The following is a 55,574-nucleotide window of genomic DNA, read 5'->3' on the forward strand; positions in this document are numbered from 1 at the left end:
ATGTGGGGAAAAATCAGATAATTAAAAAGGCTAAGTGACTGACAATTAATCACTTAGCCTTTTAATCTGTACCCAGACCCGATCTTTTACGAGGTTAAGTCTGAGTTGTTGACGAATTCAGAGGAATTGAACGCATTGTACAATACATCTGGTTTCTCTTTCGTTTCTAAACGTCTTAAAGATCAAGGTGAAGAACCTATCGGTAACTTGTTTAACGACAAAATGGTGGTAGCTCGTTATTTGGCTCGCCCAATTACGATTGATGCTACACAATACCCGGGGTATTCAGGATCTTCTTCAGACTTGCAGATTCCTGCCGGTATGTACTTCTTTACGAAAAATGCTCCAGCTTTAGATAATAGTGACCAAGTGGTTAGGGACTATAATGCGTGGTTGAACGCTACGGTTTTGGTTGCAAGCTCTACAGAGACAATGGAGGGAACGAACGCCGGACGTGCGAATGGTGATGGTTTCTCTTTGGTAGAGAAGGAAATTGGTGACTTGAACCTGTATGTAGGAACAGGTGCGGCTTGGAAGACACAAGGTGACGAGATTTCTATCCATAACGCTTGTTTCCGTGTTCAAAAGAGTTACGTGGAATCTTATCCGTATGAGTTGAATCTGGATCGTTTCCGTTTCAGAATACAAGGTAGCAAGGCCGATCATAAGGATGCTCAAATCAAGTTGGAGATTTTGCAGCATAATGATAATTTCTACTTGACTACGATCTCTAACACTTCAGACAAGACGGATAAGTTCATCTTTAAGTTGGGCGTTGCCGGTACGAAGAAAGGTATCGAGTTGTTGAACAAGGAGGCTAAGGCAGCTGTTTATACGATCCGTGTATTGAGCGGTAAGCAAGGGGATGTGAAGAGCGTATATGGAAAATATTTGACTTCTGCGGTTGATAATGGTAGTTTTGAGCTTGTCGCAAAAGCGAAGGTGTTGTCACAGACAGAGACTCCGGCTTATCAATGGATGATTACAAGCGTGGATGATACTTATAAGATCACTTTCACGAATCGTGAGACAGGTGATCATTTCCTTACGACATTGTTCCCTAAAACAGATTTGGGTGAGAATGTATATGAGACAGCTGTTCCTTCAACTCGGGATATCACTCCTATCTATGTTGATGAGAATACCTACCGTGAGACTGCTTCGACTCAGACCGTAGAGTTTAAGCGTCTGTTAGTGGAGTTGACGAAAGTAGAAGAAGTTGATCCATACGCAGGTTTCTTGAACGTAGATGACCAGACTTTGGTAACAATGGCTTTCGCTCGCGACAACAACGTGACTTCCAATAAATGGTATACCGCTGTTACAAAAGACAATAATAGTAATGTCTACAAATTGAATGCTGATGGTAAGTTCGCCAACAGCGTATCCGATGCCGCTCAATGGCAATTGATCAAAGACGAGGCTCCGAAGACGATCATCGAGAGTAGCTTCGTTTACAATAGAGGTAACCACGTGACCGTACAGGCTAAGGGCGATAAAGGCTATGCTTATGCTTATCAATTGCGCTATATCAATGATGGTATAGAGACTAATGCCTATTTCCCGCAAGGTACAGGTACTAGTACCCATGTTAACGGTGCAGACGTTATGGCTGCGGCAGATGCGGCTAAGTTCGTTATTAAACAAGCTGCTGATGGCTCTGTTTATTTGATTCCTGTATCAAGTACGAATGCGAATGTTACAACTGTATTTGGCAAGACTACGAAATCAGTAGTAGCTGTTAAGTATAACAATGACGAGTATGTGTATACAACTCCATCCGTAGTTTATGCATTGCCGGGTAATAATCAAGACATGACATTAAAGACTTACTTGATCGAGGAAGCTCCGGAAATCAGCTATCCCGCTAAGAATGGCCATATCTCATTGGTAAGCGAGTTAGGCAACTATATCTCCTTGAACGAGAACCAAGAGGGTATCGTAGTGAATAATGAGCAATACTCATTCTATTTGCGCGTAACCGATACGAAAGCGATCGTTCCTTCTTTCTATATCTCTAAGGGTACGGAAGATCCTAATAGAAGCTTGTTCTTGTTCAATCCGAAGGATTCTGTGGACTATTATGTAGCGGACGGCATGTACGACAAGAAATATGAATGGGCTGAAAAAGCTACTAAGGCTATCTTCAAGTCTGCTTCTATCGAGGCAAACAACGATACGATCTCTACGGTAGTAAAGGGTAAGGAAGTGAAAGTTGCTAAAAATGCTGACGACGAAGGCGTATTAGGCGGCTTGGATAACTTCAAGGTTCAGATTATCCAATGCGCTGACGATGAGGGTATGTATGTGATCCGTTCCGTTAAGGAGAAAGGTCGTTACTTATATGGCCTCAACGACAAATTGGCTTGGGGTACTGATAAGAATAGCGCCATGAAGTTCACGATCACTGCTGGTGATCCTACTTCCAACGAGTCTGTAGCTGATGGCGCTGCCGGTGTTAAGGTAATAGGTGGCAATGGTATCGTAGAGATCCAAGGCGCAGCCGGTAAGAAGGTGGTTATCTCTAATATCTTAGGTAAGGTAGTAGCCGAGACTATTCTTGCTTCCGACAACGCTACGATCGCTGTTCCTGCTGGAATCATCGCAGTAGCCGTAGAAGGCGAGAACGCTGTTAAGACAATAGTTAAATAAAAATATAATGACGATATTAAGTTCCCGTGAGGGCCTCGGCCCAAGTATCCCGTGAGGGCGAACAAGCGGGAATGGATTAATATTAATACTAAAGTAATAAATTAAAGTTCATCCCTTAGTACTTCCGTGAGGAAGGAAAGCGGGAAAAGAATTAGCCCCGGTCGTTTATTCGATCGGGGCTTACTTTTGGGGAATCCACAGAAGAGAAAAAGACGGACTAATAAAAGACCGGCAACAAAGGTCACTAAAGTTTGCCGGGAGATTACACGAACAAGATTTCCGTATCCGGCAAGACAGCAGAGATATTTTCAATCGGATTGATGGAAATTTTAGCCGCATGTAACCATGCCAACTTTTGCTTTAATTTTTGCATCCAGACACTCATACGGGCTTTGTGTTCTTTTTCACCAGCAATGTCTAGTTCTATACAGGCAATAATGACTATCTTTTTCTGATTATCAAGTAGCAACTGATTAATCCGGGTAAAAAAATCCTCATCATTGGTCGAAAAACGAGCAGAATTAGTTACCGTGGCGATTGTGTCCCTAACTTTGACAGCAATCCTGCGCATTAATTCCTCGCCTTTTGCCTGAAGCACTTCCTGAGTCTCTGCATCGTGTGTATGCCCTCTGTAATTCTTTACTTCTACCAAAAACAACTGTCTGTTGTCATGAATACCTAAAAAGTCCACCGCTTTGGTAGGCTGCAAGGCATTGCTTACTTTTTTGTGCGCCAAATGTTCGTCGTACTTGACAACGTTCCATTTGGGAGATTGAAACTTGAAGTTTATGCCGCTTTCCTGAAAATTACTCATATTTGCTGATGAATTGTTGTTCCAAGTCGTAAAAGGCTGCATATTCCTCCAGAATCGGATTGCTCTGTATGCCTGCCAAGGTTTCGCTTTCCTCTACAATGATTCCCTTGCCTTCTTTTTTCAGCCCAAAGAATTTGACAGATACACCGGTGTGTTCTTTATACTCGGAATAAAGAGAAAGCGTATGTGTAAGCAAATAATCGTGTGTAGCGATGAAAATCTGCAAACCACATTCCTGAAGCACAAGGATGAACTTCGACACCACTTTGATAAGAGCCGGGTTCAAATTGGCTTCCGGCTCATCCCAGAACAGAATGGTGTTCGCATTAATTTCCCCATTCAGTATGAGGTATAAGATAGAGGCCAACTTGCGAAGACCTTCTGCCACCAAATGCGCTTCCATATTACCACTTTCCGTCTGTATATAGAAACGTCCGTTCATCTGCAGCACCTTGAACTGCAATTCCCGTTCCAACAACTCAACAGCCGGTCTCAACGGATTATCTTCAGACTCACGCAATACGGGGAGAGCCAATGCGTGTGCTAGATTGATGTAGGTCTGGTCGAATGAAATCTCACGCTTACTGCTCAAACCGATAAAACCCTCGAACAAAGAGAACATTTCACGAGGAGGGATGTAGATGAAATGACGGTCGTTCCACTTCTCGTCCGTTTCCAATTTCACAGTCGTCTTGGCTGCAGAGGAAAAGCTATATTGCAATACCTTGCTATCTATCGTAACCGCAATGTTCGCCCTACCGGAAGGTAGTCCTTTGCTGACCAAATTGCCGATGATGTCCGGCTTGAAATAATAGATCATATCTTCCGCCAAGATATACTCAAACTGCTCTTTGGAAGCAGAGTTCTTGCCGAGGAAGTCGTGACGTGCCTGCAAGGTGGCAGCCAAGCATTTAAGCACGTGTGTCTTGCCGGTACCATTCTTGCCGATGAGGACATTTACTCCTTCGGTGAAATCGAAACGATTGTTTGCAAAGCCCGTGAAATTAGTCAGTAATATGCTGTTAATCATTGAATATACCTCATTTTTAACTAAGTGTTCACAAAAGTAACTTAAAATTGGAAAGTAACAAAGTTGGATTCAAAAAAGTTACAGTTACCCAATGATGTATTCTATCCTCGGTAAACAAGATATAAGGACCACTACGTTTATCTCGTTGGCAAAGTAAGTTAACTTACTTGGGCATTTTAATTAGCTTACTTTGCCAACGAAGCTAGCTTACTTTGAAAGTAGGGTAATTCGGTATTAATGATTCGTCCCCTCGAATAAATCCTTTGAATTGTTGGATAAGCCATTCTTTAGCTTGAACTGGTTGAACGTATAGCTAAGGGTCAAGCCTATCAACGGGTAATCGGGCCGGATTCGTGTTTTGGAAATCAAGTTCGAGGAAGTGATCGTATTGACATAACGGGCCGTATTGAAGACATCCCGGAAAGAGAGGGTGGCCGTCAACTTCCGTTTGAAGAATTGTTGCCGTATCGCTAGGTTGACAAACCAGAACGACTGGGTTCTTCCTTGGGTGGTTACGGAAGGGCCTACGAAATTGCCGTCAAGCTGTATCCTTGTGTATTTCCCGGTCGTGAAAGCGTTGTTCCATGCGATCTCGTAATTGGTACTGGTCTCATTCTTCCCGTCCGTCTTATACTCGTTCTCTACCCGGTAGTGATAAAGGCTACCGTTTATTTGCGTATTCCACCAACTGGTGGCCTGCAAACTGCCCGATAGTTCTATTCCGGTGGAATAATCATGTCCCACGTTCGCCATGGAATCCAAGGTAACCCCGGCTTGGTAAGGAACCCGTAATCGTTCGATCTTGTCTTTGCGGGTTCGGTGGAATAGGGAGGCAGACAAGGCATTGTCGCCGGAAGTCAAGGAATAATTCAACTCGAAAGAATGAATGTACTCTGGGCGTATATCCGGGTTACCGATCTCGGCTGTATAGTAATCCTTGTAAGTGATGTATGGCTCCATGAAATAAAGCTCTGGTCGGGTCGTACGACGGCTGTAAGCGAATAGAAGCTTCTGATTTTGTGTGAGGTTATAACCGATATGGGCGGATGGGAACAACTCAAAACGCCTTTGTAGGCGGTTCGCCCAATCTTTGGAGCTACGTAATACTTGATGCGTATGTTCTCCCCGTAATCCTACTTGAAAATCAAAAGACCGGTAGCTATCCCCAACGATCGCATAAAGGGAGTTGATCCCTTGTTGGAAATAGAACGTGTTGTAAATATCGTCACGCCAGAAGAACTCTTTGGTATCCGGGTTCCAAAACTGCATACTATAATCGCCGTCTTCCGAGTATGAGAAATATTGATAACCCGCCTTGATTTGTCCGGTTTTGCTGTATGGAAATACATAATCGGCTTTCGCACGGACGGTCCAACGATGTTCGGCCTCCCACGCACGATGACCTTGCTGGCGTACGTTGTTTTTGTCGAACAGATCGCTTTGGAAATATTCCAGAGCGTCGCCTCCATATTTCAAGAAGAAGCTACCGCTAAGGTTATGCCCCTTATCATTGAACTTATGATCCACGGCCAGATTCCCTAGTCCGAAAGTCTCATGGATATCAAAGTCGTCAAGGCTCTTGAACTCTCCGTTCTCGAATTGCTCGCCATTAGCGGAACGTTCTTCCGTATATTCCAGATCTCCTTTTCGCTTGAGTCCGGCATATCCGCCTTCCGCGTTAATAGAAAAAGTCGTTTGTTTTTGCGTATAGCTCCAACCTCCGTTGAGAATATATGCGTAGCCGTTACTTTCACGGGGGCCATTGGAATAAGAAGTCGTTGTCGTATCGTTTACCAACGTCGTTTTCTCTTGGGTAAAATGACTTTTACGAAGTCGGTTTCCCACATAACCGCCTATACGCCATTGAGACGCCTTGTTTTGTCCGGTCAACAAGAAATCCAAGGTCCGGCTCCATACCGTATTCCCGCTTAGGTTGATTACTCCGCTCAGCCCTTCCCCGAAGTTCTTCTTGGTAATGACATTGATGATCCCGACATCACCCCCAGTATCATGTTGGGCGGACGGGGTGGTGATGATCTCTATATTCTGGATTTGTCCGGACGGGATCTGTTCCAAGGCTTGGGTCCCGGTAAATATACTGGGCTTTCCATCTACGTAGACCGTGAATCCGCTACTTCCCCGGAAGGTAACCTCTCCCTCGGCGTTCACCCGGATGGAAGGCGTGTTCTCTAGGATATCGACAGCGGTTCCTCCCGAGGAAAGCAGGTTGGAAGAAGCCTCGATGATCTTTTTATCCAGTTTATAGATGACTTGTTTCTTGTTGGCTACGACCTCCACTTCCTGTAAGCCTACCTCAAGCATTTGCATCGGGATAATACCCAGATCTTTGATTTGCTCTGTAAGGATAAACTCCTCTCCCATATAAACATCATATCCCAGAAAATGGATACGGATCGAATACGTTCCCGGTTTTACGGGCTGGATTAGAAAAGAACCGTTCGCTTCAGTCATAGCTTCTTCGACGATATGATCTCCATCATATAATACAACGTGAGCGTAGTCTAATGCCTTACGGGTGGTTTGATCGATTACGATTCCTTTAATACCCGGATTCGCATGGATAGATAGTAGTGCGCTAAGGAATACTAGCGATAGAAAAAGTTTTCTCATATTTTACATTCGTTTTAGAATTGATACCGCAAAGCTAGGGAAATAGGGAGGGAGCGGGCCGGACATATGTTTCATAATACCGTACAAATCGTTCAATCTTTCTGTTTTCTGTGATTTTCACCCACTTAATCTTTATATTTGGGGCATTAATCGGATGAATGGATGAGAATATACCTTTTACTGCTGTTTGTACTTATGGTAACGAGAACGCAAGCTACCAACGTTATTTTTGACCGGATAACAATGGATAGCGGGCTTTCTTCTTCCTCGGTGACCTCTATTTTGAAGGATCGTACCGGGTATGTCTGGGTCGGGACGACTGAAGGCTTGAACCGCTACGATGGATATACGTTTAAAGTATTCTTGCCCGTACCGGATTGTCCGGAAAGTATACAAAGCAGTTCTATCGATAAATTATTCGAGGATTCAGATGGAGGTATCTGGATCTTTTTTTCCTCGGGTGGGATTAGCCGTTATGACAGAGGTTCGGATACATTTTTGAATTTCACGAAAGAATGGCTTCGACAACAGTTACGTGTGTATGGTAGTCCTACTTGTTTCTCGGCCTCCGTTCCGGGACATATCTTTATAGGTACGGAGAACGGGATGTTGGAGTATGATGCTAAAGAGAAGAAATTGGTACGCCTTTCGCCGGCGGGTTCGGTAGTCTCGTCGTCTCCTGTGAATTGTTTGTATTCGGCGCCGGATCATTCGTTTTGGGTAGGGACTTTAGCTGGTTTTAGTTTGTATGACAAAGAAACAAACCACTTTCAAGATTATACGATACGGACAAATGACCGGGAGGATATCAATGCCGGCAATTTGAATGGCGTTAACGCGATCTATATCGACCGGTTTGATTATATGTGGTTAGGTACGGGACGTGAAGGGGCTTTTCGTTCGCTTGATATGGGAGAGCGAGAGATCTTCCAATCTGTCGGTCGTGAGGATACTCGGGTATATCAATTCTTGGAGACCGGTGATGGTGATTTCTGGATCGGACATAATAAGGGGGTAAGCTTGATTAGCCGGATGAACCGGCTTGCCTTGCGATGTGAGCATTTCTTTGACCGGCCGGAGGATCTGGAACCTACGGGAGAATGCCAAGTGCGATCCATCTTCGAGAGTAAGGACGGAACGGTCTGGTTTGATGATAGCCGTTTCAATCAAGGTCTTTTTTATTATTCTCCGAAGGAGAGGAAAATGGGACAGTTGAGGAACGTGCCGGAAGACGCACATTCTATCAGCAGTAACCAGATTACCTGTTTGTTTCTGGATGACTCGGATCATCTGTGGGCGGGGCATTCCACGTATGGGGTGAGCCATGCGGATTTAACACCTTCCTTGTTTCGATATACCTTGGGATACACGGAAAAAGAGAATCTGTCTTCTCTTCATATCCTAGCCGTTTATGAGGATTCGGACCTGAATCTTTGGGTTGCGACCTCTAGGGGATTAGATCGGATTAACCATAAGACTTCCCGGGTAGATATGCGTTTTACCTTCTCACCCCGAAAAAGTCCGTCCTCTTTATCCGGAAAGATTATAGGTTCTATCCGTGAGGATTCGGAGCGGAACCTATGGATCAGTTATCAAGACGCCAACCCGGACCGGTTGAATCTGGATGATTTCCGAATCCGCCCTTTTATACCGGATTACCAAGTCTCTTATGATTATCCGATCAACTCGTTGTCGGAGTTATGTAACTTATGCGTGAGCGAAGAATCTTGGTTTTGGGGAGGAGCGGATGAGGGGCGGCTTCGGGTGTGGGATACGAAGACGAGAGCACTTATCACGTATCGATATATACCGGGTGAGATGAATCCCCTTGCGTCGAATCATATTCATTGTCTGTTTGTGGACTCTTCCGGTTATTTGTGGATCGGTACGAATGCGGGGTTGGATCAATACGACAAGCGAACCGGGCGATTTGATCATTTCACGGTACAGGATGGCTTATCGGGAAATATCGTACGAGGAATCCGTGAAGGTGAGCCGGGCATCCTGTTTGTCAGCACGAATAAAGGGCTGAGTCGCTTGGATATACAAAACCGGCATATCGTTAATTATACGACGGCAAACGGTTTATTATCGAATGAGTTTATGGGTGGCGCTTGCTGTAAGCGCAAATCGGGTGAACTTGTATTTGGCAGTAATGAGGGGATCGTTTCTTTTGATCCCGTTCAGTTAACGGACGGTTTGAGAAAAATACCTGAGTCTTTGCGAATCACGAACCTCACGATCGGAGACTCACGTGAGAAGCAAGGTTTACAGGTGGGTTTTATCGCGTTCGATTATTCTCATCCCCGTAGTATCCGATACCGGTATCGTCTGGATGGATATGATACGGATTGGCGGGAGGTGGACGCCAGCGATCGTACGGCTATATATAACCGCCTACCACCGGGAAACTATGTGTTTCGGGTGGAAACTTCCGGCAATGGTTCCTATTGGAGCGCTCCCATTACCGAACCTGTCAGGATCTTTCCTCCTTGGTGGCGGACGTGGTGGTTTATTTTGCTGGTATTCGTGGTTGTATGCGTACTGTTGTATATCGCCTATAAGAGCCGGGTGCGCTGGTATCAGCTTCGCCAAGCCGAGTTGGAGCGTAAGATACAAGAACGTACACGGCTGTTGAAACAGGCCAAGCAAGAACTGGAGGAAAAAGATGCGTTGAAAACTCGTTTCTTTATGAATGTCTCTCATGAGCTTCGTACCCCTCTGACGATAATCAAGGGATTGACGGAGGATCTGGAACGGCATTCCGGTTCAGAAGAATCTTGTGGAGATAAAGAAACTTTGCGTACGATCTCCCGGAATACCAATCGCTTGATTCGGCATGTCAATGAATTACTGGATTTATCGGTATTGACCCGGGGAGTTCCTTCCCCGCATATTGTTTGTGCGGATCTCAGTCGATTCTTAAAGGAGATTTCGGAAACCTTTATTCCTTTGGCCGATTCCTATAAAATTGCGTTTACGTATTCGATTGCCCCGGATATCTCAATCGCTTATTTTGACAAGAATATCCTAGAGCAGGTTCTATATAATTTACTGTCGAACGCATTTAAGTATACGCCGGATGGTGGTTCGGTAAGCTTTTCCGCTTTATTGGAGCAAAGCTCATCCGATGCGGTCATGACTTTACGAATTACGGATAGTGGAATCGGCATTCCCCCCGAATCGTTACCGTATATTTTTGATCAATATTATAAGGGGGAATCGATAGCGTTTCGCCGCTCGGAGAGTTCGGGGATCGGCCTTGCGTACACAAAAGAGCTATTGGAGTTACATAAGGCAACCATTCAATGTGAGAGTGAATTGGGGAAAGGTTCTGTTTTTACGGTTGCCTTGCCTATATCGGAAGAGGCTTATCCTGAGGAGTGGTTGGAGTATTCGGAACCTAAAATGGAAGAGGTATCTTTGCGGGAATCGGTTCCATTGGAAGAAACAAACTCGGTCCCGGAGAATCTACGACAAACGCTTTTGTTTGTAGAGGATAATGAGGATCTATGTCGTTATTTGATGAATGCTTTTCAAACGGATTACCGGGTCGTGATAGCGAAAAACGGAAAGGTCGGCTTGGAGAAAGCCTTGGAGATCCTACCGGACGTGATTGTCTCGGATGTAATGATGCCGGTCATGAATGGGATTGAATGTTGTGAGGCTTTGAAAATGGATGAACGGACGGCCCATATACCGGTTATCCTATTGACTGCTTTAGCGGAAGAACGTCAACAATTGGAAGGGTATGGAGCCGGAGCGGATGATTATCTGCCTAAACCGTTCAGTCTTGCTGTCCTAAAAGCGAAGATCAAGAATCTGCTCAAACGTAGTGAGCAACTAAAGTTATATTTCAGGGATCGGTTCGACTTGCGTACTCCGGAGCAAACCATCGCCGATCCGGATAAGGAATTTGTTTCGAAAGTGACAAGGGTCGTTCTGGCCCATTTGCAGGACCCGGAGTTTGATGTAGAGCTTTTCTGTTCCGAGATGGCGATGAGCCGTGCCAGCTTATTTAGGAAATTAAAGTCTACTACTGGTTGCTCCGCTTCCTCATTCACCCGTAATATACGTATAAAGCGTGCCGCCGAGTTATTGGGGCAGCACGCTTATTCGATCGGGGAGGTAGCTGCTCAGGTCGGCTTCTCCGATCCGAACTATTTTACCCGTTGCTTTAAAGAAATTTACGGGATCACTCCGAGTGAGTTTATTCAGACTTCACCGAGTTCACAGGATTCTCATTCGCCGCTTGCCAGTTCCGGAAAGTAACGGTACCGATCGTAACCGAGAGAATGATTAGGAAAGCTACGATGAAGACCCAAAGATGGAGTGGTGTTTTATAAGCGAAATTCTCTAGCCACTGTTGTGTTCCCATCCATGCTATTGGGATCGAGATGATGAAGCAAACGGAGACGATCCGGATATAAGTCTTGTTGAACATCAAAAGAATCTGTCCGGTAGTCGCTCCGTTGATCTTGCGGATACCGATCTCTTTCCGGCGGTATTGCGTCTCAAATAGCACGAGTCCGAATACACCTACGATAGAGATCAAGATCGCCATTATTCCGAATAGGGAGATTAGTTTACCCAGTGTTTGTTCTTTCTGATATAAATTGTTTAAGATGGTGTTGTAGAAAGAGATCTCGAAAGGGAAAGTCGGATCGATCTCTTTCAATGTTTCCCGGACGTGGGCGACAGCTTCCTGTAAATTCGTTTTCGAATTGAAGCGGATATAGGATACCAATTTAGGATTGGGTATATCGTTATTCAATGCGAATACGAAAGGCGAGCTTGCGATCCGGCAAGAGTTAAACCGGAAATCCTTGCTGACTCCTAGAACCGTACGATCATTGAAACGATCTCCGGGATGTAAGTGGAAATCCCGCTCTGCCGCCGGATTGATGATATAATCACTTTGTGCCTTGTTTAAATCCTCCCGTGTAAAATCCCTTCCTTCCTCTACTTGGATATCCATGACGGAAAGGAAATTCTCGGAGGCATAGAATACCTTGAAGAATACATCCTTATCTTCATGACGGGCATATTCGAGATCGATCATGTCATCTTCTTTCGATAACTCGTAGACGGAGAAGGCCACATCCTCTATTCCCGGATAATCTTTAAGTTTCTGGATATATTGGGGCTTATGCTTGGCGTAGATCTCCGGTGTCAGGTTCACGATGGCTACTTGGTCTTTATTGAATCCTAGTTGCTCGCTAGAGGTCATGAAATGGTTCTGAAGTCCCATGAATAAGGTGACAATAATCAAGGCGATCGATACCGTGTATTGGAAACCGATCAGGGCGACACGTACTTTTTTCCCTTTGGGACTAAGACCGAAAGAGCCCTTTAGTACCAAGGCTGGCGCATAGGAGGTACTTCGTATAGCTGGATAAAGTCCCGCCAAGCAACCCGTCAAGATAGCGATCAGTGCAGTGAGAAGGATCAGGCCTTTGTATTGACTAAGACGTATATCCGCATCTACCCAATTAGCGATCGGTGTGTAAGACAAATCGTTTACGATGAATAAGGCGAGAATGTAGGATATCAAGCAGATCACGATCGATTCAATCAGTGAGATGGCTTGTAACTTATAGATGGAGCATCCTAATACCCGGTGCGTATTGATCGTTTTCAATCGTAGGGGAATCAACGAGGTTGTGAGATTGGTAAAATTGATTCCGGCGATGAATAAGATGAGGAAAGCGATACCCAGTAACACATAATTTGTCTCCCGGTGACCTTTCGGATTAAAGTCGAAAGTTGTATCATGCGTGTAATAAACTTCCTTTAAGGGGGTTAGACGTAATGCGATCTCTTGCGCTGAACCCATTTGGCTTTTAGCGAAATCGAAAGTCTTGTTGAAATGATCCAATACCTCCTCTTTATTTAGGGGATCGTCTAGCGTGACGTATATTTCGTTGGCATACATTTGCCAAGAACTTTTTAATAGATCCAGTTGGTCCATCGGGACGTAAATACGGTTTTGTACCGTAGTATTTCCCGGGAAATCCTTATAGACACCCCCAATAGTAAGTATCGTGGTACTTACAGGTTGCCAGCCACTACTGCCGGACATCCGGATACGTTTACCGATAGCGGATTGTTTGTCGAACAGCCTTTTGGCGACACTCTCCGGAATGAGTACGGAGCCGGGAATGGATAGGCATCCGACGGAACCTTCTTTCATGTGGAAATCAAAGACATCTGAGATATTGGGTAGACAAAGCTGGAAGTTTTCCTTAAATACTTTCGCTTCTCCTTGATCGTCTACCTCGTCGATTTGGCAATACCGTTCTCCTCCGTAGAATGGATAACGGTAGGAGTAATCCGTGATATGAGCGGATGAGTTAACAAAAGCATCGCTAAACATTAGGCAATGGATGGCGTTATGCTCGAATTCTCCGTGATTTGCCTCTAGCCGGAAGGTTCTGCCCGATTTACTGTGCATGGCATCGTAATTCATCTCGTAATCCACCTGCATTACTATCAGGAGGAAGGCGGCGAAAGCGATTGTCAAGCCGAAGAGGTTTAACACGACGGCGGTCTTAAACCGCTTGAATAGATAAAGTAAGTTTCGAATCATTAGTTTCATTGTAACAGGTTTTAAATATATTCATTTTTTAGAAAAGAAGCAAATAATGTGCCATCGATGTAACGTTCTGCTAATCATAAGATAATAGAAAAATGCTTAGAAACGATTGTGTGTGCCTTCGCACGGTGCACGTTCGCTTTCGCACGTTATTTGATTTTAATTCGTAAGTTTGCGGATGTTTTACATATAGAAAGATAATTCGGAAATATCAGCATGGAAACTTCAAATAAACTCTGTTATTGGTTCCTTTTTTATAAAGACCAACTGTTGCTTCAGAAAGAGAATGATACGTATACCATCCCTTATGGCGAGAATCCCCCAGTTCCGGTTTCTCATACGCTGGAGGTTGATTACCGGGATGGACTTCCCGCGCGTACGGCAGAATTGGATACTCCGGTGGAGGGGAATGACCGTTACGTACATATGGGGTTGCGTGCCTCTTGGGATTATATCTCGAGAGCGTGTTACGAGAAGGCGGGTAAGGCTTTTCAATTGCTTTATTGGGATAGCCATAGCCGTTTCTGCCCGGTATGTGGTACTCCTACCGTACAGACTACGTCGATCATGAAGCAATGTCCTTCTTGCAAACATGAGATTTATCCGACAATCTCAGCAGCGATGATCGTCTTGATCCGTAAGGAGGATTCGATTCTTTTGGTACATGCCCGTAATTTCCGGGGAACTTTCCATGGATTAGTGGCCGGATTCTTAGAAGTTGGCGAGACCTTGGAAGAGTGTGTGCGTCGGGAGGTCCGTGAGGAAACGGGTTTAGAGGTCGATAATATCACTTATTTCGGAAACCAACCCTGGCCTTATCCGAGTGGCTTGATGGTAGGCTTTGTAGCGGATTATGTAAGTGGGGAAATTAAGTTGCAGGATGAGGAACTAAGTTCTGGTGCCTTCTATACCAAAGATAACTTACCGGAGATCCCCCGTAAGTTGAGCTTGGCCCGTAAGCTAATCGATTGGTGGTTGGATCATCAATGAGGAGTCCTTTTTTGCGGCCTCTGCCTGTTGTCTTTCGAATTTCTTCCTTTTAGAGATGACATCCGGGGTAGGGAGGTTACCGTAGTTTTGCCAAGTTCCGTTGCGTTTTGCGTTGCGTTTATGGACATATGTTTTCCGGCTGGTCATCCTTCCTAGATCGAAGGTAGCTAGTGAGGTACGACCACTGGACGGAGTCCTTTTCAATTCATCTAAGATAGATTGATAGACAGGCAGTATCTTTTTATACGGTGGATTATGTCGCCAGAATACCGATGGCGGTAAATCCTTCAATGCTACTTTTCGGTGTGTCGTATCGTCTTGTTGGATATATTCTGAGAAATCTTTGGTGATAGGGATATTGCTGGGAGCGGCCAGTTGAGGTTTCCCCATCGGTTTTCCTGGTTCCGGGTTGAGGAAAGAACCGCTTTGGATTGCTTTTTGGAATTCAGGGTTCAATTTGATGGAATCTTTGCCTGCTAATACATCCTTTAGCCAGATCGAATCTTGCTCAGTCCATTGCGCATAGCCTAAGTGTATATTTATACAGACGAAAAATCCAATCAATAGTGGTCTCATGAATGCCTGAATTGTTAATTGTGTTCAAAGATAGTCTTCCTTCTTTCTCCTCGTTTTTTCTTTCGCTTAAATAGTCTTACCGTTTACTTAATCTTAACCCTCTTTGCGGACTATTAATTTAACAGTTCATCTGCGCACGATAATCGTTCGATTACGCACGCTTCTTCCATTGATTTAATACCTACCTTTGAGGCATCACAAACTAGTTCAGCGCTTATGAAAAAGGGAAAACTATTAATTATAGATGATAATGAGGACATTCTTTTTGCCCTTAATTTATTACTGGAGCCCTATATGGAACAAATAAGAGTGGCTACGCAACCGGAGCGCATCGATCATTTCATGCGGACTTTTATCCCGGATATTATCTTGTTGGATATGAACTTCAAACGGGATGCTATTAGTGGTCAGGAGGGTTTCTATTGGCTGGAGAAGATAAAGAAGATAGACCCGGACGTGGTGGTTCTTTTTATGACTGCCTATTCGGATACGGATAAGGCCGTGCGGGCGATTAAGGCGGGAGCTACCGACTTTATCCCGAAACCTTGGGAAAAGGAGAAATTACTCGCTACACTCTCTTCGGCATTGGAACTTCGGGAGAGTAGGGCGGAAGTGCGAAATTTAAAGAAACAAGTTGAGATTCTTAGTTCACCCGAGGATGCTGGCTTCGAGATCATCGGTGAAAGCGAACCGATGCAGGCTATTTTCGCTACGGTCGATAAATTAAAGAATACGGATGCCAATATATTAATCTTGGGGGAGAATGGAACCGGTAAAGATTTAGTTGCCCGCGCCTTATATCATCAATCTCCGCGTTCGGGGAATCTTTTCGTCGGGATCGATGTGGGCTCTATTCCGGAACAACTTTTCGAGAGTGAATTATTCGGCTATGAGAAAGGGGCTTTTACGGATGCCCGTAAGGAAAAGCCGGGACGAATGGAGGTAGCTTCCGGTGGCACCTTGTTCTTGGATGAGATCGGGAACTTAAGCCTTTCCATGCAAGCGAAACTGTTGACCGCTTTGGAAAAACGACAGATAACCCGTTTGGGAGCAACGCAACCCATACCGATTGATATCCGGTTGATCTGCGCAACGAACGTGAATATCCATCATCTTGTGGCAGAAGGTACTTTCCGGCAAGATCTTTTATATCGTATTAATACGATCGAGTTACATATTCCTCCCTTGAGGGAACGAGGAAATGACGTGATCTTATTGGCTGAACATTTCTTGTCGAAGTATGCTCGTAAATATAAGAAAGACTTGAAGGGCATTAACAGGGATGGGAAGAATAAGCTACATAATTATGCTTGGCCTGGTAATGTACGTGAACTGCAACATGCGATTGAACGGGCGGTTATCTTGTCTGAAAGTAATTGGCTAAGGCCGGAAGACTTTATTCTGCGTTCTGTCCCGCTTAGGGATAAGGAACCATCCGATGAGTTAAATCTGACGGTATTGGAGAAAGAAGCGATCGAACGTGCCTTACGTCGTGCCGAGGGGAATATCACTCGTGCCGCCGAGCTTCTAGGGATTACCCGCTTTACCTTGTATCGTAAATTGGAGAAATTTGGCTTATGATACGTTACTTGTTGTTCGCTCGTATTTTGGGGATCGTGGTATTGTCTTTTACTGCCTCATTCTTAATGCTGAAAGGGTTTTTGTTTATTCCCGTGCTGTTCGGATTTTGTATTCTTGCGCTTTCGGTTTTCTTATATAAGGATCAGCAAAAGACTGTTAAGCGGATGGAATACCTGATAGAGAGTATTCATTACGGGGATCTGAGCCTGTTTTATCCTTCCGATTCAATGACGGAAGACGAAAAGGCTTTGGCCTCTTCTATGAACGCTGCCTTGGAGGCTTTACGGAGTCGATTGTATAATTCGGTGGTCGCTGAGGCGGAAACCGAGGCATGGCAGAAACTTATCCGGGTATTGACGCATGAGATCATGAACTCGATCGCTCCGGTAATCTCTTTATCAGAGACGGTAGCCGAGCGTGCGACGATAAATGGCATGAATGAGAAAGACTACGCTATTATGGTACAAGCCATGCAAACGATCCACCGAAGAAGTAAGGGGTTATTGGATTTTGTCGAGAATTATCGGAAATTAACCCGTCTGCCTTTACCTACTTTACGAAACTTCTCGGTTTCGGCTCTCTTTGACGATATCCGGCTTCTATTCCCGGAGAAATCCGATATCCTCTTCTTTCATGTAAAGCCGGAAGACTTGAATTTATATGCGGACCGGATCATGGTGGAACAAGTATTAATTAATCTATTGAAAAATGCGATAGAGGCTTGTGAAGAGTCCTTATCTCCTCAAATAGTCGTGGAGGCTGTCCAAAAAGCCGGCATGGTTATTATTTCGGTGATTGATAATGGTAGCGGAATTGTTCCCGAGGCGATCGACAAGGTCTTCGTGCCTTTCTTCACGACTAAATCTAAAGGTTCCGGTATCGGATTAAGTCTTTGCCGGCAGATCATGAACCGTCATAGAGGAAGTATTAGTCTCGACTCTCAAGTAGAGAAGGGTTCCTCTTTCGTTTTGCGTTTTCCGATTGTTACCAAACGGATTCTATAAATAAGTATTAATACATGCGATTAGCTTATCCGGCTTGATCGGTTTAGCGATGTAAGAGGAGAATCCGCTTTGTTTTACCCGTTCCTCATCTTCCGCGAAGGCGAAAGCCGTTACGGCGATGATAGGAATGGACTGGTTCTTTTCCCGAATTACCCGTGTAGCCTCATAGCCGTCTACGATCGGCATTTTTAGGTCCATTAGGATTAAGTCCGGTTGATATTTATTGAATAAATCGATCGCTTGTTCCCCGTTCCATGCGTGTATAAGGTTATAATCTTTCAACATGGCTTGGAATAAAGTATAGTTGCTTTCGTTATCTTCCGCTATTAATAGGGTTGCAGATTTGGATGACTGGCTCTTCTGTACATTCTCGGTCTTTGGTTTCTCATGCGGGACTTCCTGCATCTCTAGTATCGAATAGGGCAACGTAAACCAGAATGTAGAACCTTTTCCTTGCTCTGATTCCACCCCTATATCTCCACCCAGACGCTTGATAATCATCTGGCAGATCGATAATCCTAGCCCCGTTCCTTGCACAAAGCTATTTAACTTAACGAAACGGGTGAAAACTTGACCGATCTTATCCTTGGCGATACCGCATCCCGTATCTTTTACATAGAAATACAACTCATCATCTCTATGGCGGTAGCCAAACAGGATGCTACCTTGAGTCGTGAATTTGATGGCGTTGTTGATAAAGTTCGTAATGACTTGGGAGACCCGGTTACGGTCGGTGCGTAAGATACAATTCGGGATCTTCTCGACAAAGCATACCTGCACACCATCTTGCGCCTTCAAACGGGAAGACTGCTCGATATCGGAGAATAGTTGATTGACATCTACGTCTGAATCCACGAATTCTAGCGTACCCGCCTCTATCTTGGCTAGATCGAGAATATCATTGATCAATTGCAATAGCAGGTCGTTGTTGCTATTAATGATATTGATATATTCCTCTTTATCCTCCATATTCTCGGTTACGGCCAATAATCCGGAGAAACCGACGATCGCATTCAATGGCGTTCGAATCTCATGACTCATATTCGCCAAGAACGCGGATTTCAAACGATCGGACTCTTCCGCTTTCTCTTTCGCTTTCCTCAGTTCGTTCTCCGCCTGTTTTTGTTTTGTCACATCTTCTTTCTTGAAAATAACCCCGATAAGGTTGTCGTGCTCGTCTAATACAGGGTTCGCCAAAATATGAAGATACTTTCCATCGCCGAACTCATTCGTGATATCGACCTGCTTTTTGGTTTCCATGGCCTTTGCGACCGTGCAACGGGTACAATAAGGCTTTACTCCGTTCTTGACCAAGAAGCAATTAGCCGGACCGAATTCAGGGATACAGTCATGGAACTCTACCTCATTTCTCCATTTTACGGTATAATCCGGCTTGATGAAATAGATGGAAGCTTGGATATTATTCATGATTAGTATATTATCCTTCTGTAGATCCAATAACTTATCTTTCAGTTTATTGGTCCGGATAAAGAAGATTAATATCATAATCAGGAAAATAAATAATACGGTGATTACGCTTAGCAAGATCTCGAACCTGTATTTGGAGAATAGGCTCGGGTCCTCGTTGATAATAGTAGCGTCGTGGGGCAATGACAATCTGCTGATATCAAAAGCCTTGATCTTTGAAGCGTCGAACATATATCCATTGGGAATGATTTGTGGATGGATATCTTTAGGGGCGATTTTCTTTTCCAATATACTTAAAGCCTCTTTCGCCAAATCGGAACCTATAGGCCTGTATTTGGGACTGAAACCTCCGATGGCCCAGTGCCCTATGCCGACGGATGCCAATGTGAATGTCGGGATTCTGGGATTGGCGGTCATCATGGTATACGTGGCATTTCCAACATAATACCCGTCGTTCACGTCTACACGCCATGTACCAATCAATATCACGGTCTGATCCGGCAGGTTCTTGATTTGCTCAACGATGGTGTAGATATTATTCTTTCTTCCATCCAGTAATATCAAGTTCAGATCCTTGATATTTTCCATTTCCTTTTTTACCAAGGTCTGCATAGCTAAACCACCGTAGGTATTATCGGTGATTAATGCTATATTTTGAGTTTGGGGATATAACTTACGTATTAACCGGATATTTTCTTTTACGTCATAAGAATACAATAACCCGCCAAGGTGTAAACCTTTATCTACGTACTCTTGGATATCGATGTATTTCGGTTCCCATTCGGCGACATTTAAATCCGAGTCGGGTAATAAGATCGCATTCTTACTGATCATACCGCATAAAACCGGTATATTAGGCTTGTATTCTTGGGAGATATAAGAAGCCCATGCCTCTTGACCTAAGATAATGATAAGCTGAGGGGTGTTATTTTCCTTATATTTATCCAATATACCTCTCATCTTACCGTCCCATAAGGGGGCTTCCGGGAGGCTCTTACAGTTCATGTTCTCGATAACCACCGGCGAGATACCACCTCCCCGCTTATATTCCTCCATAAACTCGGAAATATTGGCGGTCGTATTACGTGTATCGGGATTGTAGGAGCTAATGATTAAAATAGGGCCTGCATTATCTGTAGCGTATAAGTGGAAAGAAAAGACCAGACTTAACACGATAAAGAGTACGAATCGTATGTAGTATTTTAATAATGTCATTCTTTACCTACCTATTCATGTGCTTATTTGCGATTAAAGTACTATTTTTTGTTCATACAGTCCACAAAAATAGAAAAGATTTATGATTAATTGCTGAAATTCAAAATAAAAAGAATCTATTACGCCTAAAATCTATAACTCGATCATCACTCCGATACTTGGGAGAAGCGTTCCTGTAAGACGTTCTATCGGTCTTAATTCGTACCGTTGTTCATATATGGGAGCTTCCGGGTTGATAATTTTACCCGTTTTGATATATACGTCTTGCTCTTTGTATTTGGAATTCAATATGTTTTGGATGTCGATATAGGCTCCAAGCATGATCTTTTTGAAGTAAAATGTTTTATCGATACGGATATCTAACTGCGTGAATGGCTTGAGCCGTTCGCTGTTAAACCGGCTGTAATCATAGTATAGCCCGTTATTAGCGTCCCAAGCTTCTACATAACTACTCTTTTCTACATCGTAAGGCGTATAGGGAGCGCCTCCTACTACCCGGAACTTGGCGCCTACGTCCCAGTTCTTGGGTAAAGAATAAGTCCCGCTAAACGTGAACAGATGCTTATTGTCCCAAGCCGAGGGAAGATAAGTGTCCATATTTCTCCCATCCTTGAATTCGCTTCTTACCAAAGTGTAGGATGCGATGAAAGTAAGCCCTTTATAATTATACCAACGTCCCATGATCTCAAGCCCATAAGCTCGCCCTGTAGCGGTAGACGATACGGCCTCATTTCCCAAGACACCATAGTCTGTACCTTTCGACGCGAGTGGGATACTGTCGAGTATGGACATCGGATAACGATCATAATGTTTATAGAATCCTTCGGCCGTGAATTTCAAGTATGAGGTAGGACGGTATTCCAAGCCTAATCCGGCTTGGTCGCTTCGGATATAGCTTAAATGATTTGTCCGGTTTACATAATTACCTTCATTATCCTTGAATCCCAATGTCGTATAAGGAGGAAGCTCGTAGTAGCGTCCGATATTCGCGTTTATATAAAGCGGATCGGACAAGCGGTAGGATAAGGATAGGCGAGGAGATAACTGATCTAACAAATTATTCATATCCGAGGAATAATTGTTTGCGTCCGCACGAACACCTAAAGAGGCGGTAAACCGCTCGTTATAACTCTCATAAATAGCCGTGGCATAGATACCCCACTTCCATATGCCAAGGTCTGTTTGATATACGATGGTACGGGGGATAGAGGTAAATTGCTTTTGATAGGTGTCATTCGTGTATTGGGCGTATTCGATGTTTCCTCCGACATTCAATTGAATGAATGGTAAGCGGAACGTGTTTTCCGTTCGGAACTTATTCTCGATCTCATCCGAACGGTAATTTAAGGAGAGATTCTCTTCCTTGCTTTCGTCATTGTCTTTGTATTTAATATTCTTATTGTTGGTCTGGCTACGGCTGATAATGACCGAGTAGAGATTTTTACCGGCATAGTGTTTATAAACCGCTCCAAGGGTATACGTTTTTTGTTTTACGACCGGCAAGTAAGAGAGGATATATTGGTTTTTCTCGCTCATGTCTTTCATTCCTGTATTCAGCTTCATATCATCGATCGCCCCTAATCCGAGAACTGTAAGCTCATTCTTGGGGTTGAAGGAGTGCTTAATCTTGAATTGGGCATCCGTGAAAGTAGGTAAGAACGGCAAGCCGATCATATCGAAAAGGAATTGAAGGTAAGAGCGACGAACAGACACTTGGTAAGTGGTCTTTTTTCCTAGCGGTCCATTAGCGGACACACCGATATCTGAGGCTCCTAGGACTCCTCGCAATGAGAATTTCTCCTTATTCCCATCTTGTAGTTTAAAATCCAATACCGAACTTAAAGTGTTCCCTTTGGATGCGGGGAATGCGGCCGAATAAAAGTTGACCTCCCGGATAAAATCGGGATTGATAATACCGACCGGACCTCCGGAGGCTCCTTGGGTAGAGAAATGGTTGATATTCGGTATCTCTACGCCATCCAAAAAGAAACGGTTTTCCGAGGGACCTCCTCCTCTTACCATCAAGTCGTTACGAAACGCTGCCGTAGACGCTACTCCCGGAAAGGTTTGTACTACCCGGGAGATATCCCGGTTTCCTCCCGCGCTTTTCTCTATCTCCTTGAAACCGATTACACGAAGTCCTAGCGGACTTTCGGCGGTTTTACGGAACGGAGAGGCTACTACGCTAACCTCTTGCAGATTCTGGCTGGCTTCCTCTAGCTCGATCGGGAAGAATATATCTTTATTCGCTAGTCTGAATTCGGCGGTAACGAATGGCTTATATCCCAGAAAGGAGGATTGGAGACGATAGCTTCCGGGTGATATGCCGGATATCTCGAATAATCCGGTGGAATCGGTGACCGCCCCTTGCGTCGTGTTCCATACCACTACGTTAGCGAAAGGTATCGGCTGTCCGCTCGATGCGTCTTTTACAACTCCCTTGATAGAGAAGGAGCGCTGTTGACCGATAGCGGCTTGTATGGTACATAATAAGAATAGTAAGAAGTAAAGATGGCGTCTATCCATATCTTATATCATATTTATAGCGGTAAAGATAAGTATTATTCTGATTCGTATGTATTATCTTTGCATACATATGGAGAAAGAATTACAGATAACGGCGGATGGAAGCCATACGCTATATATTCCGGCGATGGATGAACATTATCATTCCGTGAACGGGGCCCTGCAGGAATCAAGACATATATTTATAGAGGCGGGATTGCATGCGCTTGAAAAAGACTTTATCCGAATCGTGGAGATTGGCTTCGGTACAGGGCTGAACGCCTTCTTGACATTGAAGGATGTCGAGCTATCTCAAGCACATCATATTGATTATCATACAGTGGAGTTATACCCGCTTCCTTTAGATACGATTCGTGCCTTGAATTATGGGGAGCTGATCTGGCCGGAGAGAAAAGAGTTATTCTTAGCCTTGCATGAGGCGGAGTGGAATACTCCCGTTTCAATCTCAGAGCGCTTTACACTTCATAAAATAGAAGGAAATAGTAACGCCTGTGAACTACCGGATGATATCGATTTGATCTATTTCGACGCATTTGCGCCCGAGAAACAACCGGAGATGTGGAATCAGGAAATCTATAATCGTTTGTATGCTCATACCGCACCGGGCGGAGTGATCGTAACCTATTGCGCAAAAGGAGAGGTACGCAGAGGTATGCAAGCGGCTGGTTTTGAGATGAGCCGTCTTCCCGGTCCTCCGGGCAAGCGACATATACTTAGGGGTAAAAATTGAGAATTGAAAGTTACAGAGCGTATTCCTCGGTATTTTCAATTCTCAATTCTCAACTTTCAATTATTTAAGCATTGCCTCGATCTTTTCTACGAACTTATCCTTAGCCGTAGCGCCTACTACTTTATCAACCATCTTACCGTCTTTGAAGAAAAGAACGGTAGGGATGTTGCGGATACCGAATTGTCCGACTACATCGTCATTCTCGTCAACGTTCATTTTACCGATCGTCACACGACCTTCGTATTCGGTTGCCAACTCATCAATGATAGGAGATACCATGCGGCAAGGGCCACACCACTCTGCCCAAAAGTCAAGAACCATGGGCTTTCCGGAGTTAACCAACTCCTCGAAATTAGCGTCTGTAATTTGTAGTGCCATTTTGAATTACGTATTATTTAATTATGAATTATAATCTAATGATTGTTATGACGCCAAAAGTACAAATTCTTTCAGCGTCGTACAACTTTAACCATTAATTTTAAAATCGATATTCTCGTTCTCCTGTAAAAAGTCTACCAGCTCACGGGTCACGTTTAAGCGGATATTTTGGGAGAAGAGATTTAGGGAAATATTATGTTCCCCATCGACAACCTTAAAATATAACAGGCTATGGCCCGGATTGTTCTTGATCAATACCGAAAGCTCATTGATAGTCGGCTCGTCCAAATCATGGATCGGGACCGTGATACTGATTTTCTCGATCAGCTTGTCTTTCTCGTCTTGCAAAAGGTTGACGGTACCAATCTTGAAGTCCAGTTTATTGGGGTCCCAGCGGCTAGGCTCTACACGGGCTGTGATCAAGAGATACATCCCTATTTTACCATACTTGCTGTATTCGATATAATCCTGTCCGAAAAGAGGGATCTCGCCACTACCCGTGAAATCCTCGATCTTCAAGATTCCGTAAGGCTTTCCGTTCTTGGTCATTCCTTCCCGGAAACCGGTGACGATACCACCTAATAAAACCTCCCGGCCTTGTAAGGTTTCCCGCTCGTTAAGTTCTACCATGCCGGTATTACATACATACTTTAATATGATACGGTATTCATCCAACGGGTGGGCGGATAGGTAAATACCGACCAACTCCTTCTCTTTATTCAGGCGTTCGAGATCGCTCCAACGCTCGCATTGCGGGATCTCCGGTTTAGCGATGGCGATCAAGGCGTCTCCACCGAATAAAGAGTTGACTGCCGTGCTCTTATCCATCTGGTATTTGTTACCATAGCGAACCAAGGTATCCAAGAACAATTCCCCTTTTCCACTGTCGGTGAAGAACTGCTCACGCTGGATACCGAAGTTATCGAACGCTCCGGCCAAAGCCATGGACTCTATGTTTTTCTTATTGCAAGCGGTCAAGTTCACCCGTTCTACGAAATCGAAGATACTCTTGTACGGGCCGTTCTTCTTGCGTTCCTCTATGATATTTTGTACGGCTGACTCACCTACGCCTTTCACGGCGCCTAGCCCGAAGCGGATGTTCTTGTTCTTATCTACGCTGAACTTCAAGATAGACTCGTTCACGTCCGGTCCCAATACTTGAATACCCATCGCTTTACATTCATCCATGAACTTCGTGATATCCGTGATATTGGATAAGCTTCGGCTCAAGACGGCGGCCATATACTCGGACGGGAAGTTCGCTTTCAAGTAAGCGGTCTGATAAGCCACCCATGAGTAACAAGTAGCGTGACTCTTATTGAATGCGTATGAGGCGAACTTCTCCCAGTCGGACCAGATCTTGTTTAAAGTATCCTCTTTATAGCCGTTGGCTTGACCACCAGCCATAAATTTAGACTTCAAATGGTTCATCTTCTCGATCAACTTCTTACCCATCGCCTTACGTAAGGCATCACTCTCACCACGCGTGAAGTTAGCGAGCAAACGGGATAGAAGCATGACCTGCTCCTGATAGACCGTAATACCGTATGTATCTTTCAGGTAGCGTTCCATGACGGGAATGTCGTACTTGATCTCTTCCTTACCCTGTTTACGGGCGATAAAAGAAGGGATGTAATCCATTGGGCCCGGGCGATACAGGGCGTTCATGGCGATCAAGTCCTCGAATTTAGAAGGTTGCAACTCCTTCAAATACTTTTGCATACCGGCGGACTCGAACTGGAATGTACCGGTTGTCTTTCCGTCGCAATACAATTTATAAGTCTTGGGGTCCTCCAGACTGATATGGTCGATATCCAGATCATGTCCGGTAGTCAGTTTCACGTTCTCGATCGCTTCCTTGATGATGGACAAGGTCTTCAAGCCCAAGAAGTCCATCTTGATCAATCCGGTTTCCTCGATCACGGAACCCTCGTATTGGGTAACCAGCATCTCCTCGCCGGTATCCTTGTCTTTCGCCGTACTGACAGGTACGACATCCGATATATCATAACGTCCGATAATGACACCGCAGGCGTGTACACCCGTGTTACGGACGTTGCCTTCCAGCATCTGGGCATATTTCAAGGTATCCCGTGCCAGCGGATCATTTCCGTTAGCCGCCTCTTTTAGTTCCGGCACATACTTGATGGCGTCGCCCAATTTGAACTTCTTCATGTCAGGGATCTTATCCGGAACCAATTTGGCTAACCGGTTCGATTCGGATAACGGTAATTTCTGTACCCGGGCGACATCCTTGATAGCGGACTTGGTAGCCATCGTACCATAAGTAATGATATGAGCCACACGCTCGGCACCGTATTTCTCCGTTACCCAGCGTAAGACCTCGCCACGGCCATCATCATCGAAGTCGGTATCGATATCGGGGAGGGAGATACGGTCCGGATTCAAGAAACGCTCGAACAGGAGGTCATATTTGATCGGGTCGATCTTGGTGATCCCTAAGCAATAAGCTACGGCAGATCCGGCGGCCGAACCACGTCCCGGTCCTACGGATACACCGAGTTCCTCACGAGCGGCACGGATGAAATCTTGCACGATCAAGAAGTAGCCGGGGAAACCCATGGTCTTCATGATATGTAACTCGAAGTTCAGACGCTCCTTTACTTCATCGTTCAAGGGGTCTCCGTAAAGCTCCTTGGCTCCGTCGTATGTCAATTTCGCCAAATAGTCGGCTTCCAGCTTGATGCGGTATAGTTTGTCGTATCCACCTAATTTCTTGATTTTGGAGTGCGCCTCTTCCTCGCTTAATACGACATTACCGTTCTCGTCTCGGGTGAATTCCTCAAATAAATCATGCTCTGTCAATTTCTGACGGTAGGACTCCTCGGTGCCGAACTCCTCGGGAATGGCGAAAGTCGGCATGATAGGACCGCTGTCGATGGAGTAGAATTCTATTTTGTCGGCTATCTCGAGGGTATTACTCAAAGCTTCGGGGATATCGGCGAAGATGGTGTTCATCTCGGCGGTTGTCTTCATCCATTCTTGCTTGGAGTAGCGCATACGTTTGGGGTCGTCCAAGTCTTTGCCGGTACTAAGGCAGATCAGGCGGTCGTGGGCCTCAGCGTCGTCGGCATTGACGAAATGGACGTCGTTGGTGGCGATTAGCTTGATATTATATTTGTGCGCAAGCTCGATCAGCACCTTGTTCACCTCTTGTTGATGCGGGAAAATCGTGCAATCAGCGTTAGGGTCGTGTGTCTCGTGCCGTTGCATCTCAAGGTAATAGTCTTCTCCGAATAAGTTTTTGAACCATTTGATAGACTCCTCAGCCTTATCGATTCGTCCGTGCATGATATGCTGTGGGATCTCTCCTCCTAAACAGGCGGAGCAGATGATCAGATCCTCATGATATTTCTCCAACAACTCTTTGTCAATACGCGGACGTCCGTAGAATCCTTCCGTCCATGAGAGGGATACCATCTTGATCAGGTTCTTGTATCCATTCTTATTTTTGGCCAGAACGATCAAGTGCCAGCCGCTACGGTCGTCTTGCGAGGCCAGCTTGCTATGCCTTCCGTTGCGAGCGCAATAACATTCGCACCCGATGATCGGCTTGAAGATGGAAGCTTTCGCTTCGGCGATTTGTTTTTGTAGTTCCGTTATCCTTTGTTGTTCCTCATCGGTTGGCGCATCCTTGGCCTGCAGCGGTTTTAGTTCTTTCTCGGAGTCCTTGATGATCCCGAGAGGTTTACTGTTCTTTTTGCTAACCTTATTGAAAAACTCCTTGATACCGAACATAACGCCATGGTCTGTTACGGCGATCGCACGCATTCCGTCTTTGTACGCTTTGTCGATCAACGCGTCGATGGATGCCTGTCCGTCCAGCAAGGAATACTGGGTATGTACGTGTAAATGAATAAACGGTTCCATATATATTAATGTATAGTCTGGTGCATATTGAAATAAGTGCATAAAGGTAGGAAATATTTTTTAGTACGAGAGAGGTTGTTTTGCTTTTAAAAAAACACGTACGTCTTTTTTCGGAAACACGTACATGTTTTTGGAAAAAGACGTACGTGTTTTCTGAAGGATATAATGAGGTTATAATATGTGTGATTCTATAGAATCTATATGTTATATAAACAGATGTTGTATTGATATTTTGCTTGATATAAGCCGTATATCGTGACAGGAGGTTTTCGTGAGGTGCTCGAACTAGCGGATGGAAGATAGTTATGAATGGCGTTTTTCTGTGTGAAAAGCCGTTTTATACTGTACTTATGCTTGGAAAAAGCGAATCTCAGGGAGTTCTGTTTACAAAGTGTCATTTTGCTAGAACAAAGGAAACTAATATTCCGATCTATCGCAAAAGGTGATCTTACTTTTGTTGATTATTGGATGGTGTATTTACTAATGTACGCATGTACATTAAATAATAAAAGAGAAAAATGATTGATTTAAACGATCGTTTTAATTAGTCATTTGCAAAGGTACGCGTTTCTTTGACTTCTGCAACCCTTCCGAGCTATTTTTTTGTTCCCTTATTCGCTTTCTTATCAATAGGATATCCTATCCTTTACGAAACAACCGATTCCGTAAACGAACCTCCCGTTTTCCTTCTTTAAAAACGCAAGATCTAAACGATGGTTTAGACTAGTCGTTTTCTAACGGTAGTCTGCTATCAGAAAATAGCTAAGTGCTTAATTAACACTATTATTAATATTAAATTCTAAATTATGAACAGAAAGATTTCTACATTGTTAACGGCGGGTCTGCTTGTGGCGGGGTCGCTGTGCGGTAGTGCCTTCGCTCAGACGCCGACGGTTTCCATTAAAGATTTGACCGGAATCGGATCTACAGCAGCGAATGAACTGAAAAACGGGGCTCGATATGTGATGGTAGATGCCTCTTCATCGCTAGCCTATGGTCATGAAATAAGCACTACTACCGGTAAGATTGTTGAGGTAGGGGAGGCTATAAACACTCCGATTTTTTACGATGACAGCGATAGCAAAGACGGCGTAAAGAAGTACATTTGGACGGTCAGCGTGACAGAGGCTCCGAGAGGTTTCTTCTCTTATACCCTCACCAATGCGGAGACTGGAAAGGCGTTGAGATACAACAGCGCATATAATGCGATAGAGACAGACCCGGCAGCGAAAGCCGAGGATACCTTTAAGGATTTCGTGTTTGAGAATACAGGTTCTGTCACTTCTACTCCCACTGGTGCGAAGTATTCTGTCTCTAATAAGTACATGGTTGCCTATAAAGCGGGTGCGACTGTTTGGAACGGTCTGTCATGGTCTGGCAGCCCATTGGTCTCTACTACTACGATCTCTGCTCCTGTGTTCTATGAGGTTAAATCCGAGGAACTTGAGGATGTTACCGAGTTGAACGCATTATATAACACTTCTGGATTCTCATTCGCTTCCAAGCCTTATGATACGGATCAAACCGAGGAGCCGATCGGCAACTTGTTCAATACGAAGAAGGTGGTAGCTCGCTATGTATCTACCGCTATTGAAGTTGACGCTACTCAGTATCCTTCTTATTCGGGTAATACTAGTGATTTGAGGATCGAGCCGGGTATGTATTTCTTCACAGAGAACGCTCCGAAAGATGATGCTGATTATAAAGAATGGATGAACGCTACGATCTTGGTCGTAAGCTCAACGGAGACCGTTGAGGCTACAAATGCGGGACGTGCCTCTGGTGATGGTTTCGCTTTGGCAGAGGTGAAAGTCAGCGACTTGAACTTCTATCAAGGTTCGGATAATGCTTGGATGACAGCAGGTAACGATATCTCTATCAATAACGCTAACTTCCGTGTGCAAAAGAGCTATGTGGACGCTTATCCGTATGAGTTGAACGTTGATGATTTCCGTTATCGTGAGCAAGCTAGCAAGGCTAAGCACGTTACTAAGCCTGTTAAGTTACATGTGTTGAAACATAGTGACAAGTACTATCTGACCACTACACATGCTACAGATGACCAGTTCATCTTCAAGTTGGCTGCCGCCGGTATGAAGAAAGGTATCGAGTTGTTGAACACGGAGGCTAAGGTCGCCGCTTACACGATCCGTATCTTAGACGGTAAGGAATTTGGGTCATCTACCGATAACATCGACAAGAAAGACATCAAGAGCGTATACGGCAAGTACTTGACGAACGCCGTTAAAGCTTCTCAATTCGAGTTGGTAGCTAAGGCTAAGGTTCTTTCTCAATTGGAGACTCCGGCTTATCAATGGGCTATCTCCAGCGTAGACAATGAGTATGAGGTGACATTCACGAACCGTGAGACCGGCGAGTATTTCACAGCAAGCTTGTTCCCGAAGGCTGATCTGGGCGAGAACGTTTACGAATTGTCCACAAAGAGCGAAAAGGTTACCGCTATCTATGTAGACGCGAACACATACAATGAGACAGAGGGTGAAGTCGCTGAAATGCAACAACTGATCGTCGAGTTGACTCCGGCTGAGGTTGATCCGTACGCAGGTTTCTTGAACCTAGACGATGAGACTTTGGTGACGATGGCTTTCGCTCGCGATAACAACGAGACTTCCAATAAGTGGTATGTGGCAGCTAAGAAACAAGCAAGCCCATTGACTGGATATGAATTGAACAAGAACGGTAAGTTCGCTAACGAGGTATCCGATGCCGCTCAATGGCAATTGGTGAAAGATGATAAAAAATGTACGATCATCGAGCGCAGTTTCGTTTACAATAAGGATGGCCGCGTGACGGTACAGGCTAGAGCAGATAAGGGCTACGCTTATGTTTATCAGTTGCAGTATATCAATGATGGTATCGAGACTGATAAATATTTCCCGCAAGGAACTAGTCCTGTAACTAATGTAACAGAACAGGAAGTGTTAGTTAATGAAGGTCAAGCTAAGTTCGTGATCAAGCTAGCCGCCGATGGTTCTGTTTACTTGATTCCGGTGGGTGACACAAACAGTTCTATCGCTTCAATTTTGAATGAGAATACGAAGTCTGTTGTAGACGCTACTTATAAGGCTTCTATCGACGAATGTCAATATACTACTCCGTCTTCAGTTTACGCATGGCCGTCAACTTCTACACAACAAGATTGGTTATTGAACACCTACTTGATCGTAGAAGCACCGGAGATCAGCTACCCGGCAGAGGAAGGTCATATCTCCTTGGTAAGCGATAAGGGTAACTATATCTCCATGAACGAGAATCGCGATGGTATCGTGGTAAACGAGAATCAATACTCATTCTACTTGCAAGTAACCGATGAGGACGCTGTTGTTCCTTCTTTCTATATCTCTAACAAGGGTACGGTTGAGAATGGTGACAGATTGTTCTTGTTCAACCCGGCAGACTCTGTAAACTATTATGTCGCAGATGGTACATACGACAGAAAGTATGAGTGGATCAAGGGTGAGACAAAGGCGATCTTCAAGCCGGCCACTCTTTGGGAGACTAAGGATACTTTGACTACGGTCGTTAAGGGTAACAAGGTTTCCGTGGCTGAAGAGGCTGATGATGAGGGCGTATTAGGTGGCTTGGATTACTTCAAGGTTCAGATCATCCAGTGCGAGGACAATGAGAACGAATATCGTATCCGTTCTGTAGCCAAGAAGGGTTCTTATCTGTATAGCTTCAACGACCAGTTGTCTTGGAGCGGTAGCAAGGAGAAAGCAATGCGCTTCACTATCACTACAGGCGATCCTACAGCTAACGAGTCTATCGCAGACGCAGCAGAAGGCGTTAAGGTAATCGCTGGCAACGGTACTGTTGAGATCCAAGGCGCTGCCGGAAAGAACGTGGTAATCACGAACGTTCTTGGTAAGGTTGTGGCTAGCACGGTTCTTACATCCGATAACGCTACGATCGCCGCTCCTGCGGGCATCATCGTGGTAGCTGTCGATGGTGAGGAAGCTGTTAAGGCAGTCGTTAAATAAGAATAATGACGATAAAACATAAATCGAAAATCATTCCTGCGGGAGTTGTAGTGATTCAAGTACCCCGTGAGGGCGAACAGGCGGGAATGGATTAATATTAATACTAAAGTAATAAATTAAAGTTCATCTGCCGTTACCTCCGTGAGGAGGGAAGGTGTGAAAAAATAGCCTCGGTCGTTTCCGCGATCGGGGCTAACTTTTGAGTGCCCCTTTCATGAGTTATACTTTTTATATAGCTTTCCTGTATGTTTCAGTAGGATAAATGTAGATGTTATTGAAAAATGTATATCTTTGCTTACTATTAGAAGGAAAAGCAAATGAGGAAGTTTATGAGAAAGATCGGATTGTTGTTGATTGCCGTGATGATGATTTTACCGGCGATGGCTCAGGTTTCTTTCGGCGTACGTGCCGGAGGCGCTTATTCTTCGTTGATCCAGAAAGTGGAGGATACGTATGAGGCGGGAGCCCGCTTCGGTTTCAGCATAGCGGGTTTGGCGGATATTCCTTTGAGTAAGAATAAAAAATGGTCGCTTCGTCCTGAGGTGGCGTTCGTAAACCAAGGTGGCGCTTATTATTCGAATCAGGATATACATGGGATGGCGCTTCATAATAAATGTTGGTATTACTCTTTGCAGATACCCGTGAATGTGGCTTATACGTTTACCTTCACGGACGTTCATCTGTCCGTATTCGCCGGTCCTACCTTTGATTGGTCCTTGTTTGGCAAGATGAAGAGCCGGGAGACCAATCCGGATCTCCATTTCGGCGTGTCCGATGAGAAGGACTTGAAACCTTGCGACTTTGGCATGAATGTCGGCCTATCGGTAGAATATAGTAACTTTTTCTTTTCCGTAAGTTCCCTATGCGGCATGATAGACCGCCGTGCCTTGAAGCGTGACGGCGAGACTTCCGTTTATCAAAATAACGTGACATTCTCTTTGGGGTATTACTTCCGTAAGTGATGAGTATCTTCATAATAACTTGAAAAATAATTAGATTTGTTTGGTATTTCGGATAAAACCCGTACCTTTGCAAGCCGATTATTATCAAATTGTACTAAGAGTTTAGTTCTTAGCACGTTGTTGCATCATGTGTCCGTTGTGACAATGTTGGTAAGGCTAGTTTTTTGAGTTATTAATTAATTTAATTTTTAAGCAGTGGATACTTTAAGTTTTAAGACCATTTCTGCAAACAAGGCAACTGTAAACAAAGAGTGGGTCATTGTTGATGCTGAAGGCCAGACGTTAGGTCGCCTTTGCGCTAAAGTAGCGAAGCTTTTGCGCGGTAAGTACAAACCCAATTTCACTCCGCACGTTGACTGTGGTGATAATGTAATCATCATCAATGCAGACAAAGTCGTTCTGACTGGTAACAAGTGGAACGATCGTATTTATTTGAGATATACCGGATATCCCGGTGGACAGATCGAGTATACTCCGGCTGATCTTTTGAAGAAAGGTGGCGACCGTCTGTTCCGTAAAGTAGTAAAAGGTATGTTGCCTAAGAACCGTCTGGGTGCAAAGTTGTTGAACAACATGTACGTTTATGAGGGAACTGAGCACAAGCACGAGGCTCAACAACCTAAGTTAATCGATATAAACTCATATAAATAATCACGATGGAAGTAGTAAATGCAATAGGAAGACGTAAAGCGGCAGTCGCTCGCGTATTCGTTAGCGAAGGTACGGGAAAGATCACGATCAACAAACGTGAGCTGGAAAAATACTTTCCTTCTTCAATCCTTCAGTTTATCGTAAAGCAGCCGTTAGCAAAGTTGAACGTCGCAGAGCAATATGATATTAAGATCAACCTTGACGGTGGTGGTTTCAAAGGTCAGTCTGAGGCTGCCCGTTTGGCTATCTCTCGTGCGTTGATAAAGATTAATCCGGAAGATAAGGCTGTCTTGAGAGCGGAAGGATTCGTAACTCGCGATCCTCGTGCTGTTGAGCGTAAGAAACCGGGTCGTCCGAAAGCTCGTAAGAGATTCCAGTTCAGTAAACGTTAATGTTATTTGTGAGTCCCTTACAAGTAAAGCGAAGCGTTTAGTATCTAAATTATCGGGATTCTTTTTACATGTGGACATGCGGAAAGACTACCTGATGGTTGAAATTAAACAAAGAAAGTAAACGATTTAAGAAAAAAACAATGTCAAGAGTAAATTTTGATCAATTATTAGAGGCTGGTGTACACTTCGGACACTTAAAAAGAAAGTGGAATCCCGCTATGGCTCCTTATATCTTCATGGAGCGCAATGGTATTCATATCATTGACCTTTATAAAACAGTTGCTAAAGTAGACGAAGCCGCTGAAGTTATGAAGAACTTGGCTAAACAAGGCAAGAAAGTTCTTTTTGTGGCTACCAAAAAACAAGCTAAACAAGTTGTCGCTGATAAGGCTGCTTCCGTAGGTATGCCTTACGTTATCGAGCGCTGGCCGGGTGGTATGTTGACCAACTTCCCGACGATCCGTAAAGCTATCAAGAAGATGGCTACTATCGATAAGATGACAAAAGATGGTACATTTGATAATCTTTCTAAGAGAGAAAAACTTCAAATCACTCGCCAACGCGCTAAGTTGGAGAAGACTTTAGGTTCTATCGTAGACCTTACTCGTCTTCCGTCAGCGTTGTTCGTTGTAGACGTGATGAAAGAGCATATCGCTGTTCGCGAGGCTAACCGTTTGGGTATCCCTGTATTCGGTATGGTTGATACGAACTCTAATCCGAACAATATCGACTACGTTATCCCGGCTAACGATGACGCTACAAAGTCTGTAGAGGTTATCTTGGGCGCTATCTGCGAGGCTATGAACGAAGGCTTGCAAGAGCGTAAGGCTGAGAAAATTGACGCAGAGGCTGCTGAGGAAGCTCCGAAAAGAGAGCGTAAGGCGAAAGCTGCTGTTAAGAAAGAACGTACGAAGAAAGAAGACGACGATGCGTTGAACGCTAACGTTGCCGGTAAGTTCGCGAAAGACGAAGAATAATTCGATTGACAATTGACGTTGACAATTGACAATTAGAATACAAATACAATGGGCAGTTGGCTTTTGACAGGATTTGTCAATTGGCAACTGTCCATTGTCAATTTTTGAAAGTATAAACATTTTAAAGATAAAGGAAATAAGATTATGGCTGTAACAATGGCTGATATTACCAAGCTGCGCAAAATGAGTGGAGCTGGTATGATGGACTGTAAGAAGGCTTTGACTGAGTCTGATGGTGACATCGAGAAAGCAATGGAAATTATCCGTAAAAAAGGACAGGCTATCGCCGCTAAACGTTCTGATCGTGAGGCTGCCGAGGGTTGTGTGTTGGCTAAGAAGGATGGCGAGTTCGCCGCTATCATCGCTTTGAAGTGCGAAACGGACTTCGTGGCTAAGAATGAGGACTTCGTGGCTTTGACTCAGGCTATCTTGGACGCTGCCGTGGCTAACAAATGCCGTACTTTGGACGAGGTGAAAGCTTTGCCTATGGGCAAGGGTACTATCCAAGAAGCTGTTACGGATCGTAGCGGTATCACTGGCGAGAAAATGGAGTTGGATGGCTACTGCGTAGTTGAAGGTGCTTACACTACTGTATACAACCATATGGGTAAGAACCAACTTTGTACGATCGCCGCTTTCAACAAGGAGTCTGAGGAAGCCGCTCATAATATTGTTATGCAGATCGCCGCTATGAATCCGATTGCTATCGATGAGGCTGGTGTTCCTGAGTCTGTAAAAGAGAAAGAGATCCAGGTTGCTATCGAGAAGACGAAGGCTGAGCAGGTACAGAAGGCTGTAGAGGCTGCATTGAAGAAGGCTGGTATTAATCCTTCGCATGTAGATAGCGAGGCTCACATGGAAAGTAACATGGATAAGGGCTGGATCACGGCAGAGGATGTAGCTAAGGCTAAAGAAATCATCGCTACTGTTTCCGCTGAGAAGGCGGCTAACTTACCTCAACAGATGATCGAGAATATCGCTAAGGGTCGTCTAGGCAAGTTCTTGAAAGAGGTTTGCTTGTTGAACCAAGAAGACATTATGGATGGCAAGAAGACTGTAAGAGAGACAATGAAGGAGATCGATCCTGAGTTACAAATCTTGGCGTTCAAACGTTTCACTTTGCGTGCTGAATAATTGCGGTAACGTATTTGATATAAAGAAAAAGGCGGTACAACCCAATGTATCGCCTTTTTTATGAAGTATAGCTTACTTGCCCATAGAAGATATACTTACTTGTCCAATGCAGTATATCTTATTTTGCCAAGTAAGTATATCTGTTTAATTTTTTCTTATTTCAATGCGGCCAACGCATCCTTAATACGTTTGATAGCCTCCACGATATTCTCATCGCTGGTAGCGTAACTCATGCGGATACACTCAGGTGCCCCGAACGAGGTACCACCTACGCAAGCTACGTGCGCTACTTCTAAGAGATACATAGCTAAGTCATCAGCGTTGTTGATTATACGGGTTCCATCTGTCTTGCCGTAATAATAACTACATTTGGGGAATAAGTAAAAGGCGCCTTCCGGCTTATTCACCTCGAAGCCCGGAACTTCTTTCGCTAAATTAACGATTAAGTCACGACGACGTTCGAAGGCCTTACGCATTTCCTCAACGGGTTCTTGTGAGCCTGTATAAGCTGCTTCCGCCGCTTTTTGAGATACAGAGCAAGGGCCAGAGGTATATTGTCCTTGTAATTTATTAACCGCTTTCACGATCCATTCCGGTCCGGCGATGAAACCGATACGCCAGCCAGTCATCGCATACGCTTTGGAAACGCCGTTTACGATAACCGTACGGTCTTTCATTCCTTCGATAGAAGCGATGCTGTTGTGTTTACCAATATAGTTAATATGTTCGTAGATCTCATCCGCTATAACGATGATATCCGGATGTTTTTTCAATACTTCCGCTAAACCAGCCAATTCCTCGGCGCTGTAAACAGAACCCGTCGGGTTGGAGGGAGAGCAAAGGATTAACGCTTTTGTCTTAGGCGTAATAGCGGCTTCCAGCTGAGCTGGAGTGATCTTGAAATCTTGCTCGATACCAGCCGGAACGATAACGGGGGTTCCTTCCGCTAACTTCACCATCTCCGGATAGCTTACCCAGAAAGGGGCAGGGATGATAACCTCGTCCCCCGGATTTACCAATACCATGACCGTGTTACAAACGGATTGTTTGGCACCGTTTGCGCAAGAGATCTGGCCTGCTGTATATTCCAGTCCATTCTCGTTCTTCAATTTGGCAACGATAGCATTACGTAATGCCGGATAACCCGCTACGGGAGAATAACGTGAGAAATTATCGTCAATCGCCTTCTTCGCGGCTTCTTTAATGAAGTCGGGAGTATTGAAATCGGGTTCTCCCACACTTAAGTTGATAACATCGATACCTTGAGCTTTCAACTCACCGCTCTTTTGTGACATCGCCAATGTTGCTGAAGGCGATAAACTCGCTAAACGATCTGAGACTTGTGTCATGACATTGCTTTTTGTATAGGTTGTTTTATTATTATGCGACAAAAGTAATCAATAATCGGAATTCTTGCAACGTTCTGATAACTATTTAATGTTATGCAGCACATGCCCCATACGTTCTTTCTTCGTTTTCATGTAGAATTCGTTGTATGGATTTGGTTTCACCTCGATAGGAACGTTCTCTACTACCTCAAGTCCGTAAGCTTCCAGACCTACGCGTTTTACCGGATTATTGCTCATCAGGCGCATTTTCGTTACGCCGATATGACGTAAGATCTGTGCTCCGACACCATAATCTCGCTCATCCGCTTGATGGCCTAAATGCAAGTTCGCGTCCACCGTATCCAAACCATCCTCTTGGAGCTTGTATGCTTTCATCTTCTCCATCAATCCGATGCCTCGTCCTTCTTGGTTCAGGTAAACGATAACGCCTTTGCCTTCTTGGTCGATGCGGCGCATAGCCTCGTGCAGTTGCTCTCCGCACTCGCAACGCATGGAACCGAAGATATCACCTGTAGCGCAAGATGAGTGCACGCGTACTAAGATAGGCTCGTCTTTCTCGAATTTACCCTTTATCAAAGCTATATGCTCTAATCCATTGCTTTTCTGGCGGAAAGGAATGAGACGGAAATGTCCGTACTCGGTAGGGAGATCTACCTCTACGCCGTTCTCTACGATCGATTCGGTCCGGAGGCGATAAGCGATCAGGTCCTTGATGCAAATAATCTTGATATCGAATTTCTTGGCTACCTCAATTAATTGCGGCAGACGTGCCATGGTTCCATCCTCGTTGATGATCTCGATCAAGGCTCCGGCGGGATATAAACCGGCTAACCGGGCCAAATCCACGGCAGCCTCTGTATGACCCGCACGGCGAAGTACGCCACGAGAGCGGGCACGGAGCGGATTGATATGTCCGGGACGTCCCAGATCGGATGGCTTGGTCTTTGGATCAGCCAGCGCCAAGATCGTTTCCGCACGGTCGTACATGGAAACGCCGGTCGTACATTTCCCTCCTAATTTATCTACTGTTATCGTAAAAGGGGTACCTAGTAAAGAGGTGTTATTGGCAACTTGCATATCCAGCTCCAACTCTTGGCAACGTTCTTCCGTGATCGGGGCGCATAATACACCTCGTCCGTTTTTCAACATGAAGTTGATTTTTTCCGGGGTTACTTTCTCGGCCGCGATGATAAAGTCTCCTTCATTCTCCCGGTCCTCGTCGTCTACAACGATTAAGAACTTTCCTTCACGGAAATCCTCGATAGCTTCTTCGATGGTGTTTAATTGAATCTCGCTCATATTTATTGATTATTTATATCCGAGTTATTTTTTAGCAAATGTAATGAATATATCATATTGATCAGTTCCTTACTGGTCTTTTGTACCATGACGATATCATGCCGTAGCAATTTACGTTGGTACGTAGCCAATAGGTAGATCGGCAATCCCAGTGGGAAGAAAATACCGATAGCCAAGGCAAGTTTCCCGTTTATATGCTTGCTTAGCTTATTATTGTAACCTCCGATGACCGGGTAGTCCATCAATTTATTCAGGAGTAAATTCTGGTCGGAATTACTTAATTCCTCCACGATATTTTCCGTGTCCTGAGCTAACAGTTCCGCTGTGTTATCTTTTCCGCCTTGTTTCCAAAATGTCAGATAATTGATCCAACGTTTATGGTTTGCCAGATAAGTCGTGCTTTCTTCCACTAATTTCTCCAGTTGAGGAAGGGTTGCCTCATAATCGGGGGTGTATATGATAACCTCTTTCCGCTCCACTTTTCTCCCTTCACGCTTACCTATTAAGTTCTTCAAGGCATTCACGTAAGTGTCGGCATTCAAGATAACAGAATCTTTTACCGCTTTATAGGTTAGGAATATACCCATAGGTGTTAGGACCACGGAGCTAAGCCACATACCTTCCCATGCGTCCCAAACGCCGTCGCGTGCCATCTTGAAGCCCATATTATCTATAATATAATAGAAGATAAACAAGATTACCGAGATAACGACCGGTACGCCCAACCCACCTTTACGGATGATGGCTCCTAAGGGCGCTCCGATAAAGAAGAACATGATGCAAGCGAACGATACCGTGAATTTCTTATGCCATTCCGTCAAGTGGCGGCGTACCTTATAGGCCTCGTCGCCAACCGTGGCCGCGCGGAAATAATAGTCGGTCTTGATATTCTCGATCGAGGATTTGGCTCGGCCTAATAAAGCCGCTTTACTACTCGGTGCCTGCGCTTGGTAAAGACTGTCGAAATCCAACTGGATGGTAGGAGTGATTACCGGCAATTTTTCCTGCTGCTCGTCTGGTTGCCCCTCGGCTTCACTCTCTTTTTTAGCTCGTAAGGACTTTAGTGTTTTTACGTATGAGGCATCGTAAATGCTTTTTGCGTTCACGTCCTTGATGCTATCCAAGCGTACGCCCATCGAATCGATAGAGGTTTGTAAATCCTTCAAGTTTTTTCCCATATATTGGTTCTGCATGAAAGATTCGTCGGTACGGTTGAAATTCGCGTCGAATTCAATCAAGATATCTTTGCTGCTGAATGATTCTCGTCGATAGGGGACGGCGGTTCTCGCTTGCGTCGTGTTGGCTTGGCTTTTACCTACGTTCTCGAAAGATTCTCCGTTAAATAAAGATAGGACAAGGAATAATTTATCGGCGGATGTCTTTAACCGTCCGGAGTCCGCTACGATTACACGGGCGTTATTGAATCCTTCCGAATAATCATAGATCATCACGTCTTTTAATAAACCGTCCTTCGGGTCCTTTTTCTTCACATATACATTGAATCCGGGAATATCTTTGTAGAATGAACCTTCCGGAATATCCAATTCCGGTGATTTCTGGCGCATGGAATATAATAATGTATATAGCTTGACTTGGACAACGGGCATTACGTTGTTTTGGAAGAAAAAGGCGCCCACGCTCACAAATAGTAGCGTTACGATCAAAGGACGCATGATATGTATCAATGATACCCCGGCAGACTTCATGGCCAGTAATTCCAGACGTTCCCCTAAATTTCCAAAAGTCATTAATGAGGCTAATAGAATAGCCAAGGGAAGTGCCATCGGGACAAGAAACAAGGCCGCATACATAAACATCTCCGCTAGTACAGGGATGCCGAGGCCTTTTCCCACCATATCGTCGATGTATCGCCAAAGAAATTGCATCAACACAATAAACAGACAAATACCGAATGTCATAAGAAACAACGGCAGGAATGTCTGCAGCATAAATGTATATAATCGTTTTATTCTCAACATTGCCTAATCTGGTTGAAGTGGCAAAAGTAGTGTAAAAAACGATAACACCCCACAGATTTCTGTAAAACTACTCTAAATACCAAGCGTTCGCTTCAAATCTTCCACTTGCGAGTCCCATAAATTAATGGAATCTTTTTTCTCCCCGGGTTCGGAGAAATCCGTAATCTCAAGTGCCGTAGAACCTGTTAATTCGATTGTATGGATTATAAATTCGAAATAAGCGCTCTCATCTTCCTCGTCTACCCAGCGGTAACGGATAAAGTTCTCCGGCTTGGAGTCGATCACTGTTGCCTCTTGGGCCTCTTTACTCCATTTAAAGGTATAGAGATTATCATTTATAATGACCTCGTCGGCGAACCAAGCGGAAAGTCCCAAAGCGGTGGTTAGGTGATTCCACAAGCTTCGTCGTGAAACTTTATCGAAAATGTATTCGATATGAAACTTCTCTTTCTTCATTGTTCTTATCCTTATATTTGCCGCAAGATACATAAAAGATTTGAAAACGACTAATTTTAATGATGAAAAAAGTAACTAATAACTAACTGATTAGGTGGAGGCCTTAAAAATTAAGCGAATTTTTTTATTGAAAATGTTGTGTAATTCAAAAATAACCCCTACTTTTGCACCGTCAATAAGAGAGACAGTGACAATAAAATGATGGCGAGATAGCTCAGCTGGTTAGAGCGCATGATTCATAATCATGAGGTCCCCGGTTCAATCCCGGGTCTCGCTACCTAGAAAAGGAGGTCGATTTTTCGATCTCCTTTTTTCTTTTGCTATCAGATGGTCTTTTGGGAGGATAAAAAAACCTGAACAATCTTTCTCGTAAACGATCTTGATTGTTCAGGCAAAATAATTATGTAACCTCGCGGTTATGTTAATTAGGTTTGCCTACATCATAATTTAAGGGTAATTATATATGTAAGCAGGGTCATAGGGTAAAATTTCGCAAATTGCTTTGCTTGATTTATAAATACAAAGATATGTATGTCTAAATGTTTTGAGTGATGGTATTTGTCTCAATAGGTGAATGTATTTCTATCATATAAATAACGCACGCCTCGGAAATCATCTGAAGCGTGCGTTTAGCATATAAAATTTAAATCTAGTTACCCTTGTTTATGTAGTGACCCTGCTGTGATTTTATATGCTTACCCTAATGTCTGTTGCGAATATATTCATAATATTCATAGGTTGTATCTTTATTTGATCGGTATTTGTATCAGTTTAGTGTGTAAAACTATCAACAGATGGAGTGAGCCTTGTAATGAAGCGGATTTCCGTTAATATTTAAATAAAGTTAAGACGGTGTTCGTGTCAATATCATGGGTATTCCTATCACGGAGAATGCGGTTTTTGAGAGAAAAACAGCGCACGCCCGAAATTCTCTAATCTCGTGACGTGCGCCAAAGCATATAAAAATTGAGGGTATCTTAATTCAGTGTTATATGTTGGATAACGGTTGCCCAGTCGGCAATTACAATATTAGCCGAAACTTCTCCAGAGTACTTGAAAGTGATCTCGGTGCGTTTTCCGGGGTTTGCAGCGAATAATTCTCCGTTTTTGTCTTTTTCGCTAGAAAAAATAAGATCACCGTCCTTGTAAAGCTCTATCGTTATATTTTGAGCCGGAAAAATGGCTTGGGCTTCTGTTGTCAAATTACCTTTTTCGTCAAAAGAAGCGGGGAAAGCGAATTCAACCTCTTCTCCTGTTGGGTTGCCATTGTAGTCCAATGAGCTTTTTGTATTTTTAATTCGATATTCAAAATTTCCGGCATTACTCCCTAGATACTTGATCAGTCCTTTCGTTGAAAGCTGGAAAATTGAAGTTTTGCGAATGATTTGTAATTCGTTTGATACAGTGGATTTTGTTGAAGAGTTCTTATGAAGCGTAACTTGTCCATAGAACAAATCGCTCGGAATATTAGCTATGCCGTTATTCTCTTTTAGACTGACTTGCAAATCGGATATAATATTGGCTTTGCTCATGTTTGAAATCTCTTCGTTTCCAGAATTGATTCCACTCCATGCGATCACGGTTATGTCATTACTGTTCGGGCAGTTAATGTCTATAGCCCGGCGAGATAAAATTGTAGATTTGTTTACATTAATCTGCTCGAAGAAATCGTTGTTTTGATCGAAGACAAATAATGTAGCTCCATTCACCTCTCCCTTGGTCGTAATGTCGTTACCATCTGAATTCATTGCTTTTAATACCACGGAGAATGGCACTTCGGCTTGTTCAATAACCTCACTCGTTGTTGCTACTACGTCATTTGAATCATCCGTGCAAGCGGAGAATGACAAAACTGTGAAAATAACAGAAACCGCAAATACGCAATTTGCGAAAAAATTACCCTTTTTCATGACCCTACTTTTTATATGCTTTACTCTTAATCTAAGTGACTTGGTTTTTTTTGACCGCCCCTCAACGGTCTTTCCTTATCACTACATCGCGAATGTATGTATAAAAATCATAGGTTGTATCTTTTATGATGGGTATTTTTATCAAAAAAGTGGGTAAAACTATCATTATACCTCTATGTCCCTTTATTGATGCATGTTTTGGATGATGCTTAAATAATGTTAATTAGTTTGTTCCTATCAATTTGAGTGGTAAATATATCATCGCTGGTCCTTACTGATAGCCTTGCCTCTGTTGTGTGATAGGAATGCAGTTGTTGTTAACGTCTATTAAAACGCCAGTAAAAAACGTTCGTTTAAATCTTGCGTTTTTATGTGTATAAATTATGAAGTCTCATTGATAATCATGTTATTTTTTTTATTATTTTTATCCAACTGAATAACTGAAATTTAAATAAAATTTTTGACCTTTGTAAGGCTGCAAAAAAGTTGAAGATAAAAACGCAAGATTTAAACGAACGTTTTTTACTGGCGTTTTATATAAATAACATCTTAATAATCAATGATATGAGATCAAAAGGTTTTAAAGCGAAATTTATGATGGCATTTTGGGGCTTGTTCGTTGAAGCTCATTATATTGCTGCGGCCAATGATACAATGGAGGGCTCTCAAGGAATTCTACCTTTTATCATTTTACTGATAGTGTCCATATGTGTAATAGCTTTTTTGAGTTATTATATGTATAGGTTGAAGAAAGAGTATATTGCCAAAGATGGTGAGCTTATGGCGAGAAACGATGAGCTTCTTCGGTCTGTCGATGCGTTAAGCGTAAAAAATCGGGAGATCCAACAAATGTTGGTCAATAAAATCCGTGAGACTGATAATTGGAATAGGGATAATGAGGTAGAACGGGAGGATTTGAAAAAGCGCCTTGAGGAAATGGAAAAGCTCCATAATTCGTTTTTTGTAGAAACGATTCATGAAATGCGTACTCCACTATCGCTTGTGCTTGGTTCGTTGAGTGAGTTGTTGCAACGTAAAAATGATATTGACTCTAGTGAAGCGACTCAATTATTGTCTGCTTACCGTAATACCTTGGCTCTTCAAGACCTTATCGAGCAATTGCGAAATACCCGTCATGGAGATGACGTGGCAAACCATCTTCGGATAGCTCGTTATGACATGATCAGTATAACAAAGCAGATTTGTGATTTATTCGTGGACTGGATAGCCATGAATAATGTGGAATTTCATATTAATACCCAAACCTCTGTTCTTTGGGTCTGGATAGATCGTCGGAAGATGGAGTTTGCCTTGCGTGTACTTTTATCTAATGCGTTAAAAAATACCTACCGCTTTGGAAAGATCTCGATCAATATTTCCGTGGTGCGCTCAAATGGCAAGGCTTATTGTTCTTTCTCTATCCAAGATGATGGGTTAGGAGAAAGCGAAAGTACCCGTTTGGGTTTGAAACAGATCGTGGATATGACAGAATCCTCCGGCGCTATTTTCGAAGGAATTTCATCGGAGGACGAGACGGGAACCCAATATACGATATTGATTCCTTTGGGGAGAAGCCATTATATGGAACGTGCCGTGGAATTCATCGAGCCGGATGGTGATCTGGTAAAGCTGAATGAGATGCAGAAGGAGGAGATCGCCGAGTTGATCCAAGTTGTTCCGAAAAAGAAAGAGACCGGGAAGAAAATGTTGGTGATTGATGACAGTGATCAGATCCGTTGGTTCCTGCGTCATGTTTTTGCCAGTGAGTATCATGTTTCGGAAGCTCATAATGGCCAGGAGGGTGTAGAGATCGCGCGAGTTGAACGGCCGGATTTTATTTTATGTGACGTGATGATGCCCGTTAAAGATGGGCTTGCTACCTGTCGTGAAATCAAAGGCATCCCAGAATTAGCGCAAGTGCCGGTTGTCTTGCTAACCGCAAAGGTAGAGAGTGAGGATGTTATAGCTGGCATTGAATGTGGCGCCGATGATTATATAACCAAGCCATTCGATGTAGAGGTGCTACGAAGTAAGGTAAACAGTTTGTTGAAACGTAGGGATGAGATGAGACGTTTCTATACGTCGAGTCCTGTAGGTGCGCATCCCGAGGTAGAGAAAACGGTAAAGAAAGATGATTCCCCTTCCAATCTTTTTATGGATGCGGTTATCTCGACGATCGAGAAACATTTGGATGACCCTAGTTTTGAGGCGAAGATTTTGGCGGATTCTTTAAACATGAGTCTCCCTACATTATATAGAAAGATAAAACTCTACTCGGATAGTAGTATATTGGAGCTTACCCGTATGGTACGTTTGAAGAAAGCCGCCGAACTGATCAGTATGCAGCGATACTCTATCCAAGAGGTTTCGGAAATGGTCGGCTTCAACGATACCGCCACTTTCCGTAAGCGTTTTACGGAACAATACGGCGTCACTCCTTCACAGTATCTGCCGGGTAAGAATTAATCGTTTTGCCATTTCCCGAAAATCGCCGGGGAATGGCAAAATTTTTTAGTTGTTTTTTGATACGATATTTTTCAACCTCTTTTTGATAGCCTTACAACGGTGCTAATCAGCCCGGAAATATCCCGAATGAAAATTTATAGTTTTACCTCTTATTTATGAAAGTAACACCTATTTACTTTTTTTTATAGTCCAAATACCTTTGCGATGTCATTAACGAACAGCTGATTGGTCATAGGGAAGATTTGAACAATGAGTTCTTATTATATGGCTGAAAACGTAAAAAGTGATTGAAAAAGAAAGGTTTATATAAAAGATTTATTAACTCATAAAATTATATGTATATGAAACTTAGAAATTTATTATTCGGGACAATGATCGCTTGCGCGTTCGCGGCGTGTTCAAACGAGGATGATCCTATCCCTAACGTGGATCCGACACCTACTCCAGAAACAGGCACTGCGGATCTTACGATTGTGGTAAAGAATTTGGCAAAGAATACACAGACAAAAGCTGCTGATGATTCTAATGCTAAAGAGGGCGAAACTGCGATTCACAATTTATTTGTGGCACTTTATAATGAGGATGGGACATTCTTGCAAGTTAGTGATATTACTGCTAATAAGGATGAAGAGCAAACTAGTTCAAACAATGAGATTCAGTTTAAGGGATTAAAGGCAGGTGCTTCTTATCGTGCGTTGGCTTTCGCTAATGTCCCCAAAGAGGCTCTTACTGCAACTGCTAACTCTTTTGATTTGACATCTGCTTACTATGTCTTAACCGGAGCAGAAGCGAATGGATTGCCTATGAGTAGTGGAATTAGTCCAGTATTCACTCTTGCTGAAGGTGAAAATTATTATGGTTACTCAAACGCTACAGGAGGAAACAGTATTGAATCTGGAAAACCTTTAGGATTAATTAGAAATGTGGCTCGTGCGGAATTGAGTGCTCTTTCTTTGGATATGACTCAAGTCAAGGTTAATAATATTCAAAAATACAAATCAGGAACAATTAAGTTTGTACCTAAAGATGTTTTTGTATTACATGGTCGTAAAAAAGCGAATGTGGCAGACCAAAGCATAAATAATAATCTGTGGTTCAATCTGCCAAATAGGGTTTGGGGTAATATTGCCGCTACTTATGAAACAGCTAATGGAGATGATTATTATTCCGGAACTAACGCTAGTAGCTCATTCGGTCGTTTTGCTGGAACTGTCGATGCGACTAATTATATAAAGGCATTGAGTACAACAACAAAAACATATACTCAGGATTGGACTGGTGCTACTATTTCCGGAGATAAAGAAATTGCTCTTGCTAACTCTTTATATTTTTATGTGTTGCCTAATGATCAGACAAAAGCGGCCAGAGAACAAGAAGATCCGGAAGAAGAAGGCCCGGCTTTCGTCTTGGATAAAACAACTTTGGCATCCGAATTGGTAATCAGTGGTGAAGTTTATATAAAAGCTATAATGAACGATAACACATCTTGGACATTCGGCGAAGAGAGTACTCCTGTATTGCGCTATTGGCCGATAAAGATTGGTATCGATGGATTAGATAGTGAAGACACATATTATGGTCAGGTACATAGAAACGTGGTTTATAACATTTCTGCTACTATCGCAGGTAATGGTTATGCAGATCCTACTCTTCCTAAGGGGGATCCTACAGCCGACTTGTTTGTAAAGACAATGGTTATGAATTGGGGTACAGCCACTCAAGCTCCTGTTATCGAATAATATCAATTCTCTAATAATAACCAAAAGGCATTCTCTATCAACAGGGAATGCCTTTTTTGTTATAAATATAATATGTCAATGCCCGTTGGCAAAGTTAGAAAGTTAAAAGATTTATGTTTAAGAAGTTGTTCTCTCCGGACACGCCCCAGATGCCATTCTATGTGTTAATAATCCAAATCATCTACCACATCTACCATTATTTATGTAATATTTTGATTGTAAATCATTTATCTTATGGTGGTAGATGGCGAACATCTACCACTACAAACTTCGATCTACCATCATTAGGTTACCGGAAAGATTAGCACGAACAATTACTACTAACGATAAATAATGTATAACATTCTGTATTTCAGTAAATAATAGTTTTTCGCATAGAAAAACAAAAGTTTTACTATAGAGAAACTTTTGTTTCTTCAGTATGAAATAAAAGTTTCTTCAGTATGAAACCACTAACTTCACCTATTGAAACTCTTATTGGCTTTAATCCCTTTGTCTGTCTCTTATGAAATCGTCAAATACTAAATATACGAGTCCGCAAGCTTGAGAAGTGATTTTTTTTGCGTTTCCCATTAAATCATGGTAGATGCAGAATGAAAATTGTAGATGTTATTTCATCTGCAACCACTATATAACATATTTATTTACAATAAGTATGAGGTTGAATTGTAGATATTGTAGATGTTCTCATGAAATAATATTCCGGCTCTTAGGTTCAAGACATATGGGATCGCCATCATAAGGAAAGGATAGTAAATTTTGTAGTCTCCGGATCAATTCATAACCAGAATTATATATGCAAAAAAGGCACTCCCGATAAAAGGAATGCCTTTTGGTTGTTATTCAAAGAATAGATATTATTCGACAACTGAAGATTGATTTGCGCTACCCCAATCAAGAACCTTTGTCTTAACAAACAATTCAACAAAGTCTGTTGGAGGAACAGTAGGATCATCATATCCTCTACCGGCTAAAGTTGCGTCAATACTGTAAATTATATTACGATGGATCTTTCCATCCTTTAAATACTCAGCCGTAGCTGCTGCCATTTCATTCGTCGCAGCAATTTTAATAGGCCAATATGCTGTTTTCTCCGCATAGTTGTATACTGCATTACTTCCGCTCTTTTTAGCATTTTCGAGCTTATAAGTACCTTTGACTACAATTTCAGTTGCCAGCTCCTCGGATTTGAAATTATCAGCACCATTCATTTCACGAGCAGCCTTAACTTGGGGATTTTCGAACACATAGAATTTAGGGGCGATTGTGATAGTCGCAGACACACCATCTTCAGTTGCGATATTCTGTACCAATGCGGTGGCTGGTAAACTGGCCTTGTATCCTTCAATAATAGAACCTCTCATATTCGTAAACATAGCGTCATCATTCACGAAATCTCCTCTATAACCTGAAGCATAATCTGTAGCATTAGCAGCATAAGTTGTGGACACATTACCCCATACGGTATTGCTAACGACATTCCACCAGCTATTGCCATTACCCATATCTGCTGCATTGGACTTCGTCCGCCCATGCATGATGAATACACATTCTGGTACAATCGTCGCAATTCCTTCAACGTATACATCTTTTGCAGCTCTAGTCATGTCTAAGCTAAGTCCCGTAAAATCAATGCGCGCTACATTTCTTATCAAGTACAAGGGATCTGCTACAAGAATATGTTCACCTTCTCCCACTGTTTTAGTATATCCATAATAGTTTTTACCTGCTTGTAAAGTGAATGGATCAGACAAACCACTACTCATTGGTAAATAGTTTTCTGCGAATCCGGCAGCTGGCATCGTATATACAGGAGATACAAAGTTGTCAATTGTTGTACCAGCCAGTGAGATTTCAGGCATATTAGCAAATGCGATAGCACGTAATTGCGCACCTTCTGTCAGTCCGGCAAATTGAACCTCATCATTATCCGCAGCAGCATCCTCATTGGCAATATCAGAGGTTGAAGCGACAAGCGCTCCAGTTTCAGCATCATAAAGAGCAACTGTTAAGTTTGTAATTTTAGCTTCATTTTCAGTCTGTGTCCCCTCCGCTGCAGCTTTAGTCAAACTTCTAGCCACATTTTTCACAGAAATAGTCAGTGTTGCGTTATTTTCCCCTGTTTGCGGTTGATCCGGTCCTACGATAGGATCATCCTCGTTTGAACACGCCGCGAATGCGCAAGCGATCATTGTTCCGAATAATAAATTTCTAAGTTCTATTTGGGAATGGCTATAAGAGATTGTTTTTAGCATAATTATGCTTTTGTTATATGCAGGTAAGTAACAACTCAGTAGTATTATTATAATAATGTATGGGAGCGGATGGCATGATGAGAATTTATCGGAATAAGCTTGTTTTTCAACAGAAGAGTCTTTACCTTTATAAGATTATACGTGAATTATTAATCAACTAAAAACCATAAAACTATGGAACATTACGTGAACATCATGTTGGATGGCGGCTTCAAGGCTGTGTTTGGAGATAAGCAAGTGGCGATGGATTTGCCGTATGATCTCCCGTCAGGGCGAGACAGGTCGTGACTGGAAGTACGAGCTGCTTCCTGTGTATGGAATCTATCTGTTGAACTTCAGCTTGCCAGAGTTTCCGTTGTGGCGTACGGACGTGGTGCTAGCGAACGAGCTTACGGGTGAGACTTTTGGACGGATCAAGCTCAAACAGGTCTATATTTCATTCGAGCGGTTCGATTTGAGTTATGAGGAGTGCGAGACTCCGTTGGAAATAATACAAAGTCTCTGATCTGATAAGCCGGTTGCGGACTGAAACTATAGCGGATGACACGGATCTTGGGGAGAAGTATCTTTCTTGATCCGTGCCATCCGAATCTGAAGTAATATCCGTCTCATGCGTCTAACACCCCATTAAACCGGTCTATTGCCTGTCTTTTACTAGCATCGATGATTTTCGCATATACTTGTGTGGAGATGATGTTCTTGTGTCCTAGTAATTTACATACCGTATACAAGTCAATGCCAAGAGCTAGTGAAAGAGTGGCGAAAGTATGGCGGCTTACGTAAGTAATATTTAGAAATGCAATAAAAAACAGAATGACGATAATTAAACGTAAAACGTTTATAATTAAGCATTTTGCAAGATTTGCAGAACAGACAGACCTGCAAAAGAAAACAAAATATTGCGACGTTTCAGTTACCAGACTGTTAGCCGCCTGTTTCGAAAACAACGGCAGGTAACCGAATTTTTACCGATAGGAACAAAGCAGATTTGTATTCACTGTTTATCAATGTTTTGCATGCCAAAGGACGCTTTTCAAAGGAGTATTTTTACAACCTAAAAAAGAGCGTTATGAAAGTGGAAAAATTCAAGGTGCTGCTCTACCTGAAAAAGAGCGAGCCGGACAAGACCGGCAAGGCCCCGATCATGGGACGGATCACCCTCAACCGCACGATGGCGCAGTTCAGCTGCAAGCTCTCCTGTACCCCCGGGCTATGGAACGCGCGTGAGAGCCGATTGAATGGCAAGAGCCGGGAAGCGGTGGAGACCAATGAAAAAATAGAGAGGCTGCTGCTTGCCGTACACTCGGCCTTCAATTCCCTCATGGAAAGGAAAAAGGATTTCGATGCCGCCGCGGTCAGGGACATGTTCCAGGGTAACGCGGGCATGCAGATGACCCTGCTCAAACTTCTCGACCGGCACAATGAGGAGATGAAGGCCCGTGTCGGCGTGGACCGTGCACCGACGACAATGTCGACCTACGTGTACACCCGGCGCACCCTTGCCGAATTCATCAAAACGGAATTCAAGGTCTCGGACCTCGCCTTCGGACAGCTCAACGAGCAGTTCATCCGTGACTATCAGGATTTCTGCCTGGAAAAGAAGAAACTGGCAATGGAGACGGTGCGCCATTACCTGTCCATCCTGAAAAAGATCTGCCGCATCGCCTACAAGGAGGGGCACTCGGAGAAATACCATTTCTGCCACTTCAAGCTGCCCAAGCAGAAGGAGACAACACCGAAAGCACTCAGCCGGGAGAATTTCGAGAAGCTACGCGATCTGGAGATACCAGAAAAACGCAGGTCACATGTCATCACCCGGGACCTCTTCCTCTTCGCCTGTTACACCGGCACCGCCTATGCCGATGCGGTAAGCATCACCCGGGAGAACCTCTTCCAGGATGACGAGGGCAGCCTCTGGCTGAAATACCGGCGGAAGAAGACCGACTACCTCGGACGCGTCAAGTTGCTGCCGGAAGCACTCGCGTTGATCGGGAAGTATCGTGACGATACCCGCATCACCCTCTTCCCGCCGCAGGACTACCATACGCTCAGGGCCAACATGAAATCCCTGCGCCTGATGGCGGGGCTGAGCCAGGACCTTGTCTACCACATGGGAAGGCATTCTTTCGCCTCATTGGTCACGCTCGAGGAGGGAGTGCCGATCGAGACCATCAGCAAAATGCTGGGACACTCCAACATAAAGACCACCCAGATATATGCCCGTGTAACTCCGAAGCGACTGTTCGAGGACATGGACAGGTTCGTCGAGGCAACCCGCGATTTGAAACTTATTCTTTAATCCTTAAACAATTAAACAATCATTATCATGCGCAGTACATTTAAGCTTTTATTCTACATCAACCGTAACAAGGTAAAATCGGACGGCACGACCGCCGTCCTCTGCCGGATCAGCATCGACGGAAAGAAATCGGCTGTCACGACAGGCATCTATTGCAAACCCGGAGACTGGGACAGCAAGAAGTGTGAAATCAAAACAGCCAGGGAGAACAACCGCCTTACCGCCTTCCGAGGCCGGCTGGAAGAGGCGTACGGGAACCTGCTGAGGAACCAGGGAGTGGTCACGGCCGAGCTGCTCAAGACCACCGTATCCGGTGCCAATTCCGTGCCGGAATACCTCCTGCAGGCCGGAGAGGTGGAACGCGAACGGCTCAGGGTCCGCTCCAAGGAGATCAATTCCACCTCCACCTACCGCCAGTCGAAGACCACGCAGCTTAACCTCAGGCAGTTCATCGAATCCCGCGGGATGAAGGACATCGCCTTTTCGGACATCACCGAAGAGTTCGCCGAATCGTTCAAGGTCTTTCTCAAGAAAGAGCTGGGACACAGGAACGGACACGTGAACCACTGCCTGTGCTGGCTCAACCGGCTCATCTACATCGCCGTGGACCGGGAAGTATTGCGTGCCAACCCGATAGAGGACGTGGCATACGAGAGGAAAGAAGCACCTAAACTAAGGCATATCAGCCGCAGTGAACTGAAGCGGATGATGGAAACCCCGCTGCCCGACCCGATGATGGAGCTGGTGCGCAGGACGTTCATCTTCTCCTCGCTGACCGGTCTGGCCTACGCGGATACGAGGGCTCTCCATCCCCGTCACATCGGAACGACCTCGGAAGGAAGAAGGTATATCCGCATCCGCCGCGCCAAAACGGACGTGGAGGCGTTCATCCCGCTGCATCCCATAGCCGGACAGATACTGGATCTTTACAACACCACGGATGACGACAGGCCGGTATTCCCGCTGCCGGTCCGCGATGTCCTCTGGTACGAGGTACATGGAATGGGCGTGGCATTAGGCATGAAAGAGAACCTGTCCTACCACATGGCCCGGCATTCGTTCGGGACCCTGACACTGACCGCGGGCATTCCGATAGAGAGCATCGCCAGGATAATGGGCCATACGAATATCGACAGCACGCAGGTCTACGCCCAGGTCACCGACCGGAAGATATCCTCGGACATGGACCGGCTGATGGAAAGAAGAAAACCTGCGGCCGGCAAGGAAGCCGCAGGCTAAATAAAAAAATTGCCGCCGGAATTGTATTTACGATTCCGGCGGCAATCCTTAAACTTGAATACGATATTATACCAATGCTGCGTGATAGTTCTCCTCCAACAGCTTCTCGATGTCCGACTGCCTGTACAGGATCTTCCCGCCAAGCTGGATATAGGGAATCCGCCCTTGGTCCCTGTAATCCTGCAGGCACCTGCGGCTGATCCTCAACGTTCCGGAAAGCTCCCTGTCAGTCAGGAACCGTTCCCCGTTGAAGGGAGGACGGTTGTCACGGGCAAGACGCTCCACTTTTTTCTCCATGTTGTCCAGCAGGGCAAAGAACCTGCGGACACGTTCGTTCTCCTTGTCGATAATGCCTTCCATCTCTTCCGCTCTTTAAAGGTTTCCGTTCTTCCTTCCTTCTCTCATTGCCTTCTCCTTGCGTCTGATGCCGACGTAGGCCATCAGCCTCTCCACGTCTTCGGGCTTGTAATAGAACTTGCGCTGGAGGCGGGTGAACGCCAGCCGTCCGGTATCGCGGAGGGTCTGCAGGGTACGCGGCGAGATGTCAAGGCGCAGGCAGACATCCTGGCCGTCCAGTCACTCTCCGGGTTCCTTACGGCGGTTTCTCTCATACAATCTGTCCACATGTGCGGACAGGTTCTCGGCGCGTGCCAGCATCCTCTCAAGGACACCGGCCTCGATGTAGCATATTTCCATAATTTCAACTTGTTTAAATGTCAGTGCGAATATAAGGGAAGAAACCATGAGAGGCAAGCGCGACCGGTACACTGGCAGGAATAGTCATGGATAGTCGGTTTTTGTCATATGGCGCGGGAAAAATACTCCGTAGCCGGTCGGTTTTCACGACCCCCTTTGGAAAACCTGAAGGACGGGTGCGTCACGGCGATGAAAAAAGAAAAATCCCCACCGGAAGTGAAGCGACCCCAAACCGGCAGGGAGTGTAATAATAAAGGAACGGACTGTTCAGCCCTTGATGTAACCGTACTTTTTCAGGTCGTCCATGAAATGCTCCGGCGTGTCGGTCCTCACCGTCACCCCGTGCAGTTCCCTGTACCGCCCGGAGAAATTCACCATGTACTCCCCGTCGGTGCACCCGCTGTCAAACCAGCTGCCCTCACGCAGGACGCGTACAAACTCGGAAGGGCCGGAGGCGGCAATCCTGCCGCCATCCGCCAAAATACCTGATCTCGTTTTTTTTATTATCGGTATTTCAAATGTCTCAAAAGCCTCTTTGACAGGTTACCATCCGGGATGATCGCCTGAATTCGCATGTACCGGATTTTCTATTTACCAGATTCCATAATGGTTCCTGCCATCCGTTTTTTCTCTGCGGCTGTCGCTTTTTTCCTCGTGGCATCATGGTCTGTTACCGGATGGGAAAAGCCATCTCCATCACAACCATGAATTATAGTGTAGCCATATTTGTATATAGCCGTATGATACGCTATCCGGATAATGCTATCACAGAATTGCGATATAGCCGGATATCAAAATAGGGATAGCCGGGAGCGAAGGGAGCACGCATCCTTCCGGATATAGATATCTCAAAATCTCCATTTGCAGAAGTGTATAAATATCAATCCATTAATGGAGATTATAAAGAAAAAACATAAGTCACACACGACTACCTGTCATTCTCCATTTGCGGATGTGTAGAAGTAGCAATCCATTAATGGAGACGATGAAGAAAAACAATAAGGCGTATACGGCTACCTGTTATTCTCCATTTACAGATGTGTAGAAGTATCAATCCATTAATGGAGACGATGAAAAAACAATAAGGCGTATACGGTTACCTGTTATTCTCCATTTGCAGAAGTGTAGAAGTAGCAATCCGTTAATGGAGACGATGAAGAAAAACAATAAGGCGTATACGGCTACCTGTTATTCTCCATTTGCAGAAGTGTAGAAGTAGCAATCCGTTAATGGAGACGATGAAAAAACAATAAGGCGTATACGGCTACATGTCATTCTCCATTTGCAGAAGTGTAGAAGTAGCAATCCGTTAATGGAGACAATGAAGAAAAAACATAAGTCGTACACGGCTACATGCCCATTCTCCATTTGCAGAAGTGTAGAAGTAGCAATCCATTAATGGACAATAGGGCATGTAAAGGGCAGATTTTCCGTATATTCGCCTCCTTATCCCCGAATTATGGGCGTAAGTCACATGGTCATGGAGATATATCTATCCTTTAATGGGGAGAACAGCCGGCAAATATCTGATGGAAAAGCCCCACAAACCACAGGAAAATAGCCACACAATGGTCTGATACACAATAATTATTGGAGAAACATGGTCCGCCCCTGCGGACAGCAAGTTGTGTTTTCGTTAAACGAAAATCGTACGGTTTAACGGCAACCTGCCGCCAAACCGTCCCTACCCCCTGATGCTCCGGAGTCGTGGGGGATAAGCTACCGGCAT

At 44.1% G+C, this 55,574-nt stretch carries 37 protein-coding genes and 1 tRNA gene; 18 read left to right on the top strand and 20 right to left on the bottom strand.

Annotation, left to right across the window (positions count from 1 at the left end; genetic code table 11):
• Positions 1-108: 108 nt before the first annotated feature.
• Complete coding sequence (locus tag ACESPU_RS21110; protein WP_373133640.1) at positions 109-2,652, top strand: DUF6383 domain-containing protein; 2,544 nt, start codon at positions 109-111, stop codon at positions 2,650-2,652.
• Positions 2,653-2,914: 262 nt separating this feature from the next.
• Here ACESPU_RS21110 and ACESPU_RS21115 read toward each other — a convergent pair whose 3' ends face one another.
• The 3 genes from ACESPU_RS21115 to ACESPU_RS21125 all read right to left on the bottom strand — a co-directional run bounded on the left by ACESPU_RS21115 (position 2,915) and on the right by ACESPU_RS21125 (position 7,127).
• Entirely contained in the window at positions 2,915-3,466 is a 552-nt protein-coding gene (locus tag ACESPU_RS21115) for a hypothetical protein (protein WP_005867515.1), read from the bottom strand.
• Positions 3,459-4,496: an ATP/GTP-binding protein gene (locus tag ACESPU_RS21120; protein WP_005867516.1), complete on the bottom strand. Its 1,038-nt coding sequence runs from the start codon at positions 4,494-4,496 to the stop codon at positions 3,459-3,461. Before ACESPU_RS21120 ends, ACESPU_RS21115 begins: the two co-directional genes overlap by 8 nt.
• A 234-nt stretch (positions 4,497-4,730) precedes the next feature.
• Positions 4,731-7,127 carry a TonB-dependent receptor gene (locus ACESPU_RS21125; protein WP_048927128.1) on the bottom strand — a complete coding sequence of 799 codons (2,397 nt, stop codon included), beginning with the start codon at positions 7,125-7,127 and terminating at the stop codon, positions 4,731-4,733.
• Positions 7,128-7,289: 162 nt separating this feature from the next.
• Here ACESPU_RS21125 and ACESPU_RS21130 point away from each other — a divergent pair, with 162 nt between their 5' ends.
• Positions 7,290-11,399 (top strand): two-component regulator propeller domain-containing protein, encoded by a 4,110-nt coding sequence (locus ACESPU_RS21130; RefSeq protein WP_373133641.1) that lies wholly within the window; start codon positions 7,290-7,292, stop codon positions 11,397-11,399.
• On the opposite strand, the gene ACESPU_RS21135 is transcribed toward ACESPU_RS21130, so the two are convergent.
• Complete coding sequence (locus ACESPU_RS21135) at positions 11,338-13,725, bottom strand: ABC transporter permease (RefSeq protein WP_039848539.1); 2,388 nt, start codon at positions 13,723-13,725, stop codon at positions 11,338-11,340. The two genes, ACESPU_RS21130 and ACESPU_RS21135, sit on opposite strands and share 62 nt — an antisense overlap.
• Before the next feature lie 213 nt (positions 13,726-13,938).
• Here ACESPU_RS21135 and nudC point away from each other — a divergent pair, with 213 nt between their 5' ends.
• Positions 13,939-14,712 carry an NAD(+) diphosphatase gene (gene nudC / locus ACESPU_RS21140; RefSeq protein WP_009016882.1) on the top strand — a complete coding sequence of 258 codons (774 nt, stop codon included), beginning with the start codon at positions 13,939-13,941 and terminating at the stop codon, positions 14,710-14,712.
• Here nudC and ACESPU_RS21145 read toward each other — a convergent pair.
• Positions 14,683-15,288 (bottom strand): DUF4858 domain-containing protein, encoded by a 606-nt coding sequence (locus ACESPU_RS21145; RefSeq protein ID WP_008772812.1) that lies wholly within the window; start codon positions 15,286-15,288, stop codon positions 14,683-14,685. The genes nudC and ACESPU_RS21145 overlap by 30 nt on opposite strands.
• 216 nt (positions 15,289-15,504) lie before the next feature.
• On the opposite strand from ACESPU_RS21145, the gene ACESPU_RS21150 reads away from it, so the two are divergent.
• Positions 15,505-16,869, top strand: a complete 1,365-nt coding sequence (locus ACESPU_RS21150; RefSeq protein WP_009275379.1) for a sigma-54 dependent transcriptional regulator — start codon at positions 15,505-15,507, stop codon at positions 16,867-16,869.
• Positions 16,866-17,873 carry a PAS domain-containing sensor histidine kinase gene (locus ACESPU_RS21155; protein WP_057326206.1) on the top strand — a complete coding sequence of 336 codons (1,008 nt, stop codon included), beginning with the start codon at positions 16,866-16,868 and terminating at the stop codon, positions 17,871-17,873. Before ACESPU_RS21150 ends, ACESPU_RS21155 begins: the two co-directional genes overlap by 4 nt.
• On the opposite strand, the gene ACESPU_RS21160 is transcribed toward ACESPU_RS21155, so the two are convergent.
• Both ACESPU_RS21160 and ACESPU_RS21165 read right to left on the bottom strand, forming a co-directional pair.
• The gene (locus tag ACESPU_RS21160) at positions 17,868-20,516 is read right to left on the bottom strand and encodes an ATP-binding protein (protein WP_057326205.1); all 2,649 of its coding nucleotides are present in this window, start codon (positions 20,514-20,516) and stop codon (positions 17,868-17,870) included. The genes ACESPU_RS21155 and ACESPU_RS21160 overlap by 6 nt on opposite strands.
• Positions 20,517-20,648: 132 nt before the next feature.
• Entirely contained in the window at positions 20,649-23,042 is a 2,394-nt protein-coding gene (locus ACESPU_RS21165; RefSeq protein ID WP_057326204.1) for a TonB-dependent receptor, read from the bottom strand.
• Positions 23,043-23,112: 70 nt separating this feature from the next.
• Here ACESPU_RS21165 and mnmD point away from each other — a divergent pair, with 70 nt between their 5' ends.
• Positions 23,113-23,772, top strand: a complete 660-nt coding sequence (gene mnmD, locus ACESPU_RS21170) for a tRNA (5-methylaminomethyl-2-thiouridine)(34)-methyltransferase MnmD (protein WP_087880432.1) — start codon at positions 23,113-23,115, stop codon at positions 23,770-23,772.
• 60 nt (positions 23,773-23,832) lie between these two features.
• On the opposite strand, the gene trxA is transcribed toward mnmD, so the two are convergent.
• Positions 23,833-24,150 (bottom strand): thioredoxin, encoded by a 318-nt coding sequence (trxA, locus tag ACESPU_RS21175; RefSeq protein ID WP_005867529.1) that lies wholly within the window; start codon positions 24,148-24,150, stop codon positions 23,833-23,835.
• 87 nt (positions 24,151-24,237) lie between these two features.
• On the bottom strand, positions 24,238-28,041 hold the full coding sequence (gene dnaE, locus ACESPU_RS21180; RefSeq protein WP_195283901.1) for a DNA polymerase III subunit alpha: 3,804 nt from the start codon (positions 28,039-28,041) through the stop codon (positions 24,238-24,240).
• Positions 28,042-28,847: 806 nt separating this feature from the next.
• Between dnaE and ACESPU_RS21185 the strand changes: the two genes are divergently transcribed.
• The 6 genes from ACESPU_RS21185 to tsf all read left to right on the top strand — a co-directional run bounded on the left by ACESPU_RS21185 (position 28,848) and on the right by tsf (position 36,158).
• Positions 28,848-32,042 carry a DUF6383 domain-containing protein gene (locus tag ACESPU_RS21185; protein ID WP_373133642.1) on the top strand — a complete coding sequence of 1,065 codons (3,195 nt, stop codon included), beginning with the start codon at positions 28,848-28,850 and terminating at the stop codon, positions 32,040-32,042.
• A 329-nt stretch (positions 32,043-32,371) separates the two neighbouring features.
• The gene (locus ACESPU_RS21190; RefSeq protein ID WP_008777864.1) at positions 32,372-33,004 is read left to right on the top strand and encodes a porin family protein; all 633 of its coding nucleotides are present in this window, start codon (positions 32,372-32,374) and stop codon (positions 33,002-33,004) included.
• Between the two features lie 195 nt (positions 33,005-33,199).
• Complete coding sequence (gene rplM, locus ACESPU_RS21195) at positions 33,200-33,655, top strand: 50S ribosomal protein L13 (RefSeq protein ID WP_005859486.1); 456 nt, start codon at positions 33,200-33,202, stop codon at positions 33,653-33,655.
• 5 nt (positions 33,656-33,660) lie between these two features.
• Complete coding sequence (gene rpsI, locus ACESPU_RS21200; RefSeq protein ID WP_005859484.1) at positions 33,661-34,047, top strand: 30S ribosomal protein S9; 387 nt, start codon at positions 33,661-33,663, stop codon at positions 34,045-34,047.
• A 140-nt stretch (positions 34,048-34,187) separates the two neighbouring features.
• Positions 34,188-35,024 carry a 30S ribosomal protein S2 gene (gene rpsB / locus ACESPU_RS21205; RefSeq protein ID WP_005859482.1) on the top strand — a complete coding sequence of 279 codons (837 nt, stop codon included), beginning with the start codon at positions 34,188-34,190 and terminating at the stop codon, positions 35,022-35,024.
• 144 nt (positions 35,025-35,168) lie between these two features.
• Positions 35,169-36,158 carry a translation elongation factor Ts gene (gene tsf, locus ACESPU_RS21210; protein WP_005859480.1) on the top strand — a complete coding sequence of 330 codons (990 nt, stop codon included), beginning with the start codon at positions 35,169-35,171 and terminating at the stop codon, positions 36,156-36,158.
• Between the two features lie 155 nt (positions 36,159-36,313).
• Here tsf and ACESPU_RS21215 read toward each other — a convergent pair whose 3' ends face one another.
• The 4 genes from ACESPU_RS21215 to ACESPU_RS21230 all read right to left on the bottom strand — a co-directional run bounded on the left by ACESPU_RS21215 (position 36,314) and on the right by ACESPU_RS21230 (position 41,241).
• Positions 36,314-37,507 carry a pyridoxal phosphate-dependent aminotransferase gene (locus ACESPU_RS21215; protein ID WP_008772804.1) on the bottom strand — a complete coding sequence of 398 codons (1,194 nt, stop codon included), beginning with the start codon at positions 37,505-37,507 and terminating at the stop codon, positions 36,314-36,316.
• An 81-nt stretch (positions 37,508-37,588) separates the two neighbouring features.
• Positions 37,589-38,806 (bottom strand): bifunctional 3,4-dihydroxy-2-butanone-4-phosphate synthase/GTP cyclohydrolase II, encoded by a 1,218-nt coding sequence (locus tag ACESPU_RS21220; RefSeq protein ID WP_005859476.1) that lies wholly within the window; start codon positions 38,804-38,806, stop codon positions 37,589-37,591.
• 2 nt (positions 38,807-38,808) lie between these two features.
• The gene (locus tag ACESPU_RS21225) at positions 38,809-40,755 is read right to left on the bottom strand and encodes an LptF/LptG family permease (protein WP_048927139.1); all 1,947 of its coding nucleotides are present in this window, start codon (positions 40,753-40,755) and stop codon (positions 38,809-38,811) included.
• A gap of 102 nt (positions 40,756-40,857) precedes the next feature.
• Positions 40,858-41,241, bottom strand: coding sequence for an START-like domain-containing protein (locus ACESPU_RS21230; RefSeq protein ID WP_005867543.1), 384 nt, complete (start codon positions 41,239-41,241; stop codon positions 40,858-40,860).
• Between the two features lie 203 nt (positions 41,242-41,444).
• Here ACESPU_RS21230 and ACESPU_RS21235 point away from each other — a divergent pair.
• Positions 41,445-41,518: transfer RNA gene (locus tag ACESPU_RS21235), tRNA-Met, on the top strand.
• A 700-nt stretch (positions 41,519-42,218) separates the two neighbouring features.
• On the opposite strand, the gene ACESPU_RS21240 is transcribed toward ACESPU_RS21235, so the two are convergent.
• On the bottom strand, positions 42,219-43,151 hold the full coding sequence (locus ACESPU_RS21240) for a FimB/Mfa2 family fimbrial subunit (RefSeq protein ID WP_005867545.1): 933 nt from the start codon (positions 43,149-43,151) through the stop codon (positions 42,219-42,221).
• A 564-nt stretch (positions 43,152-43,715) separates the two neighbouring features.
• On the opposite strand from ACESPU_RS21240, the gene ACESPU_RS21245 reads away from it, so the two are divergent.
• Positions 43,716-45,617, top strand: a complete 1,902-nt coding sequence (locus tag ACESPU_RS21245; RefSeq protein ID WP_158532438.1) for a response regulator — start codon at positions 43,716-43,718, stop codon at positions 45,615-45,617.
• Between the two features lie 341 nt (positions 45,618-45,958).
• On the top strand, positions 45,959-47,356 hold the full coding sequence (locus tag ACESPU_RS21250) for a fimbrial protein (protein ID WP_227154233.1): 1,398 nt from the start codon (positions 45,959-45,961) through the stop codon (positions 47,354-47,356).
• A gap of 857 nt (positions 47,357-48,213) precedes the next feature.
• On the opposite strand, the gene ACESPU_RS21255 is transcribed toward ACESPU_RS21250, so the two are convergent.
• A complete protein-coding gene (locus tag ACESPU_RS21255; protein WP_229036779.1) occupies positions 48,214-49,611 on the bottom strand; it encodes a fimbrial protein in 1,398 nt (465 codons plus the stop codon).
• 256 nt (positions 49,612-49,867) lie between these two features.
• On the opposite strand from ACESPU_RS21255, the gene ACESPU_RS21260 reads away from it, so the two are divergent.
• A complete protein-coding gene (locus ACESPU_RS21260; RefSeq protein WP_232282393.1) occupies positions 49,868-50,116 on the top strand; it encodes an Rpn family recombination-promoting nuclease/putative transposase in 249 nt (82 codons plus the stop codon).
• A 103-nt stretch (positions 50,117-50,219) separates the two neighbouring features.
• On the opposite strand, the gene ACESPU_RS21265 is transcribed toward ACESPU_RS21260, so the two are convergent.
• Entirely contained in the window at positions 50,220-50,564 is a 345-nt protein-coding gene (locus ACESPU_RS21265) for a tyrosine-type recombinase/integrase (RefSeq protein WP_080598105.1), read from the bottom strand.
• A 116-nt stretch (positions 50,565-50,680) separates the two neighbouring features.
• On the opposite strand from ACESPU_RS21265, the gene ACESPU_RS21270 reads away from it, so the two are divergent.
• Together ACESPU_RS21270 and ACESPU_RS21275 are read left to right on the top strand one after the other, a co-directional pair.
• Positions 50,681-51,910 carry a site-specific integrase gene (locus tag ACESPU_RS21270; RefSeq protein ID WP_008670537.1) on the top strand — a complete coding sequence of 410 codons (1,230 nt, stop codon included), beginning with the start codon at positions 50,681-50,683 and terminating at the stop codon, positions 51,908-51,910.
• 27 nt (positions 51,911-51,937) lie between these two features.
• Positions 51,938-53,149 carry a site-specific integrase gene (locus ACESPU_RS21275; protein WP_373133644.1) on the top strand — a complete coding sequence of 404 codons (1,212 nt, stop codon included), beginning with the start codon at positions 51,938-51,940 and terminating at the stop codon, positions 53,147-53,149.
• Positions 53,150-53,215: 66 nt separating this feature from the next.
• On the opposite strand, the gene ACESPU_RS21280 is transcribed toward ACESPU_RS21275, so the two are convergent.
• From ACESPU_RS21280 to ACESPU_RS21295, 4 genes are all read right to left on the bottom strand, one after another.
• Positions 53,216-53,509, bottom strand: a complete 294-nt coding sequence (locus tag ACESPU_RS21280) for a helix-turn-helix domain-containing protein (RefSeq protein ID WP_005641696.1) — start codon at positions 53,507-53,509, stop codon at positions 53,216-53,218.
• A 12-nt stretch (positions 53,510-53,521) separates the two neighbouring features.
• On the bottom strand, positions 53,522-53,725 hold the full coding sequence (locus ACESPU_RS21285) for a helix-turn-helix domain-containing protein (RefSeq protein WP_373133645.1): 204 nt from the start codon (positions 53,723-53,725) through the stop codon (positions 53,522-53,524).
• 387 nt (positions 53,726-54,112) lie between these two features.
• A complete protein-coding gene (locus ACESPU_RS21290; RefSeq protein WP_005825814.1) occupies positions 54,113-54,325 on the bottom strand; it encodes a hypothetical protein in 213 nt (70 codons plus the stop codon).
• 1,019 nt (positions 54,326-55,344) lie between these two features.
• Positions 55,345-55,574: hypothetical protein (locus tag ACESPU_RS21295; RefSeq protein ID WP_229036780.1), on the bottom strand; the 230-nt coding region annotated here is incomplete at its 5' end.

The organism is Parabacteroides sp. 20_3 (assembly GCF_964238835.1).
Taxonomy (GTDB): Bacteria; Bacteroidota; Bacteroidia; order Bacteroidales; family Tannerellaceae; genus Parabacteroides; species Parabacteroides distasonis.

Excerpts from the sequence above, each read along its gene's own strand:
- nudC (WP_009016882.1), top strand. The coding sequence starts at position 13,939 with ATGGAAACTTCAAATAAACTCTGTTATTGGTTCCTTTTTTATAAAGAC.
- ACESPU_RS21145 (WP_008772812.1), bottom strand. The coding sequence starts at position 15,288 with ATGAGACCACTATTGATTGGATTTTTCGTCTGTATAAATATACACTTA.
- ACESPU_RS21225 (WP_048927139.1), bottom strand. The coding sequence starts at position 40,755 with ATGCTGCAGACATTCCTGCCGTTGTTTCTTATGACATTCGGTATTTGT.
- ACESPU_RS21185 (WP_373133642.1), top strand. The coding sequence starts at position 28,848 with ATGAACAGAAAGATTTCTACATTGTTAACGGCGGGTCTGCTTGTGGCG.
- rpsB (WP_005859482.1), top strand. The coding sequence starts at position 34,188 with ATGTCAAGAGTAAATTTTGATCAATTATTAGAGGCTGGTGTACACTTC.
- ACESPU_RS21270 (WP_008670537.1), top strand. The coding sequence starts at position 50,681 with ATGAAAGTGGAAAAATTCAAGGTGCTGCTCTACCTGAAAAAGAGCGAG.
- ACESPU_RS21255 (WP_229036779.1), bottom strand. The coding sequence starts at position 49,611 with ATGCTAAAAACAATCTCTTATAGCCATTCCCAAATAGAACTTAGAAAT.
- ACESPU_RS21220 (WP_005859476.1), bottom strand. The coding sequence starts at position 38,806 with ATGAGCGAGATTCAATTAAACACCATCGAAGAAGCTATCGAGGATTTC.
- ACESPU_RS21135 (WP_039848539.1), bottom strand. The coding sequence starts at position 13,725 with ATGAAACTAATGATTCGAAACTTACTTTATCTATTCAAGCGGTTTAAG.
- ACESPU_RS21155 (WP_057326206.1), top strand. The coding sequence starts at position 16,866 with ATGATACGTTACTTGTTGTTCGCTCGTATTTTGGGGATCGTGGTATTG.
- dnaE (WP_195283901.1), bottom strand. The coding sequence starts at position 28,041 with ATGGAACCGTTTATTCATTTACACGTACATACCCAGTATTCCTTGCTG.
- ACESPU_RS21245 (WP_158532438.1), top strand. The coding sequence starts at position 43,716 with ATGAGATCAAAAGGTTTTAAAGCGAAATTTATGATGGCATTTTGGGGC.
- ACESPU_RS21275 (WP_373133644.1), top strand. The coding sequence starts at position 51,938 with ATGCGCAGTACATTTAAGCTTTTATTCTACATCAACCGTAACAAGGTA.
- ACESPU_RS21125 (WP_048927128.1), bottom strand. The coding sequence starts at position 7,127 with ATGAGAAAACTTTTTCTATCGCTAGTATTCCTTAGCGCACTACTATCT.
- ACESPU_RS21120 (WP_005867516.1), bottom strand. The coding sequence starts at position 4,496 with ATGATTAACAGCATATTACTGACTAATTTCACGGGCTTTGCAAACAAT.
- ACESPU_RS21165 (WP_057326204.1), bottom strand. The coding sequence starts at position 23,042 with ATGGATAGACGCCATCTTTACTTCTTACTATTCTTATTATGTACCATA.
- ACESPU_RS21240 (WP_005867545.1), bottom strand. The coding sequence starts at position 43,151 with ATGAAAAAGGGTAATTTTTTCGCAAATTGCGTATTTGCGGTTTCTGTT.
- ACESPU_RS21260 (WP_232282393.1), top strand. The coding sequence starts at position 49,868 with ATGATCTCCCGTCAGGGCGAGACAGGTCGTGACTGGAAGTACGAGCTG.
- ACESPU_RS21130 (WP_373133641.1), top strand. The coding sequence starts at position 7,290 with ATGAGAATATACCTTTTACTGCTGTTTGTACTTATGGTAACGAGAACG.
- ACESPU_RS21280 (WP_005641696.1), bottom strand. The coding sequence starts at position 53,509 with ATGGAAGGCATTATCGACAAGGAGAACGAACGTGTCCGCAGGTTCTTT.
- ACESPU_RS21190 (WP_008777864.1), top strand. The coding sequence starts at position 32,372 with ATGAGAAAGATCGGATTGTTGTTGATTGCCGTGATGATGATTTTACCG.
- trxA (WP_005867529.1), bottom strand. The coding sequence starts at position 24,150 with ATGGCACTACAAATTACAGACGCTAATTTCGAGGAGTTGGTTAACTCC.
- ACESPU_RS21150 (WP_009275379.1), top strand. The coding sequence starts at position 15,505 with ATGAAAAAGGGAAAACTATTAATTATAGATGATAATGAGGACATTCTT.
- ACESPU_RS21160 (WP_057326205.1), bottom strand. The coding sequence starts at position 20,516 with ATGACATTATTAAAATACTACATACGATTCGTACTCTTTATCGTGTTA.
- ACESPU_RS21250 (WP_227154233.1), top strand. The coding sequence starts at position 45,959 with ATGAAACTTAGAAATTTATTATTCGGGACAATGATCGCTTGCGCGTTC.
- ACESPU_RS21230 (WP_005867543.1), bottom strand. The coding sequence starts at position 41,241 with ATGAAGAAAGAGAAGTTTCATATCGAATACATTTTCGATAAAGTTTCA.
- ACESPU_RS21215 (WP_008772804.1), bottom strand. The coding sequence starts at position 37,507 with ATGACACAAGTCTCAGATCGTTTAGCGAGTTTATCGCCTTCAGCAACA.
- mnmD (WP_087880432.1), top strand. The coding sequence starts at position 23,113 with ATGGAGAAAGAATTACAGATAACGGCGGATGGAAGCCATACGCTATAT.
- tsf (WP_005859480.1), top strand. The coding sequence starts at position 35,169 with ATGGCTGTAACAATGGCTGATATTACCAAGCTGCGCAAAATGAGTGGA.
- ACESPU_RS21115 (WP_005867515.1), bottom strand. The coding sequence starts at position 3,466 with ATGAGTAATTTTCAGGAAAGCGGCATAAACTTCAAGTTTCAATCTCCC.
- rpsI (WP_005859484.1), top strand. The coding sequence starts at position 33,661 with ATGGAAGTAGTAAATGCAATAGGAAGACGTAAAGCGGCAGTCGCTCGC.